General features: G+C 44.2%; 48 protein-coding genes and 1 riboswitch (2 of these 49 only partly in view). Of the genes, 29 read left to right on the top strand and 19 right to left on the bottom strand.

Going from position 1 to position 57,671, the window contains the following annotated elements:
* On the top strand, window positions 1–2,518 hold the 3' portion of the coding sequence (locus NST94_RS29325; RefSeq protein WP_076301543.1) for an FtsX-like permease family protein. The gene continues 74 nt to the left of window position 1, outside the view; only the last 2,518 of its 2,592 coding nucleotides appear in the window; the start codon falls outside the window, past its left edge; its stop codon occupies window positions 2,516–2,518.
* A 51-nt stretch (window positions 2,519–2,569) separates the two neighbouring features.
* Complete coding sequence (locus NST94_RS29320; protein WP_076301542.1) at window positions 2,570–3,574, top strand: WYL domain-containing protein; 1,005 nt, start codon at window positions 2,570–2,572, stop codon at window positions 3,572–3,574.
* Between the two features lie 98 nt (window positions 3,575–3,672).
* On the opposite strand, the gene NST94_RS29315 is transcribed toward NST94_RS29320, so the two are convergent.
* Complete coding sequence (locus NST94_RS29315; RefSeq protein ID WP_076301541.1) at window positions 3,673–4,143, bottom strand: pyridoxamine 5'-phosphate oxidase family protein; 471 nt, start codon at window positions 4,141–4,143, stop codon at window positions 3,673–3,675.
* Between the two features lie 316 nt (window positions 4,144–4,459).
* Here NST94_RS29315 and NST94_RS29310 point away from each other — a divergent pair, with 316 nt between their 5' ends.
* From NST94_RS29310 to NST94_RS29275, 8 genes are all read left to right on the top strand, one after another.
* Window positions 4,460–7,336 (top strand): S-layer homology domain-containing protein, encoded by a 2,877-nt coding sequence (locus NST94_RS29310; protein ID WP_076301540.1) that lies wholly within the window; start codon window positions 4,460–4,462, stop codon window positions 7,334–7,336.
* 172 nt (window positions 7,337–7,508) lie between these two features.
* Window positions 7,509–8,465, top strand: a complete 957-nt coding sequence (locus NST94_RS29305) for a zinc-binding alcohol dehydrogenase family protein (protein ID WP_076124288.1) — start codon at window positions 7,509–7,511, stop codon at window positions 8,463–8,465.
* Window position 8,466: 1 nt separating this feature from the next.
* Complete coding sequence (locus NST94_RS29300) at window positions 8,467–8,901, top strand: MarR family winged helix-turn-helix transcriptional regulator (RefSeq protein ID WP_076181752.1); 435 nt, start codon at window positions 8,467–8,469, stop codon at window positions 8,899–8,901.
* Window positions 8,902–9,151: 250 nt separating this feature from the next.
* Complete coding sequence (locus NST94_RS29295; protein WP_076181754.1) at window positions 9,152–9,685, top strand: YceI family protein; 534 nt, start codon at window positions 9,152–9,154, stop codon at window positions 9,683–9,685.
* Window positions 9,686–9,878: 193 nt separating this feature from the next.
* A complete protein-coding gene (locus NST94_RS29290) occupies window positions 9,879–10,814 on the top strand; it encodes a LytTR family transcriptional regulator DNA-binding domain-containing protein (protein ID WP_076181756.1) in 936 nt (311 codons plus the stop codon).
* Between the two features lie 104 nt (window positions 10,815–10,918).
* A complete protein-coding gene (locus NST94_RS29285; protein WP_076274868.1) occupies window positions 10,919–11,764 on the top strand; it encodes an ABC transporter ATP-binding protein in 846 nt (281 codons plus the stop codon).
* Entirely contained in the window at window positions 11,761–12,471 is a 711-nt protein-coding gene (locus tag NST94_RS29280) for an ABC transporter permease (RefSeq protein WP_076218792.1), read from the top strand. Before NST94_RS29285 ends, NST94_RS29280 begins: the two co-directional genes overlap by 4 nt.
* 203 nt (window positions 12,472–12,674) lie before the next feature.
* Complete coding sequence (locus NST94_RS29275) at window positions 12,675–13,055, top strand: FlxA-like family protein (protein WP_038573907.1); 381 nt, start codon at window positions 12,675–12,677, stop codon at window positions 13,053–13,055.
* A 187-nt stretch (window positions 13,056–13,242) separates the two neighbouring features.
* Here NST94_RS29275 and NST94_RS29270 read toward each other — a convergent pair whose 3' ends face one another.
* The 6 genes from NST94_RS29270 to NST94_RS29245 form a co-directional block, all read right to left on the bottom strand.
* The gene (locus NST94_RS29270; RefSeq protein ID WP_076301539.1) at window positions 13,243–15,864 is read right to left on the bottom strand and encodes a family 16 glycosylhydrolase; all 2,622 of its coding nucleotides are present in this window, start codon (window positions 15,862–15,864) and stop codon (window positions 13,243–13,245) included.
* 136 nt (window positions 15,865–16,000) lie between these two features.
* Window positions 16,001–17,572 (bottom strand): response regulator, encoded by a 1,572-nt coding sequence (locus tag NST94_RS29265; RefSeq protein ID WP_076301538.1) that lies wholly within the window; start codon window positions 17,570–17,572, stop codon window positions 16,001–16,003.
* A 3-nt stretch (window positions 17,573–17,575) separates the two neighbouring features.
* On the bottom strand, window positions 17,576–19,414 hold the full coding sequence (locus NST94_RS29260; protein WP_076301537.1) for a histidine kinase: 1,839 nt from the start codon (window positions 19,412–19,414) through the stop codon (window positions 17,576–17,578).
* Between the two features lie 148 nt (window positions 19,415–19,562).
* Window positions 19,563–21,227, bottom strand: a complete 1,665-nt coding sequence (locus tag NST94_RS29255; protein ID WP_076220283.1) for an extracellular solute-binding protein — start codon at window positions 21,225–21,227, stop codon at window positions 19,563–19,565.
* Window positions 21,228–21,292: 65 nt separating this feature from the next.
* A complete protein-coding gene (locus NST94_RS29250) occupies window positions 21,293–22,177 on the bottom strand; it encodes a carbohydrate ABC transporter permease (protein WP_038573901.1) in 885 nt (294 codons plus the stop codon).
* Window positions 22,178–22,195: 18 nt separating this feature from the next.
* Window positions 22,196–23,116, bottom strand: a complete 921-nt coding sequence (locus NST94_RS29245) for an ABC transporter permease subunit (protein ID WP_076124267.1) — start codon at window positions 23,114–23,116, stop codon at window positions 22,196–22,198.
* 148 nt (window positions 23,117–23,264) lie between these two features.
* Between NST94_RS29245 and NST94_RS29240 the strand changes: the two genes are divergently transcribed.
* From NST94_RS29240 to NST94_RS29210, 7 genes are all read left to right on the top strand, one after another.
* A complete protein-coding gene (locus tag NST94_RS29240) occupies window positions 23,265–24,008 on the top strand; it encodes a glycoside hydrolase family 16 protein (protein ID WP_076301536.1) in 744 nt (247 codons plus the stop codon).
* Window positions 24,009–24,128: 120 nt separating this feature from the next.
* On the top strand, window positions 24,129–25,511 hold the full coding sequence (locus tag NST94_RS29235) for an SMI1/KNR4 family protein (RefSeq protein WP_076181774.1): 1,383 nt from the start codon (window positions 24,129–24,131) through the stop codon (window positions 25,509–25,511).
* A gap of 265 nt (window positions 25,512–25,776) precedes the next feature.
* A complete protein-coding gene (locus NST94_RS29230) occupies window positions 25,777–26,823 on the top strand; it encodes an alcohol dehydrogenase catalytic domain-containing protein (RefSeq protein ID WP_248548889.1) in 1,047 nt (348 codons plus the stop codon).
* Window positions 26,824–26,859: 36 nt separating this feature from the next.
* Window positions 26,860–28,800, top strand: coding sequence for an alpha-amylase (locus NST94_RS29225; protein ID WP_081383197.1), 1,941 nt, complete (start codon window positions 26,860–26,862; stop codon window positions 28,798–28,800).
* A gap of 15 nt (window positions 28,801–28,815) precedes the next feature.
* Entirely contained in the window at window positions 28,816–29,952 is a 1,137-nt protein-coding gene (locus NST94_RS29220) for an extracellular solute-binding protein (protein ID WP_076301535.1), read from the top strand.
* A gap of 20 nt (window positions 29,953–29,972) precedes the next feature.
* On the top strand, window positions 29,973–30,632 hold the full coding sequence (locus NST94_RS29215) for a dihydrofolate reductase family protein (protein WP_036682374.1): 660 nt from the start codon (window positions 29,973–29,975) through the stop codon (window positions 30,630–30,632).
* 75 nt (window positions 30,633–30,707) lie between these two features.
* Window positions 30,708–32,072, top strand: coding sequence for an MATE family efflux transporter (locus NST94_RS29210; protein ID WP_076181778.1), 1,365 nt, complete (start codon window positions 30,708–30,710; stop codon window positions 32,070–32,072).
* 149 nt (window positions 32,073–32,221) lie between these two features.
* Here the strand turns inward: NST94_RS29210 and NST94_RS29205 are convergent, their stop codons facing one another.
* Window positions 32,222–32,389, bottom strand: coding sequence for a DUF4352 domain-containing protein (locus NST94_RS29205; RefSeq protein WP_081387811.1), 168 nt, complete (start codon window positions 32,387–32,389; stop codon window positions 32,222–32,224).
* Between the two features lie 322 nt (window positions 32,390–32,711).
* Window positions 32,712–34,142: a PLP-dependent aminotransferase family protein gene (locus tag NST94_RS29200; protein ID WP_339281530.1), complete on the bottom strand. Its 1,431-nt coding sequence runs from the start codon at window positions 34,140–34,142 to the stop codon at window positions 32,712–32,714.
* A 153-nt stretch (window positions 34,143–34,295) separates the two neighbouring features.
* Between NST94_RS29200 and NST94_RS29195 the strand changes: the two genes are divergently transcribed.
* Window positions 34,296–34,844: a pyridoxamine 5'-phosphate oxidase family protein gene (locus tag NST94_RS29195; RefSeq protein WP_036682364.1), complete on the top strand. Its 549-nt coding sequence runs from the start codon at window positions 34,296–34,298 to the stop codon at window positions 34,842–34,844.
* Window positions 34,845–34,997: 153 nt separating this feature from the next.
* Here the strand turns inward: NST94_RS29195 and NST94_RS29190 are convergent, their stop codons facing one another.
* The 3 genes from NST94_RS29190 to NST94_RS29180 all read right to left on the bottom strand — a co-directional run bounded on the left by NST94_RS29190 (window position 34,998) and on the right by NST94_RS29180 (window position 38,110).
* A complete protein-coding gene (locus NST94_RS29190; RefSeq protein WP_339281529.1) occupies window positions 34,998–35,825 on the bottom strand; it encodes a hypothetical protein in 828 nt (275 codons plus the stop codon).
* Entirely contained in the window at window positions 35,792–36,367 is a 576-nt protein-coding gene (locus NST94_RS29185) for a C39 family peptidase (protein WP_076124249.1), read from the bottom strand. The genes NST94_RS29190 and NST94_RS29185 overlap by 34 nt, the downstream gene beginning before the upstream one ends.
* A 267-nt stretch (window positions 36,368–36,634) precedes the next feature.
* A complete protein-coding gene (locus NST94_RS29180; RefSeq protein WP_339281528.1) occupies window positions 36,635–38,110 on the bottom strand; it encodes a DHA2 family efflux MFS transporter permease subunit in 1,476 nt (491 codons plus the stop codon).
* Between the two features lie 214 nt (window positions 38,111–38,324).
* Between NST94_RS29180 and NST94_RS29175 the strand changes: the two genes are divergently transcribed.
* From NST94_RS29175 to NST94_RS29160, 4 genes are all read left to right on the top strand, one after another.
* A complete protein-coding gene (locus tag NST94_RS29175; protein ID WP_339281527.1) occupies window positions 38,325–38,831 on the top strand; it encodes a TetR-like C-terminal domain-containing protein in 507 nt (168 codons plus the stop codon).
* 68 nt (window positions 38,832–38,899) lie between these two features.
* Window positions 38,900–39,607, top strand: a complete 708-nt coding sequence (locus tag NST94_RS29170) for a DNA alkylation repair protein (RefSeq protein ID WP_339281526.1) — start codon at window positions 38,900–38,902, stop codon at window positions 39,605–39,607.
* Between the two features lie 6 nt (window positions 39,608–39,613).
* Entirely contained in the window at window positions 39,614–41,512 is a 1,899-nt protein-coding gene (locus NST94_RS29165; protein WP_339281525.1) for an ABC transporter substrate-binding protein, read from the top strand.
* 282 nt (window positions 41,513–41,794) lie between these two features.
* A riboswitch (glycine riboswitch) is annotated at window positions 41,795–41,877 on the top strand.
* A gap of 147 nt (window positions 41,878–42,024) precedes the next feature.
* On the top strand, window positions 42,025–43,437 hold the full coding sequence (locus NST94_RS29160) for an amino acid permease (protein WP_076191542.1): 1,413 nt from the start codon (window positions 42,025–42,027) through the stop codon (window positions 43,435–43,437).
* Between the two features lie 165 nt (window positions 43,438–43,602).
* Here the strand turns inward: NST94_RS29160 and NST94_RS29155 are convergent, their stop codons facing one another.
* The gene (locus NST94_RS29155; protein WP_339281524.1) at window positions 43,603–44,574 is read right to left on the bottom strand and encodes a metallophosphoesterase; all 972 of its coding nucleotides are present in this window, start codon (window positions 44,572–44,574) and stop codon (window positions 43,603–43,605) included.
* Window positions 44,575–44,990: 416 nt separating this feature from the next.
* Between NST94_RS29155 and NST94_RS29150 the strand changes: the two genes are divergently transcribed.
* Window positions 44,991–46,154 (top strand): HAMP domain-containing sensor histidine kinase, encoded by a 1,164-nt coding sequence (locus NST94_RS29150; RefSeq protein WP_248548897.1) that lies wholly within the window; start codon window positions 44,991–44,993, stop codon window positions 46,152–46,154.
* Window positions 46,155–46,260: 106 nt separating this feature from the next.
* Here NST94_RS29150 and NST94_RS29145 read toward each other — a convergent pair whose 3' ends face one another.
* The 6 genes from NST94_RS29145 to NST94_RS29120 all read right to left on the bottom strand — a co-directional run bounded on the left by NST94_RS29145 (window position 46,261) and on the right by NST94_RS29120 (window position 50,571).
* Complete coding sequence (locus NST94_RS29145; RefSeq protein WP_280753219.1) at window positions 46,261–47,166, bottom strand: DUF5643 domain-containing protein; 906 nt, start codon at window positions 47,164–47,166, stop codon at window positions 46,261–46,263.
* A gap of 23 nt (window positions 47,167–47,189) precedes the next feature.
* Window positions 47,190–48,350 (bottom strand): DUF4179 domain-containing protein, encoded by a 1,161-nt coding sequence (locus tag NST94_RS29140; protein ID WP_280753218.1) that lies wholly within the window; start codon window positions 48,348–48,350, stop codon window positions 47,190–47,192.
* Window positions 48,343–48,885: a sigma-70 family RNA polymerase sigma factor gene (locus tag NST94_RS29135; protein ID WP_232061486.1), complete on the bottom strand. Its 543-nt coding sequence runs from the start codon at window positions 48,883–48,885 to the stop codon at window positions 48,343–48,345. Before NST94_RS29135 ends, NST94_RS29140 begins: the two co-directional genes overlap by 8 nt.
* 248 nt (window positions 48,886–49,133) lie before the next feature.
* Entirely contained in the window at window positions 49,134–49,721 is a 588-nt protein-coding gene (locus NST94_RS29130; RefSeq protein WP_076191549.1) for a class I SAM-dependent methyltransferase, read from the bottom strand.
* 36 nt (window positions 49,722–49,757) lie between these two features.
* Window positions 49,758–49,913 carry a hypothetical protein gene (locus NST94_RS29125; protein WP_280775866.1) on the bottom strand — a complete coding sequence of 52 codons (156 nt, stop codon included), beginning with the start codon at window positions 49,911–49,913 and terminating at the stop codon, window positions 49,758–49,760.
* Between the two features lie 193 nt (window positions 49,914–50,106).
* Window positions 50,107–50,571 carry a VOC family protein gene (locus NST94_RS29120; RefSeq protein ID WP_076181797.1) on the bottom strand — a complete coding sequence of 155 codons (465 nt, stop codon included), beginning with the start codon at window positions 50,569–50,571 and terminating at the stop codon, window positions 50,107–50,109.
* A gap of 158 nt (window positions 50,572–50,729) precedes the next feature.
* Here NST94_RS29120 and NST94_RS29115 point away from each other — a divergent pair, with 158 nt between their 5' ends.
* The 6 genes from NST94_RS29115 to NST94_RS29090 form a co-directional block, all read left to right on the top strand.
* A complete protein-coding gene (locus tag NST94_RS29115; RefSeq protein ID WP_076191556.1) occupies window positions 50,730–51,164 on the top strand; it encodes an Lrp/AsnC family transcriptional regulator in 435 nt (144 codons plus the stop codon).
* Window positions 51,165–51,264: 100 nt separating this feature from the next.
* Complete coding sequence (locus NST94_RS29110) at window positions 51,265–53,001, top strand: histidine kinase (protein WP_076191558.1); 1,737 nt, start codon at window positions 51,265–51,267, stop codon at window positions 52,999–53,001.
* Window positions 53,002–53,006: 5 nt separating this feature from the next.
* Entirely contained in the window at window positions 53,007–54,587 is a 1,581-nt protein-coding gene (locus NST94_RS29105; RefSeq protein WP_339281523.1) for a response regulator, read from the top strand.
* A gap of 196 nt (window positions 54,588–54,783) precedes the next feature.
* The gene (locus NST94_RS29100; protein ID WP_036682339.1) at window positions 54,784–55,704 is read left to right on the top strand and encodes an ABC transporter permease subunit; all 921 of its coding nucleotides are present in this window, start codon (window positions 54,784–54,786) and stop codon (window positions 55,702–55,704) included.
* A 40-nt stretch (window positions 55,705–55,744) separates the two neighbouring features.
* Window positions 55,745–56,626 (top strand): carbohydrate ABC transporter permease, encoded by an 882-nt coding sequence (locus NST94_RS29095; RefSeq protein WP_076124225.1) that lies wholly within the window; start codon window positions 55,745–55,747, stop codon window positions 56,624–56,626.
* A 54-nt stretch (window positions 56,627–56,680) separates the two neighbouring features.
* Window positions 56,681–57,671, top strand: the 5' portion of a protein-coding gene (locus NST94_RS29090) for an ABC transporter substrate-binding protein (RefSeq protein WP_076124223.1). It continues 596 nt past the right edge of the window; only the first 991 of its 1,587 coding nucleotides appear in the window; the start codon lies at window positions 56,681–56,683; its stop codon lies beyond the right edge, outside the window.

Here is a 57,671-nt window from a genome sequence, read left to right as displayed (position 1 = left end):
CGTAATTATTTCGGTATCCATGATGACCGCTGTCATTACGCTTGTTTTTTCCTTTGCGGATTTAATGATCAGACAAACTATCACAGATACAGGGGAGTGGCATATTCAGTATCAAGATATAACCAAGAAACAGCTTGCGGCGATACAGGGCGATGATGCAACCAAAACGGTTGCAATCACAAGAGACCTTGGGTATGCCCCATTAGAAGGGGGACAAAATTCCAATAAGCCGTACTTGTTCATTAAGGAATATGATGTGCAAGGGTTCACACAATTTCAGATTGAAATAAGCAAGGGACGTCTTCCGCACACGGACAAGGAGGTTGTGATCTCCGAGTCTGTTGCAACAAATGGCAAAGTGAAGTACGAAATCGGCGACCGTCTAACGCTTCGCGTCGGCGACCGATTCGAACAAGGGGGCGATCATCCCCTGGATCAGACGGAACCGCTGCGCAGGAAAGACGGCACATTGACCGAGACATTACAGCATAGCATAATTAGGGATTATACGGTGGTAGGCTTCATTAAACGTCCGGTGTCGGAAACGGCTTGGGCCCCGGCTTATACGATCATTAGCTATGTCGATGATCATATCATCGGGGGGGACGATCGGGTCGATGCGTCGGTGGTCTTGCAGCGGGTCAATCCGTTCTTGTTCGCACATGCGGAGAAGCTGGCTGAGAAAAACCAAATTGACACTGTCCAATATAATAACGATTTGCTTCGTTATTATGGCTTGTCCAGCAGCGGGGCCTCATCCAGCATGATGTTCTCATTATCGGCAATCATTATAGGGACTATTATAATTGGCTCGGTTGGACTCATCTATAACGCTTTTGCGATATCCGTCTCGGAACGTTCCCGCCATTTAGGGATGCTCGCGAGCGTGGGGGCGACGAAAAGGCAGAAGCGAAATTCCGTATTTTTTGAAGGTATCGTCATTGGTTTGATCAGCATTCCCATTGGCATCTTATGCGGTCTTGCCGGAATCGGAATCGCCTTTTCGTTCATGAACACAATGATTGAAGGGGCATTATGGACTAGTGAAAAGCTGAGGCTTATCGTCACGCCGTTATTGCTCTTGATTACTTGTCTTGTTTCGATGCTGACGATTTTCGTTTCGGCGTATCTCCCGGCGGTTAAAGCATCTAGGGTATCTCCCGTGGACGCGATTCGCCAAATCACTGACGTAAAGCTTACGGCCAAAGCAGTGAAGACGTCGAAGATCATTCGTAAGCTCTTCGGAATCGAAGCAGAAATCGGGCTGAAAAACTTAAAAAGGAACAAACGAAGACATCATGTTATTCTTTTTTCGCTTGTCATCAGCATCGTTTTGTTTTTGACGATATCGTTTTTCACGACTGGCCTGACACAATCTCTGGCATTGTCGCTGGAAGGCATCAATTACGATATTGAAGTGTCGTCCAGTAATGGCGAAAGACTAGATGACCGGTTGATGCAATCGCTTGTATCTCTGGATGGCGTCACGGAATACAACGTGAGTCATGAGTTAGTCGGGAACGCTTGGGTCGATGCAGCAAGCATCGCCGACGAGTTGCAAGAGAAGGTTAAGCAGGATAAGAGTATGCTGCAAGACGGGAAATACCCTTACGAAATTAAGCTCTATGCAATGAATGATTCGAGCCTGCAAGCCTATGCCAGAGCGGTTGGCGCAGATTACGAACAGCTTACGGATCTGGATCATCCCGCCGCAATCGTGATGGATACGATTCATTACAAAGATATAGATACGGGGAAATATATTCAGACGAAGTCCATATATGCGAATATCGGACAACATATCGAGCTAACGAGTTTTATTAAAGCGAGCGGGGAAGAAACGAAGGCAAATAAATTGATATTTGCCGCATTGACGGATAAGGCACCGATGGGGATGAGCCCGGTAGGCGTAGGCGGGTTAAATATGATCGTGTCGGAACGCGTCATGAATCGGCTGGCAGACGGCGAGGAGCTGGCTAACGCTTCGATGTACCTCCATTTGAAAAGCACGGAACCGGTGAAAACGCAGCAGGAAATTGAAGCGATGAATGAGACCAATCTGAATGTCTACAATGTATATCAATTCAGAATAAGAGAAGAACAACAGATTCTGCTGATGAACGTCTTTTCTTACGGTTTTATCGTATTAATCTCTGCGATTTCTGTTGCGAACATCTTTAATACGATCTCAACAGGGCTGGCTCTTCGCAAACGGGAATTCGCGATGCTGAAATCCGTAGGCGCGACACCAAAGGGGTTTGCAAAAATGCTGAACTATGAGAGTGTTTTTTATGGGGTCAAGTCGCTCTTGTATGGGCTTCCTGTCAGTTTCGCCGTGATGTTTCTGATCTATAAAGCATTTGCGAACAAATTCAGCTATGGGTTCACCCTGCCCTGGATGAGCATTCTGTCTGTCATTGTGTGTGTATTTGTCATTGTCAGCTCTGCGGTTGTTTATTCCGGAGCTAAAGTAAAAAAGGAGAATATTATTGATGCATTAAAGCAAGAGAATATATGATTCACTTACTTCACCCAGAGGAGGAGACGTTACCCGACGTCACACACAATCATGCGAGTCGACCGATTGCTCTCCATGCTGCTGATCATCTCCGGTAAAGGTACGGTAACGGGCAAGGAGCTTGCCGAGCATTTCGAGGTATCCTTGCGAATGAAGAATTTACACGGCTTGTTTGGCAGGAACGAAGCTTTTAATGACATCATGTTAAAGGTTGAGCATACCTATAAGCGGGAGTCCGATAAGCACAAGCTGACTCTGGATATGTCCCATTTCAGCATGGAGCAGGAAAATAAAGAATACATTGGGATCATAAGCAAGGCCATCACGGATAACAGGCTGCTGGTGTTCGACTATATCAATAGGGATATGGAAAAGCTGGAGCGAACGGTAGAGCCAAGCTGGATTGACTTTCGCCACGGCCATTGGTATGTGATAGGCTTTTGCCGGGTCAGAGAGGACTACCGCAGATTCAAGCTCGTGCGGATTAGGCAACTGAGACAGGGGCCGCCTTTTGCAAAAAGAGAGCTGCCGGAAGACCAAATCGCCGAGGTTATTAAGCAAAGCTATTCGCAGCGGGACATACAGGTCGTACTCAGATTCACTTCGCGAATTAGCGCGCAGCTTACCGAGTATTTTGAGAAAGAGAAGATTAGCCGGGGTGAAGATGGCAGTAGGACGCTCCAGCTATATTATGATAGAAATGTGTATAAAGTGAAATTTATCTACATTGATCCATTTACACAAGAAGAAAAGCTAATCAATGAGGAAACCTATCGTTTCGGCGTACAATTCATGATTCCAAGTAAATCTGTCTGGGGATTAGGAGTGACTGGAATTGGATGGAAGGCGTTAGACGGGGCACCGGAAATTGATGAGTATGCTATGAACTTAGTGCCGGCACAAAATGTGACTTATGAGCTTATCTTGCCTGACGAAGGAAGCGGAGAAGGTGGAGAAGGTGGAGAAGGTGGAGAAGGTGAAAATCCGGGATTTCCAGGTTTTCCGGGATTTCCGGGAAGTCAATTCCCAGGCCTTACGGGTTTTATAAAGTTCTAATGTAGCTGTTATCATTTAGTTGGTTCTTATGAAAAGGTTCATCGTGGCTGACTGCTGCGATGAACCTTTTTTGCTGACTGTTCTATCACACAGACCACTTAATTTGCCGTCTTATTGATAAAATCAATCTCATTTCTGATCCCTTTATGGGCGTCATTCCACAGGCCCTTTGTCAGGCGAATGCGCAGCAGGCATGTGTTAGGATCTTCGTCGTTATTGGCTTCGTTATACCACCCGGCGAATATTGTGCGCAGCTTTGTCATCATCTCCGCGTTTTTCTCGTCACATACCCAGCCCAGGTTTTCACCGATACCATAGGCCGTAAAGTTTTCGACGATGATACAAACAGCGACTTCGGGGTTTTGGGCGATCTGCTGCATCTTGCCTGAGGTTGCGTAAGTAACGGTGTAGAACGCACCGTCCTCATAATAGGCGTCTACAATGCGGGCGGAGGGACGGCTTTTGCCATTAGCCCCCGGTTCCAGTGCGATGGTGGATAGTGAGATCAGGCCGTCCTTGTTACCCGCTTGTTCTTCCAGCAGCTTCATGGCTTCGTCGTACTTGCTCATTATATTACCTCCTAAAGTGTCATAAGGCATACATTATTAAGCTTATCATTGTAAAATCTTAGTGAATGTGAAGAATAATACGATAAAATATTAAATCGCTATCAATCCAAGCTTATACTCGATGGTCTTTTTTTTATGCCATTTAATCTCCAGTCTACAAATATATCTATTTTTTTTATCTAATAGACATTGTAAATTACCCTGGTCCTATTGTAGAATCAAGAAGTTGTCGAATAATGGTGTAAAATGCCATCCTTGGAACTCACTAGGACGACAGACTCATTGATATTTTTAGAGTAAGAAGGGGGAAGAAACAATGTTATTCCAAGCAGCACGCCGTAAACTCAGTCTGATGATTGTGTTTGCCCTATTATTAAGCACTCTTACGCCACATATGGTGTTTGGTGAGGCCGCGCAGTTCAAAGACATCACAGGCTCTTATGCGCAAAAGGAGATTCAATCATTAACTGAAGCAGGAATAATCTCAGGTTATGAAGATAACTCTTTTAAACCGAAAAAGGCTATGTCACGTGCCGAACTGGCGAAAATCATAGTCCTGTCGTTGGGTCTAGAAGCAAATGCTGATCAAGCCGCACCGTTTAAAGACGTTGCCGCGAACAGTTGGTATCGCGGTTATGTAGGTGCATTGGTAAAGGCAGGCATTACGGAGGGGACATCGGCCACCACCTTCAGTCCTAATGCAAATGTCACCCGTGAGGAGCTGGTCGTGTTTTTCATCCGAGCTTTCGAATTGGATGAAACAGCGAAGAAGCTTCCGGTTGATAGCAAGCTGTCGGATATCTCAGAGGTGTCCGAATGGGCAAAAGCGCAAGTATCCCTTGCCTTCAAAAATGGTTTCATCAACGGGGTCCAAGGCAGTGACGGCACCCTGAAATTCAAACCGAAAGAGCATGCGGAGCGCCAGGCTCTGGCTCGTCTGGCTTATGAGTTCAAAACCAATAAATCAGTATATGTCGAGAAATCCAAACAGCTTCTGGCTGAAGAGCTTAATAAGGGCAAGAGTCCTGAGGCAACACCGACTGCCACCCCGGCAACAACTGACCGCGGGACATCTGTGACAGCACCGGCGCCGGGAGCTTCAGGTCCGGGAACGCCAGCATCGGCAACCCCAGCACCGGCAACCCCAGCACCAGTGACACCAACACCGACACCGACACCGACACCGGCAACCCCGGCACCGGCAAATGCTCTCCAGGTTGTGGTGAAGGGGGAGAGTTCAGATGCCATTTATGTGGAAGAGCCAACAGAAGTTATATTCCGCTCATCGATTAATGCGCCAGGAACGGTAATTGCTAGTGTCTATCAAGTAGATGACAGCGGCAAAGTGATTTCGCAAATCATTTCGTTGTACGATGACGGTTTGGAAGCCCATGGAGACAGTCTTGAGGCAGACGGACTGTACAGTGGGAAAGCAGTATTGACTGAAAGTACGGAGGGTTACATAAATCTGCAGGCGTTTGTGGGAGATGTGCCAAGCAGCACAGTTTTTAAATTATCTGTAATGAAGCATCTTACGGATGAACAGCTTGCACAAACGGAAATCATTGAAAATAATACACAGAGTAAGCTTGATCAACTGGCTACTTCATATGGTAATTTGCAAAAAGCAAAGGAAGAAACTGTGGCTTGGCTCCAAACCCAAGCAGAAGTAGAGCATGCTGGGATTTCGGGTGAAGGAGGAAGCATCTGGTATTTGCTGGACAACGGGATTCTAGGGGGGATCTCCGCAGCTCCTGAGAATACAAAAGGGTTAAGCAGCACCGTAGAAGAGGCTGCGTCCAGTGCTGCATTGGCGGCTGAGGCGCTAACGCAAAATGTGGAACAAACCGTAGCCACCATAGGAAGCCAGCGGGTTGCTGTAATTTCTCCGTTCTCCGGCACACTTCCATCTTCGACTGTATATGACGCTGTATATGACAGCTTCGACCAGTCGAGTTACCCTTTCCTTGTGGAAAGAGTAAAGGACACCGCAGCGGGCGTTAATTTCTTTAAAGGGCTGAATCAGTATGGCGTCGTGGTCTTGGATACCCACGGAGATACTTATTATGATGAAATAGTGCTACAGAAGCTCCATAATAAATACGGCATTGATTTCAAATACGCTGGACCGCAAGTTATGTTCCTGACAGGAGAAAAGGCAACGACAGAGAGCAAAAAGACCTATGAGTTGGACTTGAAAAAGGGACGACTGGCTATTATATCCGGTTATTATGCTATTACACCGTCTTTTATTACACGGTACAACGATATGCTACCTGATACCATCGTATATAATGGCAGCTGCCGCAGCGCGTACAACGATTCCATGGCAGATGCCTTCATCAACAATGGTGCTGGCACTTATTATGGATATACCGATTATGTAAAGCTTGCATATGATCAAGCTATTGCTAAATCCGTATTTACCGCTTTAAACGATGACAACATGACAACCGAAAAAGCTTTTCAAGCAGCAGTGGCTGCCCATGGAGCAAACGATGGGTTGGCAGCATTCTTCATGAAAGGAAGCAGCATTGGCACTAAGACCGAAGGGGTCATCAACGGAACCTTTGAAAACGGAACTTGGACCGGCTGGAATGGAAACGGCGATGTTCGGGTGATCTCCAAGCTGGGACCGCTTAAACCGACAGAGGGGAACTACATGGCTATTATCAGCACTGGCCTTGGGTATGAAAACAATGATCAAGGAGGATATGACTACAATTCAGACAGTTATATCGAGCAAAGTTTCATTGTTCCGGCGGGTGCAACAACCCTATCGTTCGATTACAATTTCATTTCTGAGGAGCCTAAGGAATTCGTTGGAAGCAAATTCAATGACACCTTCAGAGCAACGGTAACTTCCAGTGTATACATTAATACGGCTTCCCTCATTACTTCTCACATAAATGGCGGCAATACAGTGACGTCCAGTGTCTATGGTAATGATTCTGTTATTATCGGGGCTGAATCGATTAATGAATCCACGGCCTATTGGATTGAAGAGAACAAAGTAGCGATTGATTTCTACGGCGGGGATCATACAACATACATGACGAATTGGAAGCATGTACAATTTGATGTAAGCCAATTTGCCGGCAAGGGCTCCATTGTCCTTCGGTTCCATGTTTGGGATCAAGGAGACAGTATCTACGATACGGCGGTACTAATCGATAATGTAATATTAAAGTAATCAAAAAACGGCTGGATCAGGGGAACCTGACCAGCCGTTTCTTTTGGGAATAAGCTAATGGGCTTGCGTTCGGATATGGATTCCGAATAAAGTGTGCATATTGCACATAATTTGTGTTATACTTTATTATGTGCAATATGCACATAATATGGGGTGGAAGAAGGGTGTAAATATGAAGGCAGCAATCGTAAAGGATAAGGGGACGATTCCCGTAATGGGTCATTTTGATTCCCCCGTTGGGACAGAGGGGCTAGTTATAATTAACGTTACAGCCACAGCCTTGAGTCGAGTTAGCAAGTTCCGTTCAATGGGTATGCACTATTCTTCTGAAGATAACTTTCCAATTGTAGCCGGTATCGACGGTGTAGGAACTTTGAAAGATGGGTCCCGTGTTTACTTTGCGCTGCCTACTGCACCATATGGTAGTTTGGCTGAGCAAACAATCGTCAACGAAAAGCTGACTGTCCGTTTACCAGATGGTATTGATGATCTCACTGCTGCCGCTATCGCCAACCCTGCTATGTCGTCATGGGCTGCATTGGTATTTCGAGCTGGTTTTAAATCCGGTCAAACTGTATTGATTAATGGCGCTACTGGTGCATCCGGTAGTTTAGCAGTTCAGATTGCTAAGGGTCTGGGGGCCAAGAAGGTCATTGTAACAGGACGCAACGAATCAAAGTTGCAAGCACTTGAAGCTGATGAGGCCATTGCATTTGATATGACAGCCGACAACGGTCAAAAAATGTTTGAAAACGCCCTAATGCCAGTTATTGCTGAAGGTGTTGATGTTATATTGGATTATCTTTGGGGCGACAGCGCACTCGCCATCATGTCAGCTCTTGCTAAGGCGAAAACGGATCGTTCAACCCGTTTTGTAAGCATTGGAACTTCATCTGGCCAAGAAAGCATTCATTTACCTTCATCTCTTTTACGCTCATCAACAATCGAACTCGTAGGTAGCGGAGATAAGAGTGTTTCCAAAGCTGATATGCTATCCGCTGTTAGAGGTGTCTTTGAAATGGCCGCCGAGGGGAAGATAAAAATTACCACAAAAGAGTTCGCTCTAGAAGATATTGAAGAGGCCTGGAATGCCCCGCTAATGCCTCGTCCTGTTGTAAGGGTGAAATAAAATGGAAAACGATATTTTTAAAGCGCTGATCGATTTAGTTTCCATTATCAATAGGCCAGACCGCGATAAGAAGATGATTGCTAATGCTGGCGTAAATTTGGAGGCAGCAACCTTTCGTGTCTTTGTGGGCATCGTGCATCTCCAACCGACTAGTGTTGGTGATTTGGCCGCCATGATGGGAAAAAACTATTCGAGTGTTAGCCGGCAAATCGATAAGTTAGAAAACGCGGGGTTGGTTCATACGTATCCATCAAGTGCAGATTCCCGCATTCGTGTGTCTGAATTGACGAAAAGCGGGGAGAAAATCAATACAATGATTAGCCTCACCCGTGAACGAATTTTGCATGAAGCTTTGGATGACTGGACTCTGGAGGAAAAAAACAGCTTATTGAATAACTTAAGGCGTTTATTTGAATCGCTGCAAAGATTCGACTAGTTGCAGATTATGACTGTTCACACACAGTTCGATGTTTATTGCGATGGTGGATATTCGGGTAAAAGGAATTACGGATTCAATGGGGAACCATTCTGAAATCGGATTTACGAGGAAGCCACAAAAATGCTAAAACGCTACTGACACAACGTTGTCAGTAGCGTTTTTGTATATTAGGTGTATAGCGAGTAGCGCATTGTTTTGGAGATAGGTGACCTTGCTCATAATCTTATTATAGAGGTGGAATTTATTCATGAGTAATATCAAATGGGAAGTGGATCCGGACCACAGCTCTGTCGAGTTTTCGGTGACGCATTTAATGATTAATAAAATCAAAGGAGTATTTGAGCGTTTCCAGGCTATCTTAAGTTTTGATCCCAACGAGTTAACAACCATGGGTATTCAGGCTTCCGTAGACGCAAATAGTATCACAACTCGCCAAGCGCAACGAGATGAACATTTGAGGGGCGACGATTTCCTTCATGCTGCCAAGTATCCAACCATTGCATTTCAAAGCACCAACTGTGTCTTTGCTGGTGAGCGGCAATATGAACTTACAGGCAATCTAACTCTGCATGGAGTAACCCAATCTGTTACTTTTCATACTGTTTTTGAAGGACTAAACAAGGACCCCCGCGGACGGGAACGTGTAGGATTTCACTCAACAGCCAGTATTGATCGTAATGAATTTGGATTGAAATTCAACTCGCCTCTGGAAACGGGTGGAATTATAGTCGGAAATGAAGTGAGGATCGAGCTTTGTATTGAGGCAATTAAAATAAATTAGTGACCCTAAAGACTATCCTTTTATCGGGATGGTCTTTATTCAAAACTTGCTGTTACAGAAATTGCGCTGAACCGTATTACTAATTAATGTACTCTTGCACCGAGCGGAGAAGCTGCTTGGGCTTTTTTTTATGTGCAGAAATGACTAGAAGATGCCTTGACTAATATTTGCATTAAATGACCGGGAGGATGGCATGCAATTTCAACCAATTTATTATAATGGGGAATTATTTCTACCGAAGATCGAATTAAATATGACACCGAACCAATCGGTTGGCATCATAACGGACTTGAAGCGAAAGCAGCTTTTAATGAATCAATTAGGTGATCATTCCCAATATTATTTATTTCGGGCTGGGCAAAACGAGTATATGCGTTTATCGGTGGAGGAACTAATCACTTTTCTAATCAGAATAACGGAGAGGAATGAGCGTGCCGCTTCGTTGATAGATTATTTTGCTTTAAAGGAAGAACGGAAGGTAAAGATCAAGGATCTAAGCTCATCGAAAAGAATGTATGTGACATTGCTGCGTGTATTTTTTGCGCATCAGCCTACACTTGTACTGGAGGAACCCTATTTTTACTTGGAAGAGCAAGATTGTCGTCAACTCAAACGGATTCTTGATGATCTTTCACAAGAAAAGCAGATTTTAATTTTAACTTCGAATTTAGAGGATGCCCTTATTTCCTGTGATGCCATTTATCGGTTGAACGAATCGGGATTTCATCCATTGGATATTCGGGACTTCGACGAGGATAAGCAGGAAGTACAGAAACAAGACGAGGCCAATATAACCTTGCAGAAGATCTCTACCAAAAGAAATGACAAAGTGATTTTATTTAATCCGCCTGAAATTGATTTTATAGAAAGTGTAGAGGGGTCAATCCTTGTTCATGTGGGCGGTGAAAATTATGACTGTGCGCTGACGCTGACCGAGCTCGAGCAGAGATTATTAAATTTCGGTTTTTTTAGGTGTCACCGATCCTATATTGTTAATCTGCAAAAAGTAAGAGAGATTATTACATGGACGAAAAATAGCTACAGCTTGCGATTAAATACAGGTCAAGATGCCGTGGTTCCGTTATCCCGTTCAAAATTGTCTGAATTAAAAGCACTTCTTAACATTTAAAGGGTACCATTCAGGCGCTTACAGCTACATTTCGGCGCGTTTTGATGGCAGGAAGCATGTAATCTGTATATGTTTAAGCCATCAACACTAAGGATGTGGAGTTAATGAATGTTATTCGGGTAGAACGTATCCGTAAGAGATTTGGAGAAAAAGATGCGTTAGCAGATGTTTCATTTTCAATTCCTAAGGGTGAAATTTTTGGTTTCCTTGGACCGAGTGGCTCAGGCAAAACAACATTAATCAAGATTCTAACGGCACAATTAAATCCGACAAGTGGACAGGCAAGTGTATTTGACCAGCCAGCGGAGATGATGCAGCAGTCTGCTCAGAAGATGCGTTTTGGCATTTTGACGGATAACAGTGGTCTATATGAGAGGTTAAGTATTGAGGAAAATCTGGAGCTGTATCGTAAGCTATATGATCTTCCCAAATCTGCGGTCGACAAGGTGCTGCAGTTTGTAAACTTAAGCGGAGAGCGCAAAAAGAAAGCCAACCTCTTATCCAAAGGGATGCGTCAGCGTGTCATGCTGGCATGCGCGATTATCCATGAGCCGGAATTATTATTTCTGGATGAACCAACTTCGGCTTTGGATCCGGTAAACACAGCACATATTTATAAAGGCTTACGCTACTTAAATGAGAAAGGAACAACGATTTTTCTGACTACGCATGATATGTCTGAAGCAGAATTGATATGCAACCGTGTAGCGATTCTGTATCAGGGACAAATCCAAACCATAGGCTCACCAAAGGAACTTAAGCGGCAGCACCGGGAGAACGTAATTTGTGTGGACTTAATCAATGGGGAAACCTACGAGCTCCCGATCGATGAGGGGACGGCTGATCAAATCGCGGATTGGATGAAGCGGGGGCTAATTGACCGGTTAGAGACGAAAGAACCAAGTCTAGGTGATATCTTTATTAAAATGACAGGAAGTGAGCTACTATGAGTATCTCATACAAACGTGCCCGGGCGATATTTGTGAAGGATTACAAAGAGTTTTCACGTAACTACGCGCTGTCCATTATGCTGATTTTTCCTATTATTATCGCTCTGATTTTCAAGAGGGCAGGTGCGTCTTTACCTGGAGCCAGCGGTTTTCTTTTTAATAGTTCGTTTGTATTGCTAACATGTTTCGCACAAGCCTGTTTGATTGCGGAAGAGAAGGAGCGTAACACTTTACGGTCATTAATGATGACACCGGCTACGACCATGGATGTACTAATCGGTAAAAGCAGTTTGGTCTTTGTCATGTCCACTGTTGTTCTCGCTATTTCTACATTATTATTTGGCTATGAGCCAGCTAATATATGGGCGTTTGTGGCAGTAATCATTCTTTCGATTATTCTGTACACTGCAGCCGGGACGATCTGCGGCTTATTCTCCAAGACGTTGCTTGAAGCCTCATTATCTATACTCCCTGTGGCGTTCATATTTATGGGGGCACCGTGGGGAGAAGTACTAGCGAAGGATTATCCGGTCTTCAAAGTGCTGGATTACATGCCAAGCAGTCAGCTTGTGCATCTGCTGGGTCTAAGCAATACAGGTTATACGACGGGCGATGTATTGAAACCACTCCTCATTAATTTGGTATGGACGGTTGTGCTAACAGTAGTGTCTGTCATTTTGTATCAGCGGCGGTTGAAGGACGAGTAAGGGAGCTCTGAAGGGACTTTAGCCAGCCTTCGGTGGGTCTTTGGTAGGGTTGAAACAAGCGCCCGACTGAGACTATACGACGATTATTTTCCAATTGAGGCTGTGATGTTGTCATGACGGGGCCTGCCGGGTAATAAAGATGATTAGAACTTTCAAATTTGGCTGATTTTGGATTGGGAGCCAAGGAAACGGGGGGAAAGATCATGGCGGCACAGACAGTATCAGGCATCAGCTCCGTACAGACCATTGCGGCCTACGGCGGTACACAGAGTGATGTCAGTTCTCTGGAGAAACAGCGAAACCGGCTGATGATGGAACTGGATAAAGTGAATGCGGCACAAGGAAGTGAGATGCAGACGCCTTATCGCCGGGAGCAGCTGCAGCGGCAAATCCGGCTGCTGGAGTCCCAACTGGTACAGAAAAGCGGGAGCAGCACCTCCGTAAATTTTGTGCCTGCTTCTCCGCTTCAGGATCACCTCCCCCTTTGGGGAAATGAAGGAAAGGGAGGCCTCAAGGGCATCGGCCTAACTGATCCCCGGACGGCGACGGTGGACGCGGAGGGTCATTTCGACGCGTTAATTTAGGCAAGCGAGCGAAGGTGCGGAAAGCGTCAGGTGATGAACCGACGGCCCATAATCATGAGGCTAGCTAGCCGAGCTTCCACCGAGAAGACCTGCAGCACGGTAGAAACAACAAAATAGGCGAGAGGGAAGCTTCAACACTTCCTCCTCGCCTATTCGTGTTCATGCAGTTGCTTAGGGTTCAACTACTTTATTCTGGTGTTCCTTGGGTTACCCCATGGATATACGAGAGCGTTGGGGAATCGACAGCCCCTTGTCCCGGATTATAGGTGAAGGAGTACTCGATGGTATCCCCGTGTTGCAGGTGATTTACAGGGTAGGTATAGTTACCGTTCCCTGCCGGGGTCATGGCTACGTTTAGCTGCCCACCGTTATTTAGCTTATAGTGTAAGTCGGCAAAGGTTGCGCCGTTCACATAGAACAGCAGGTCGTCGCCTATTTTCTTCAGACCCCGCACCTCATCGCCGACGATGATAACATCGGATGATGATGCCGGTACAACAGTGATGGTGGAGAGGGCTGTTTTATTGCCGTCGGCTGTTGTAGCCGTTACGGTTGTTGTGCCTGGAGTGAGTCCCGTCACGAGACCGTTCGGATTCACGGAAGCGACGCTGGTACCTGATACGGTCCAAGTGACCTGCTTATTGGTTGCATTAGACGGGGCAATATTGGCGTTCAACTGCACAGTCTGTCCGACCTCCACCTGCGCAGTGGTTTGATTCAGAGAAATACCGGTAACCGGCACGTTTACCGGATTCTCGCTGTTGCCTTCTTTATAGACACGAACATAATCCACTTGCATTGTTGCAGGAATATCCGACGGATCTGGGGTATGGCCGCTGTCGAAGTGCCCGCCGATCGCCAGATTCATAATGATGTAGAAGGGTTGATCGAATGGGGCGTTCGGATTGTTAGGTGCAGCTACGGAATACCATTGATCTCTACTGACTTTAAAGAAGAACTTGCCGTCCACATACCACTTCATATTATCTTCTTCCCAGATCATGGAGTACACATGATAATCATTGGCGAAGGTCTGGCCTTCAGGGAAGTGATATTCACCAGCAATATATCTGTTTACAGGCCATTGTCCGCCAAAGTGTATGGCCCCGCTGGTCGTGCCGGGCAAGCGTCCTTTGGCTTCCATAATATCAATTTCTCCGGATGCTGCCCACGCTCCATAAGCGGCATCTTCCGGAAGCATCCAAAGTGCTGGCCAAACGCCGTTACCTGTAGGCAGCTTAGCACGAATATCTACTCTGCCGTACTGGAAGGACAAGTGATCTTTGGTGTTAATCTTGCCGGATGAGTACTGGGCATACCGGCTTGGGTCCTGTGGAAAGGATTTTGAATCGTTCAAAGCTCTGATATTCAGCTTTCCGTCCTGTACAAATACATTTTGTGTACTGTCTGTATAGTGCTGCAGTTCCGCGTTGCCCCAGCCCCAGCTATTCGGATCGTCAGTAATATAATAACCTTGTTCGTAGCTCCATTTGCTCGTATCGAGCGCTGTTCCGTTAAATTCATCCTGCCAAATGAGATTCATGTCCTCTATCGCCGGGTCGTTTGGTGTTCCGATGGCAATGTCATCATGATCGGATACATCCGGACGTGGGGCATCTGGATTACCGATAAAGGTATAGTTGACGTAATTGTTGCCGACACTTCCGCCCGCCTGTCCATTTAATGGATAGCCAATACGGATTTGCACATCCTCTTGGACGGGCTGGAACCAAAGCCCATAGATATAGTCAGCCCAATAGCCCCACTGGTTGGCATCGGACATGTTGTTATAGCCATTGCCGGCGTATACAAATCCGCTTTGGCTGGAATCACTCATAGCAACCCATTGTCCGTTGATGTTAATTTGGTATACGTAATTTCCTAGCTCAGTGCCTATTGGAGCGCCCCCATCAATTTTGGGTAGCGGGACACCTATTACACCTTTTGCATCTGCGGTAAAGGTCGTTCCCTCATAAGGTGTTAAGACATATGAATTTCTTACAGGTTTATTAAAGGTGAGGGTATAAACGACGTTAGCCGTTGAGGTTTTCGATTCTAACTTGACGTTGATAGACTCTGTTACGGTGAACCAGTAGCCGCCGCCGCCTTCGGTGAATTGTCCGAAGTTGTTATCATAGATCCAGCCGCTGGCTGCATTATTGTCAATATCAATCCATGTATTGCTGCTTACAGGTTTTACATATACCTTCAGATCTTCAGCTACGGCTTCATAGGTAACGGCCGGATCATTGTTGAAGGTAGGATAAGTAAAGCCTGCACTTCCTGTAAATCCTGCTGTAATCTGCGGCCCTTGTGTAGGGGCCATAGCAGTAATGGTCGTTTTGTTTATGTTTTGAAATACCAGGGTGTAATCAAGTGTAACTCCATTAGCCTTGGAGAATAGCTGAATCTCCGTTGTTGCGGAGAGAGTGAACCAATAGCCATTCAAGCCACCGTCGCTCCAGTGTCCCCAGTTTTGGTTGTAGGTATAGCCGCCTGCATTGTCAATATCCACCCAGTTTCCAGCAACTTTTACTTTTACACCGACGTCATCGGAAACATCATTCCAGGTGGCAGAGCCCCCATTAAATGTAGGCATGACGAAACCATAGCTAGCTTGCCCAACCCCTGATTTTGAGATGACAGGACCGTCTGCTGCTGAAAAGTAAGACATAGAGGTAACTGTGGTTCCTGCTGCCTGCACCTTTGAAGTCGGCAATAGGCCAACCCCAGCTAACAGTACTACTGCTAAGAACAAACTAAATACCTTCTGCTTAAAACCACTCTCCGTATTGTAAAGTCGTTTCATACTTGCCCTCCTTTAATAAAATAATGAAGAAACGAAACCGCTTACATTTAGAGACATCTCTATTCTATCGAATATAATAATCAGCTAAAAGGTACAATTATTTTTGTTCTAACCCAATTTTTTGGCTTTTGATTATTTATAGCGCTGTGTCACGGTACTTTTCCCCGCTGTCGTGCTTCCGGCGCATCATTTGCCGATATTCTGTGGGCTGCATATCCATGACATCCCGAAAGGATCGTGTAAAACTTTTGTAGCTTTCATACCCTACCATGGTGGCTACCTCTACAATTTTATGATCGGTTTCGGCCAGCAGCCGCCGGGCTTTATCCAGGCGCACATCGCGCAAGTATTCTGCAAAGCCTTTGCCGATATTTTTTTTGAACAGGTTAGAAAAATAGGCATAATTAAGCGACACGTGGTTCGATACCATCGCGAGATCCAGGGGCTTATGATAGCTTTCGTGTATAAAGCGTATGGCTTCATTCAAATCTTGCGAGTTGCGATAGCTGCACTTATATTCATAATAAAATTGGTTCAGCCGAAGCAGCTGTTGTTGCAGCGCCTGAATATAATCGCGAATACCCGGATAATCGAATAGATTACGTAAACATTCGATGTCCAGCGCTTCTTCCCCCATGTACGGGCGGATCACACGCACAGATTCCTCCAGCATCTGTACAATGGCACGGCATAGCTGCTGTGTGTATTGGATGTGATAGCGTTGCAATGTATCTTTGTGAAATATTATAGAAATGCCTTGGGTGATTGTACCGCTGTTTTTGGTGCCGATTAACTGGAACAGGGCATATAACTCCTCATAGGGAAGCTCCCACTGCTGCTCCAGTCGCTCAATATGTGTTGGCAAGATGCAGCTCTTCTCTGGAAACAGGTAACTGTGGCGATAGAGCTCCAACGCTTGTGTATAGCTGCGGGGCAACTCCTTCAATCCTTGCTGCGGGCTGGTCATGGCAGTAATGGCATCTATCTGTTCTGCCTTGAGGGCGGCCGGGAAGGCTCCCGTTTCTACGGCCGCATCAACCGCGAGAATCAGGTACGGGCGGTGTTGCAGGCATATACACCCTCGTCTGCCATACACACGGTAGGCAAGGGATTCCATGCTGTGGCTACTGTCAGCCCCCGGTTGGTTAATCCATAATTCCTCCCGCAGCAGACACAGGCGGTAATTACTCCATAACTCTGGATTCTGTTGCTGGGTCTGGAGAACCCACGCCTCATCAATCATTGCACCCTGCATAAACATACTCAGTTCTTTGCGGTCTGTCTCCCGGGCGCGGCGGGAGATATGCTCCATATTACGCGAGAGCGTCTGCCGTGTTTTTATCTCATTTGCTACATGTTCTACTGCGGTTTGCAGATCTTCACGTTTCACAGGTTTGAGCAGGTAGCCCTTTGCTCCAAGTTCGATGGCCTTTTGAGCATAGGCAAAATCACTATAGCCGCTAATAATCAGATAATCTACCTCGATGTGCTTCTGTTTGCTCTGCGCCATCAGCGTCAGTCCATCCATATCAGGCATCCTGATATCAGTAATCACCAGTTGGATATTGTGCTGACTCAATATACCCAAGGCCTCAATTCCGTTTACGGCACAGTAAATATTGTCCAGCTGCAGCGGAAATTGGCGCAGCATAGCCTGTAGTCCATCACGAATGTGCTTTTGATCGTCCACAATTAAAATATTGATCATGCCCTACCATCCTCCCAGATTCACATTTTCCCAAGGTAAACGTATGGTTACACAAGTATAGGCGCCCTGCACACTGTCAATCCAAAGACCGCAGTCCTTACCATAATGAAGCTGTATGCGCTTATGCACGTTCTCCAAGCCCAGTCCGTTTTTGCTGGTAACAATCGGTGAATCTGAGTCGCCCCGCAGCACAGCCTGCAGACTGGACAGCATTTCCGGGTCAACACCTGCGCCATTATCTCGTATCTCAATTAACAGAAGGCTGTCATTTTCTACCGATACGGTAATTTGGATACGTACGCTGCCGCCCGAGGGCGCTGCATGATGAACGGCATTTTCGACGATGGGCTGCATGCACATTTTAGGAATTGTATAACGCAGTACCTCCTGCGGGAGATCGGCCGTCAACTCAATGCTGCCATCCTCCATAAAGTTTATGAATCGGACATAGCTGTGTATGTTGGCAAGTTCTTCGCTAAGCGCAACCGTATCGCTGCGCCATTGCATGCTGTATCGCAGTTGTGAGCCTAAAGACACCAACGCTTCCGCGATAGCCGGCTGTCGCTGAACCTCCGCGAGCATACGGATGGATTCCAGCGCGTTATATAAAAAGTGTGAATTGATCTGCGAATGCAGCGAGTGCAGCTGTGCATTTTTGGCGATCAGCTGCTTATCTACCACTTGGGTCATCAAATGTTTGATTTCGTCCAACATATTATTGTAGCTGACGGCCACCTCGTCGATTTCGTCACCGGTTTCGTTTTTATCCAGGCCGGTATCAATTTTCGCATCCAGTTGGCCTTGCCGCACCTTGCGCATAGAAGCCAGCACCCTGTCGAGCCGGCGGAAAATGCGCCGAGTGGTATGTGAAACGAGCAGTAACATCAGCAGCAATACACACAATGTGATCGCTACTACGAGCAAATACCAACTTCGTGGGCCTTTCATCAACGCTTGATGAGAGGCAATATCCACTACATAGGCGTTCAGTGGGGCGATGTAGCGATACAACGCGTAGTAAGTATGGTCGCCTACCTTTACCTTAATGGGGCTACTCTGCTGCAGCACATCCAGCTGCTGGTGAATGCTGCCTAGAATTTTATCCAATTCTTCACCGGCATTTTGAGAAAAAGTATGCTCAGGATTGTATACAGATCGGGAAGAGTCGGCTCCATCCATCACTACAGAAAAGAAATCCCCCCCGCTATCCTCAAGCAGGTCACTGAAAAAGACGCTATGCTGGGCGCGGATTTCCATAATGGTAGGGAGTTTCTGCTGTTGCCCCTGAAGGCGTACCAACCGGTAATAGGATAGCGTATGCTCTCCATCTTTAAAAGCAAATAAGCGGTATGCCGCACCACCTTCCTCACGAAGAGTCACCCAGTAGTCCTTCGGCCAGAACTTGTCATAATGGTAGATTTCAGGCCAAATCTCAAATAGGTTTGGATTATCGACATAGAAACTGAGCTCGCTGATCATCTCGTAGCTTTGAATGATATTATGCATTTGCTCAAATTGATTTTGTCTAAATTTTACGAGACGCAGGCCATCCCCGCGCATATTGGAGTGAATAAAATCTACAAAAGCCTTTTGATTCAGCGCAGTAGAGGAAGCGTTCTCAATAATACCCATTTTGCTGCGCAGCTGTTCGTTAATTCTTGAGACATGACTGCTGCCGGTAGCCATAGCGTCCTTGTACAGCTGACTTTCCTGTGTGCGGATAAATAAAAAGGATACCACAATCGCAGGGATGGCAATCATCATGCTAAAGGCCAAAAACAATTTTTGGGAGATGCGGGAATTACGGTACAGCTTCTTCATTTTAGTCAGCAGATACTTCATTTAAGTAGCCTCCTACCCTTGTAATATACCATATATTACAAACTGCCCGGTAGGTAACTAGGCTGTTTTGTTAAATGGTTAAAAGAAGCGAAAAAGGGAATACCGGCCAACCTTTCGGTGGCCGGCAGTAATCTTTATACGGGCATTATTACTCTGCCATTTTGGATTTTCGCACATCCAGTTCAGCCTGGCGGTATTCCATCACCTTGCCAAAGTTGTAATTCTCGCGGCGGTCAAGGAAATTGTCGAAGATTTTATCAAATTCAGCCTCATTCTTGGCCGTAATTAGCTCAGGGAGTACTTCCTCCCAATTTTGCGAAATACGGGACCAGGCTACCGACACATCAGAATCGCCCTGTGGATCTAAGCCCTTATAGATACCGCTATCAATATCGGCCTGCTTATTGGCGAAGTCTTCCATTTGCTTAATGACAGGAGATTTCTCCGGTCTCCACTGGTTGACGATTACAGGGTTTCGCATCATCCAATAGGTATCCATGATGCCGTATTCTTTCTCCAGCTTCTCAATATCAGTGTCGAGTAATTTTACCATTTCAGGCTTCAGTTGCGGCTTGCCATCCACCATCTCCCATGTTTCGCCTTCCTTGCCAAGGAACAAATCTCGCTGGCCTTCTTCGCTGGCCAGATAGGTCAAAAAGCGGATGGCTCGTTCAGGGTTTTCGGTTGATTTGCTAATCATCGTCACCATCCAGCCGTCCATGTTGCCAGGGAATAACTTAGGGTTATCGCCCTTGCTGTTCTTTGGCCCATCGACTGCGATGTAGTAAGAGTCCGGGTTGCCGCTAGCAGCCAGCATAGGATTGACAGCCGACATACCGGTCCACTCGCGGACCATCATGAAATAGCGGGCGTTGTTTGTTTTTTCCTCTACTTGAGTATCGGAATCTACCAGGAAATCCACATTAATCAACCCGCGCTCGTAAGCCGTACGGAAGGTTTTTAGCCAGGCAATATAATCGGGATCGGTAATGCGGTCGTATACTTTTCCGTCTTTCTCATGCGGAACGGCCAGTAGGTTCTGCAGATATTCGGTCATCCCGTAAGGGACGTTCCCTTGTGCAAAAAAGGGACTGATGGGCTGGCCTTTATATTGGGAGTACTTATCCTTTACCAGTTGCAGTGCGTTCAGAAAGCCCTCTGGAGTGCTAAGGTCCGGGCTGCCCATCTCCTCATACAAATCTTTTCGCACCAGGAAAGTCTGGTTGGCGGCCGTCATGCCAGTTTCATGCATCAGGTTGGGGCTATATGAATCATTCGGAACGCCATAGGTATTGCCATTTTCTTGACGATACCACTTCAGTGTACCGTCCCCGGCCACCTTGAAGAAGTAAGGGTCATACTTGTCAGCTAATTCATTTAAGGCGTAGACATGATCGCCTTCCCACAGCTTTTTGACAGCGGTTTCCCACGAACCCATTGATATCAAGTCTGGCAGCTTGCCCGAGGTCATCATTAGGGTAATATGCTCATTCGCTTCACCGGAAGGTACTTCAAGCTTGATGTTTACGCCTGTTTTTTCCGTTACGTACTTGGAGGTCAAGCTGTCTCCCCAAGTGTGGGCATACCAGTTAGCACCTACGAACCAGGTCAAATCAACAGGGCTGGTATCCAGCTTCCATGCCGGATCATCGGGATTGAGCTTTGCTTCACTCTGCGGCGGCTGTGTACTATCTGTAGGCTGTGGTGTTGGCTTATTTTCACTATTCGCTGAATTGGAACACGCGGCTATGCCTAGCATCAGGCTTGCGGCCAGAACGAGGGTCAACCCCGGCTTAATCAGATTGCGTTTCATGACATTATCATCCTTTCTTTGCTGCTTCTGAATTTTTGTATACCAGTTTCTAGACACTCACACTCTTATCCCTTAATGGCGCCAATCATCACGCCTTTGACCAGATAGCGTTGAATGAAAGGATAGACTATCAGAATAGGCAGTGTGGCCACCATCATGGATGCAAATTTAATAGAGTTGCCGGGAAGTCTTGCGCCGAATTGCGCCATAGCTTGCTGCTGCATGAAGGACATAGAGTTCTCCGCAATGATTTTGTACAGCATGGTCTGCAGTGGCAGTAATTCCTGCGAACGGATGTAGATGACCCCCTGGTAATAATCATTCCAATGATAAACGGCTGAAAAAAGCGATATAGTCGCAATGACAGCCATGCTATTGGGCAATACGATTCTGAACAGGACACCATAGTCTGAAGCACCGTCTACCTTCGCAGATTCCTCCAGGCTGTCAGGTATGGTGCGGAAGAAGCTCATGAAAATGACCATATTAAAAAAAGTGTACATAGAGGGAATGATGAATATCCAAAAATTATCATATAAGCCCAGCTTCGTCATCAGAATAAATGTAGGGATCAGCCCGCCTGAGAACAGCATCGTAACCAATGCGATTTTAAGATACAGCTTGCGTCCGATCAGATTAGACTTGCTCATTCCGTAAGCAATAATGGCGGTAAACAACACATGCGTTGCTGTCCCGATCACTGTGCGCAGAGTGGTAATGTAAAAACCGTTCATCATTGTCTTATCATTGAACACAACACTATAGCTGGCCAGCGATAATTCTTTGGGAAACCAGTTGACGGTGCCCAGGGATGCCTGCTGCGGCGCGTTAAGCGAGTTAATGAATACAAACCACATCGGGTACAGTGTTAAAAAGCAAACCGCCAGCATCAGCAGGGTGTTGCAGACCTCAAATACTCCAATTTGCCGAAATCTTTTGCGTCTTTCCATACCTCTGTCCTCTCCTTTCTAAAAAATGCTGTCGCCGGTTAGTTTTTTGGATGTGTGATTGGCCAAAAACAACAAACCTAGCGCCACAATAGAGCGGGCGAACAGGACGGCTGTTGAGAAGGAATGGCGCCCGGAGACCAACCCCATGTTGTAGATATACAAGTCTAGGCTTTCCGCCATCCTCATGTTCATATTGTTCTTCAACATAAAGATCTGCTCAAAGTTACTGCCGAGTATCCCGCTGACAGCGAGGATGAACAAAATAGCGATGGTGGGGCGTATGCTCTGAATGGTGATATGCCACATCCGTTGCCGCCGGTTTGCGCCATCCAGCTCAGCCGCTTCGTACAGCCCCGGATCAATGCCGGATATTGCCGCTATGTAGATAATTGCGCTCCAGCCGGTTTCTTTTAACGTATCGGTGAAAAAGGTGATCCACCAAAAGTACTTAGGGTCGCTGTTAAACAGGATTTCGCGTTCCTGGAGCCCGATTGCCATCATCAACTGATTGATCACACCGCCCTCGCCCAGCCAATTGAGCGCAATGCCGCCAAAAATCGTCCAGGCAATAAAGTGCGGCAGGTACGAAATGGTTTGTACCGTTCGCTTAAAACGAAGACTCCGTATTTCATTCAGCAGCAAGGCAAACAAGATAGGAATGGGAAAACCCAAGACCAGCTTGATGCTGCTCATCCCCAGCGTATTGCGAATCGAACGCCAAAAACGCTCATCCGTCAAAAAATCCTGAAAATGCTTCAGCCCGACAAACGGTGATTCTAGTAAGGGTTTGGCGATGCTGTAGTCCATAAATGCAATAATGAGCCAAAACATAGGGATATAACAAAAGATAAACATCCAGATGATTCCCGGGATAACCATGCTTTGCAATTGCCACTGCTTAAAAAGCGCTTTCATTTGTTCCGTTCTGTATTGGAACATTTTCCGTGCCCCCTTTCTATTTCATCGTATGAAAAAGCGTATAGGAAAAAAAGCCCATGATTATCGACCCTATCCCATTTTTTTAGATTTGTTTGACCAGCCGCAAAAATTAAGTATGCTGTGATTAAATGAAGGGAGTGTGCAAAGGATGAATAAACCTATATGGGAACAGAATTTCTTAGATAGAAATGCCGATTTAAAGCTATGGAATATCCGCCTTGGCAACGACTTGTTAGATAATGAGGGTAATCCCATAGACCCAGGTTGGGGCAACGGAGAGCAGCAGTATTACACGGATCATTCCAGCAATCTGTATATCGATGAATTTGGCTTAAATCTGTGCGCACGCAGTGAATCCATTGGAAAGGATGGGCGCAATTTTGCATATACCTCGGCTCGTTTGGATACAAAGGACCATTTTTCCTTTTGCTATGGGAAGTTAGTTGTGCGTGCAAAGCTGCCGGTGGGGCAAGGGGTTTGGCCTGCCATCTGGTTGCTTCCGCAGGAACAGGCTTCCGGACCTTGGCCAGCTTCCGGCGAGATTGATATCATGGAAGCCAAAGGCCGCTTGCCTCAGCAAATATCCGGAACACTGCACTACGGAAAGGATTGGGAACATCAAATCGTCGAGGAGTTCTCGCACCATTTTGAAAGCGGAACCATTAATGAATTCCATGATTATGCACTGGAATGGACCGCCAGTTCGATTCGATGGCTGGTAGACGGACATTGCTTTGCCGAGCGCTGCTTGGAGCCAGGAGTTATGCCCTTTAACGAGTCATTTTATCTGGTGCTGAACCTTGCAGTGGGCGGCTGGTATGACAATGTAGCGGTTGACGAGGCTGCACTGCCAGCGGTGATGACGGTTTCAGAGATATGGCTGTACCCATAATTAAGAATCTTTGTGAGGCTCTATTATCGATTTTCAATACCTACATCCCATCTGGTAGAATAGGGAAAACCATATTTCTCTATATTCTAGTAACTTGATTATAAGCTTGGGAGGTAGACCATGGACAAAGAACTAATCGCACAGCTGACACAGTGGCATGAAGATGATGAACACCAGAAGATTGTAGACACTCTGATGGAGATTCCTCCAGCGGACAGAGATTACGAGATGGTCAGCAGTCTGGCAAGAGCGTATAACAATTTGGAACGTTATGAAGAAGCCCTTGAACACTTCGCGAAGATTGCGGAACAAGGACAGAATGATTATCTGTGGCATTTTCGTGTGGGATATTCCTACTATTATTTGAATCGATATGAGGAAGCGGTGAGAGTGCTGGGTATTGCCCATGACCTCGATCCGGATGATGAGAATACGGCCATGTTTCTGAAATTCAGCCAGCGCAAGCTACGCAAAGAACAACACGCCGCAGCCAGACAGGCAATCAGAGAGCAACATAATGATTCGGGGACGACTGTAACTCCTTTTGAAGGGATGGACCTCTCCGAATTTTGGAAAGATAGCGATTATGCGCTAAAAGAATATGTTTCGGCCCCGCCTACGGATGAGCTGATTGCTTCTGTAGAAGAAGAACTAGGTTACAAGCTTCCTGCCTCTTATATCAGTCTGATGAAGCAGCACAATGGGGGAGTGCCTTATAATACCTGTTTTCCTACGGAGGATGCGACCTCATGGGCTGAGGATCATATCGCGATTACGGGCATTATGGGCATCGGACGTGAGAAAAGCTATTCACTCTGCGGCGATCTCGGCAGTCCGTTTATGATTGAGGAGTGGGGATACCCTGACATTGGCGTGGTAATTTGCGATTGCCCTTCGGCAGGTCATGATGTCGTGATGCTGGATTACCGGAATTGCGGGAAGGACGGTGAACCCGAGGTGATTCATGTGGATCAGGAAGATAATTATGAGATTACGTTTCTGGCCCCAGACTTCGAGACGTTTATACGCGGCCTGGTGAGTGATGAAGAATACGACACCTCTGAAGAAGATAAAGAGGAGGATTTGCGCAAAGTAGCCGTAGGCCAATTCTCACCATTGCTTGCGAAGCTGTGCAGCCATGTGTCTGAAGTAGATCAGCTTGAGCATAAGATCCGTAAAGTATGTACCCGAATCGTTGAAGAGAAGGGACACTTCTCCTTTCATGCGGATGAGCTTTCTACTCTGATGTATGATGTGCAGTTCTGGCTATACACAAGCTCTTATCCAAATACGAGCCGTCAACAATATCTGGATGTATATGAAGAAATGATTGCTTTTGGCGGCGAGTTCGGCCAAGGCGGGTATGCTCCCGGCTGGATCAGCGATTGGCTGGATGGCCGAATACGGGAAGGACTGATCGTTCAGGAAAACGGGGTGCTTAGCTTCACAGATCAAGCTGGCTCAGAGGTCATTGCACGGCTGGAAGCGGAAGCTGCAAAATAGGAGACGTTGATTCGGGATTTATTCCCGTGCGGTGCTCGATTGATCACGATAGTATTCAAGGGTCATCCCACAAGGGATGGCCCTTAAACTTGCCGTTTCAGACAGTGCAATCCGCATAATAAGCGAAAGAAAATTAAAGCGCTTACTCGTGAGCGTTTATATAAAAATGTAATTATTAACATTTTTCGACAACATTCACCTTACTTTTACATGGTAGTTATGATATATTCTGGGCGAATATGGATAACAAAAAAGAGAAAGGGGAATGAGTATGGAAGCGTTGGTGTGGACATCCAATCATAAGCTGGAGCTCTGCGAATGGGAAGAGCCGCAGATTGCAGCACCGGATGAAGTCAAGATCCGGATTGAGATGACAGGTGTATGTGGAACAGATTTAGCAGTCATAACTGGGAAAGAGGAGGGGGTTCCAGGGGTCATTCGTGGTCATGAGGCAGTAGGGACTGTAATCCAAATCGGCAGCAACGTTGACCGTGTTAAGGTAGGCGACCGCGTAGTTATCGATCCGAATCAAAGCTGTGATGAATGCTATTTTTGCCTGAAGAAACAGCCGCACCTCTGTACGGGCATCGATGGAAATGGGATGCCTATTGCGGGTTTGAATCGAAATGGGACATTCACTTTTTTTTACTCAACTGCACAAACGTTTGCACACCGTCTTCCCGATCATATGAGCTGGGAGACGGGGGTTTTGATTGAGCCGCTTGCCTGTGTACTGCACAATTTCAAAGAAGCCAATGTCACAGCAGACGACAAGGTACTTATTCTTGGATCGGGTCCAATGGGACTGTTAAGCCAAATTGTGAGCAAGTCGAAATCTGCGCTCACGGTAGCGACTGAAGTCAATCCCTATCGGCTAGCTTTTGCCAGAGAGATCTCAGATTTTGCTCTAACCCCTGCCCAATTAAATCAAGCTACCGTAGACAAAATCTGTGCGGGACATAAGTTTGATGTGATTATCGATACGGTGGGCACTCAACTCGAAATGGCGGAAAAGTGGATTGAACGTGGAGGCCGCATCGTTCCTTTTGGTATTAATGCGAAGTATCGCTACACCTTTTCCCCTACCAAATTCGTGCAGCATGCAATAAAAATTATAGCAGCAGGTGAATACCGCTACATGTTCGAGGAAGCTTTGCGGTTTGCCGCTGAAACTCCTGAAATGGAGAAACTAGTAACTAGAAAAGTTAAGCTCAGTCAGCATGAAGCAGCGATAGATGAGTTAATCGGCTATGAATTGAACTCTTTGAAGGTGGTTGGGAGTGAAACCGTAAAGACGGTTTTTGTTCCCTAAACGTAAGACTACAATCAATGAGAGGTGGCACTGTTGATGAGCAATGATAGCAAATTCAGATTAATTCAAGATTACTTGTCTACACAAAAGGCCAAAGAGGTAGAGCCAATTTGGATACCCGCAGTGTGGAATGAGTGCCAATATGAACGTGTTCTCTTAGAAAAAGAGGGTGAAATTTGTGTACACCCGTATGATTTTTTGACTGATCATTTGAATTATGTGGACAGGCTTTCGTGGAGATATCTGCTTAAGGAACGCATAAATCTGGACGATAGCGCGATCTATTCTTCGCTTATTCGCTATTCTACGGCTTGGGATTACAACCATGACGGAAAAATTGAATCGGGTACTTTTTTAAGATTCTTTATTCTTCTGCCTCTGCTAAAGAAAATGGGCATCAATATTCTGTACATGCTTCCAGTTAACCAGTACAGCAAGTTGAATCTGAAGGGGGATATTGGGTCCCCTTACGCAGTGCAATCGTTATTCCATTTGGACGAGAACCTGCACGATAGCCTATTGGATGATATGGAGGAGTTTACGATCCACGATGAGCTCAGCGCTTTGGTAGAGGCTTGTCATTTACTTGATATTAAGACTGTTGTTGATTTCATTCCCCGTGTGACGGCGAAAAACAGTGTGTTCATTACCGAGCATCCTGAATGGGTGTATTGGATCAAAATGGACGAATTAGAAGGCTTTGCGCCGCCCGCAATTCCCCAGCTTGGATTTTTTGAGGAGTGTACGCCGGACAAATTGGAGACGGTCTACCGCAGCCAGGAGACAGCAGTATTTCTGCGGAAGTTCACGCCACCGCCCAATGAACTCCATCCAATCCTTTGGCAGCACTTGAAAGAGAAAGCTGCTAAAACAGGAGAGGAGCTATTAACTTTGGTGGAGCAAGAGATGGGGATAACAACTGCTCCAGCGCATTCGGATTGGATAAATGATGTGCAGCCGATTTGGACAGACATTACGTTCTTACGCCTCTACCAGGATTTCTCTCCGCAAGTGAGACATCTTATAAGTCCCGATCAGGCGCCATATGTCCTTTTTGATACGATTAAATGCAATGACTACCCGGGAGAGGAGCCGAATCTGGAGCTGTGGGATGTTCTGGAGGAGGCAGTACGGGTTAATCTCGAAAAATATGGGATTGACGGCTTCCGCATCGACATCGGACACGTGCTACCTATTCCGTTGTTGACTCGTATTTTTGAGACGATTAAAGAGATGAATCCAAATGCGATCTTAATCAGCGAAGATTTGTTCAATCGCAACCACAAGAAGGCAGCAAACACCGGCTATAACATTATGCTTGGCAGTGGATGGAACGTCATGACACAAATTACTAAAGACAATCTCGTTTCATTCTTAGAAGAGCTGCCTGAGTTGAATATTCATGTGTTTGCCTGCGCAGAAACAGCAGATACTCCTCGGATCACCAGCCGTGGCGGTGTTGAGGTTGCTCGGATGATTGCGGTATTTAATCAATTTCTTCCGAACGCAATTCCATACGTGACAACGGGTTATGAAATGAATGAGGAGCAGCCGCTCAACTGTGGTCTTGGAGACAACACGAACGGAGAGGAGATTTCCCGAGCTTTTTTTAACGTCATGCAAATTAATTGGACCAATCCTACACCGATGCTGCCGCTGTTGGCGGAGCTAAGTGAACTCAAGAGAGATTGGCGCCACCTAGTGAAGCCGGAAAACTTTTTCGTGGCTCAATCCCCGGAAGGTATTGTTCTGTATGGGTATATGCAAGGGGATGAAACGCTGCTGTGCTGCTTTAACTTGAGTGCTGATGCTTTCTGCCAAGTTGATTTGAAGGTAGCCGTACCTGGCCGATGCCCAATGACGGTAACACTGGATAGTTCCTTAACGGGTAGCAGCGTAGGTCAGGCGTTCGACTGCTTGCTGCTTGCGCCTAATCAGGCTCTAGTGCTCGTAAACAATCATAGACAATATAGGTAAGGGAGAGAGGCTGCAATGGAAAAGAACAATAAGGAAGTCGTGGTATGGCATGAGTTTGATGGTCCGGGAGATACCTCGATTGAGGTGCTGGAGGGAATTTGTAAGCTGTATACAGAGCGCTTTGGGGTACAAATTACGCCACAAGTCATGAATATTACGGAGCTGACTGCGCGCCTGAACCAAATTAAGGATACCCAGCAAGGTCCGCATCTGGCGATGGTTCCTGCCGACATGTCCTCCTATGTTGAGAACGGTCTTTACTCCGAAGTGCCGGGCGGGCTATTTGGCGATACGCTGACTGAGGGTGCCCTTTCAACGATGCAAATGAATGGTGTTCAGTATGGTATCCCGGTATTGCGGGGCAATCATCTGGTTGTGTATTACAACCCGTCGATTTACCCTAGTGCGCCGACGACATGGGACGTGTTCGAAGAGGCAGCAGAAAGGTTATCCGCCCAAGGTATCGTACCGATTGGAGCAGACTTACAGCAAGGCTATTGGTTTATTCCGTTCCTTACAGCTTTCGGCGGCTGGCCTGTACAGAATGGAAAGCCGAATATCGTCACCTCTGAAATGAAGCAGGCGCTTCAGTTTATTAGCGACAAGATGGATCAAGGCGTGCTCGTTAGTCTCGACGGCTCCACAGGACTGCTTGAGCAGTTCATTGACGGCAAGATCGGCGCCATTATTTGTGGCGAGTGGATTTATAACCATCTAGATAAGCATATGAACAATAGGCTTGCGGTTTGCCAGCTTCCGAGCATCGAAGGACGGCAATCGTTATCCATGTCTTCTTCTATCGGCCTGATCTACCCTAATCATTCATTAACGTCCGAGGAGCGGGAAGATATTTTATCATTCACGCGCTTTATGCTGAGTGACGAATGCCAAACTATGTGGACGCTGGGTGTACAGCGGATTCCGGCTCAGGAAGAGGTGCTAAACCGTCTAGCGGCCTCTGCTGCGCCTAACAAAAAGATGATTTTATCACTTTTGGATCATTCACGGCCGATGCCGACTTATCCCTTCATGATCCATGTATGGGAGGCGTTAAATGCGGGTCTTATTGAGCTGCCCTTGAGCAATCCTGAACAAGCATTGAACAAAATAGAACAGACTATTCAAGCCTCTTGGGGCACATTTAAAAGCTAATTAGAGATGGGGAGAGCCAAATGAAAACAACGATATTCAGCCAAATTTCTATTGATGGAAAGCTCACTATGGGCGCTGGTAATTCGAGTAAAGAGCTTTTTTCTTTGTTTTCCAGTGAGGATATGGAATTTATTCATCTATTCCGGGGGAAGGTGCAGGGAATTATGGTCGGCAAAAATACAATTTTGACGGACAATCCCTTCCTTACTAATCGGTATGAGGAAAATAAAAATCCAATTCGTATCATTCCGACAACTACCTTGGATATTCCGCTAGATTGCAATGTACTCTCGGACCAAGGGAAGACGATTATTGTCACGACCGAGAAAGGACGGGATGAAGAAAAAATCAAACAGATCCGGCAAAGAGGAAAGGAGTGCCTTATCTGCGGCGAGGATAAAGTCGATTTTGTGGAGCTTGAACGTCAGTTGGAGGAGAACTATGGGATTACCAGTCTGATGGTCGAAGGCGGCGGATTCTTAAACTGGCATATTTTCAATCAGGATATCGTCGATGAGATTATTCTAATGCAGCTTCCAATCATCATAGGCGGCTCCACAAACATTACTTTAGTGGATGGAGACGGTTATCAGCAATTGAACTTTGCGAAAAAGTTCAAGGTTGTAGAAATTCAACCAAAAGATAACTACACGCTCATGCGCTACAAAAAGGTGATCTAACCTCACACTAAGTCATAGACTGCGAATGGCTATAAGTTCTGGAAAAATCGAGAATATGGGGGTTGTGAACGATACATGTCAGAGAAAGAAGATTTCTACAAAAGTGTGTATAAAATCGCTGTGCCCGTTACGCTTCAAAGCTTGCTGATGGCATTGCTTAATTTGACGGATCAATTGATGGTTGGGCAGCTGGGAGATGTGGCAATTGCCTCGGTGGGGATGTCGACCAAAATATACGGGATCATCGCGGTTGTCTTGGCCGGTTTATCGACGGGTGTATCCATATATGCAGCCCAGTTTTGGGGAAATAAAGATTCCAAAAGCGTCTCTCAAGTACTGGGTCTCGGACTGATCACCGGCTTTGCGTTCTCGTTCCTGTTCTCTGCGGCTGTCTTTATCGATTCGCCGCTCTTTTTGAGCCTATTCACTACAGACGTGAATGTAATAGATGAGGGTTATATCTTTCTCCAGATAATGTCGATCGGTTTTGTGCCTGTCATGCTCACGATGATGTATTCCGCGATTTTACGCAGTACTGGCCATGCCAAATGGCCGATGTATGTAAGTCTAATTGCAGTTGGCTTGAATATTATACTGAATTACGTACTTATTTACGGTCATTTCAGTGCTCCTGCGCTTGGTCTGAAGGGCGCTGCCATTGCTACTCTTATCTCTAGGGTCTTCGAATGCTTGTTGATCATTGGTGCCGTGTACCGGTATCGTTTACCGGGAGCTGTCGGGTTAAAGAACTTATTCATCGTTCCTAAACCGCTCATTCGCAAGTTTTTTGGAACGACCTATCCGCTGCTACTGACTGAATTGATTTGGGTATTGGGTGAAACGGCATATGCGGTCATTTATAGCCGTATGGGGACGATGGAAATGACTGCAATGACCATTACCTTCCCACTTCAGGGTCTTTGCATCGGTTTATTATCGGGTCTGGCTAGTGCAGCAGGGGTAATGGTTGGCAACCGTTTGGGTGCGAATGAATCTGATATCGCACTCGATCATGCGAAAAGGTTCATTCGTCTAGGCATCATTATCTCTCTGATCGTCGGGGTTATCATTGCGGCAGGCTCGAAGCTGTATGTCTCTGCGTTCAATATCTCCGAGGACGCTAAACAAATGAGCATGTATATCGTTATCGTGTTTGCTGGATTTCTTTGGGTCAAAGTATCCAATATGATTATAGCCGGCGGTATTCTAAACAGCGGAGGAGACAGCAAGTTCGTATTCGGCATGGAGTCTACCGCAACGTGGCTGATAGGTGTTCCATCCGGGCTGTTGCTGTCATACATTTGGAAGCAACCTGTCTACCTTGTGTATCTCGTCATCTCGCTGGAGGAGGTTGTCCGCTTTGGCTTCGGCTACGCCCGGATTTACTCCCGTAAGTGGATGAGAAATTTAGTTAGTGATCTGGCTGAAAAAGCTATGTAATGTACGACCTGATTGGGTCGATGTGGAGTATTAACCTCCCCTAAATTGGATATCTCTTCACTTAACAATGCAAAAGGTACTGCCTCAAGGTAGTGCCTTTTGCATTGATTTTTAAATATTCAGTTGGGTGGTTTATGATCCATATAGTATTATTTCAATTCAATCTGTCCTTGTTCGGTTCCCCAGAACCCAGTTTGGACATTCAAAAGAAAGCCAGTCATATCTTCTGGGATTTCAAATACTACATTGCCTGTTTGAGCCAATCCAGGATTGATTCCTTCATATAAAAAATAGTCTCCGGAAGTAGTAATCAACATGCCTTTGAGTAGTTTCTTGGTAAGTTTTTAATAGTATTAGTGCAGTGTTTGAATATTTCTCGGGAGCCGTAGATGAGAGAAAAATAGGCCGCACTCCATGAAAAGAGCGGCCTATTTCTTTTTACATTTACTTAGGTTGCTTACGTCTTCTGAGATAGGCCCAGATCACAAATACCGCTGCTAGAGCAATAATGGCGCTAATGGTAATAGACCTTGTTAGGTGATTATTATCGTCCGGATAATACGCGGAAGCAATGGTTTCATAAATCTAAAATAGTCTATGGACTGTTCAACAAATTTTGTGAGTGCTGCGGAGATGATTTTATAGGATCAGCTCCGCAAGACGATGAATGCCCTGCTCAATTGCTGCCTCATCTACTTTTGCAAACCCTAATACCCATCCTTTTCTTTTGCTATCCAAACAATAGGGCCCAAGAGGGTACACACGTATTCCATGTTGTAGGGCTAACTTTGTCACAGCTTCCTCGTCGAATGTTTCCTCAGCTTCTAATAACATATGTAATCCAGTTTCTACTCCACTGAGCGTGAAGCACTCCCCTAAACCGCTAGCCATAATAGCTTTTGCCATGACCTCGTGTCTTCGCCGGTACACATTTCTGACTCTTCGCATATGGCGCATAAAATGACCATTTTTAATGAAGTGGGTTAGTGTTAGCTGATCCATAATCGGAAGATGACGGTAAGTCAGCTCCTGCACCTTCGCTAGCTGAGCAATTGCCTCGACTGATCCAACAATAGCCGAAATACGAATGCCTGGTGTAATCATTTTAGAGAAACTCATGAGATACAAAGTATTATTAGATGCCTGACTAAACAGCGTTGGTAGCGGCTCCCCGCGATATCGAAATTCACTATCATAATCGTCTTCAATGATCCAAAATCGTTCTTGAACGGCCTTATGCAGCAATTGTTGCCGGCGGGGCTCCGACATAACGACCCCTACTGCGCACTGGTGGGAAGGGGTGGCAAAGACCAGTTTGGATTGCGGGTGAATATGCTCAACCACTAGACCATACTCATCAACAGGAACGGGTACCACATTCATACGGCGGTATTTCATTGCCATCCAAGCAGCTGGGAAACCTGGATCTTCTACTGAGACAGTGTCCCCATCAGCTAAAAGTGACTGTGCGATTAAGTCAATACTATGCTGAGCTCCTGAGGTCAACAGAATCTGATTGGTTTGGACATGTATGCCCCGTTCAAGTGATAAATAACGCTGTATTTGCTCACGTAATGGTGTGTACCCGTAGCAGTTACCGTAAGCCCAGCTTGATAAATCCATTTCAGCGGATGCCTGGAGCAGCGATTGCCGCCAGTTTTTTTGAAATTGTTCATCCAAATAGGGTTCATGGGGACTGAAATCAATATCCACTTCTAGCGGTTCTTTACCTCTGAACCAGTCATGTAATTGATCAACAGCTGAGTCTAGCAAGGAGAGTGAAGGAGGTGTGGGGCCCTCTGTTTCTATTTCCTTCGTTGATATAGCGACTTGCTTCCATGTACTAACTCGCGTCCCTCCCCGGCGGGAGGTAACTGTATAACCCCGACTTAACAATTCCTCATAGACGATCTGTATAGTTGAGCGGGAGACACCTACGATGTGCGCAAGTTCGCGGGTAGGAATCAGTAGTTCTCCTGGTGCCCAGACTCCGCTAGTAATATTATGGATCGCTTGATCAAGCAATTGCTGCCAGATCGGTCTCTTATCATTACGAATTACTTTCATCATCGTACATACCTCCAAATAGAAACTCCAATCATAAAAAGCTGATTATGGATTGCTCTAAACAGCGAATTATGGATATTTTAATGCAATCCATTCATTGATATACTACCGTAACAACGCAGGTATCCGCAATTTAAATAAAAGGAGAGATTCGATATGAATTCGGTTCGTTACAAGACCAGGGAATGCCTAGATCAAGAGAAGATTGAAAGGTTCCTTCACCAAACGAGATTAGGTTATCTGGGGTTGGTTGATGGGAACCTCCCTTATGTTGTGCCACTTAATTATGTATGGACTGAAGGGAAACTGTATATTCATGGGGCTGGAGATGGAAGACGTAATCAGGTCATGCGTGATAATCCGGAGGTATGTTTTACGGTATGTGAGGAATACGGAACTATTACAGATCCGGTACCAGCCAAAACGGATACAGCTTATATGAGCGTAATGATTTTTGGACAAGCAGAACCAATTTCAGATTTGGATGAAGCCACACACGTACTTCAGGAATTGATCAATAAATACGTACCGGGTTATTATAATCGCCCCTTGTCCAAGCAGCATGTGGAAAAGTATAGATCGGCTGTATTTGGCGGTCCGGTTCAAGTTTATCGGGTAATTCCGTATCATATCACGGCAAAAGAAAGTCCTATTGAAGCAGAAAAAATGTATAAAAGGGGCATGGGTACTGGACGAGATGTTTAGCCGCAAGATACCATTACAAATGGTGTCATGCTAACGAGGTCTTTGGCAGCCTTTATGTCCTAATCATATGGGGAGAGGGAGGCTTTTTAGAGGTACTATCTATCAAAGTAGGCCGCAATCCAATGAAGGAGGGCGGCCTACTTATTTTTACATTTATTTAGGTTGTTTACGTCTTCTGAGATAGGCCCAGAACACAAATACCGCTACTAGAGCAATAATGGCGCTAATGGTGATAGACCTTGTTAGATGATTATTATCGTCCGCATAATATGCGGAAGCAATGGTTCCCGACCCATCCTGCTCGTCATCGGAAGAATCGTTCTGCATCGTTTGTAACACATCAATTAAATGCCCGGGTGCTTGAGGCTCTGAAATATTGCTTAGTCCTTTTGTTTCTGCTGATGAGGCTTGTTGTGGGGCGATGATTAGTTCCTGATTGTCTTTCTTGAAGGCAGCTATATATTCGTCCCGCTCACGGATAAGTGTAGGCTCACTCACTTCACCCTCAGCTTCTAGTGAATGAATAGCATAGGCCAAAGTATTAGGATTTCCTCCAAACTCAGTAACTTGATAGGACCCGTTTGAATCCTTTTGAATGATCATTTTAGATTTGGGTATTCCGCCCGATAAAATAAGAAACTCCCAGTTGTCTTGGGGTGTGACCGTTTCAATCAGACTATCGGAAGCCGCCCTAAGCTTAGCGCCATCAATAAAATGAATCTGCATTCCTTGACCTACGGTAATTTCACTAATCTCTGCTTCATTGTTGTAACCATACCCTTCAGGATCTTTAGATAGCCCTTCTTTAATCAATGTTAATCCTTCTGTATTTGCAAAAGAAACAACATCTTCAGTTACGGTCTGAGCCCATACAGGTGAGAAAAAAGTCAGAAATAAAACGAATGAAGTTACAGTTAACAGCAGCGTTTTCTTAATGGGAAGCCTCCTTAAATATATTTGTTGAAGCCATGAAGTCCCCATCTCCAGGTTCTATCGTAGCTGGAGCCACCTTTAACGTTGGTGTATAACATGGAGGTTTTTGTGCCCCCACTCGGGTTCATGTGTTGAATCCAATCATTTCCACTATATGTGTCGTACCCATAGATAACTACTGCGTGCCCGCCACCGGTAGCACTATTCCATTTCCAGCTTACATATATAGGACTGCCAACATTATCAATCTGGTTTTTTACATCGCTGTAAGATAGTGCTCCTGTATGATTCCAACTGGAGACACCATAATCATGAATGCCTTCTTGAACAGTTCCATAAGATTCACTCTCGTCTGTTGTACAGCCGGAGGTTCCCTTCACATGATCATAAAAAGAACATTGGCTTACAGAGATTCCGTAATATTGAAGTATGGTAACGCTAGTCGCAGCCCAGCACCAATTATTCTTAGCTTGTGTAGCTGTAGGGTAGCCAATTAAATTAGTCGCATATGCTTGGGAAACAAAAGAAAAAAGAAAGACTGAAACAAAGGTTCCAACAAGCATCAATCTCTTTTTTAAAGATAATTTCATGAATGGAATCAGCTCCTTATTATGGATTAATATTCCTTTTAATAACACTATTAAAATACCATATATTAACTTATGTGTAAAGTTTACATATTTTTCCGTTTTTATAATAGAGTCTACACATTTGATATGGAGAGGGGGATACTGATATGGATAAGAAAATATTGATGCTCGTAGGAATACGTGCTCCAATGATCCAAAGCAAGCCATTCATAACAAAAGCCACTCCGCTAAGGAATGGCTTTTCTTCATTTACTCTGCAATTACTAGTTACAACTGAGGTTCTTCCTTGCTAACTAGGTTTGCTTTCTTTTCAATCATGAGCTTGTTTTTCGTGGGCATAAATAAGGTTATAACAAATGCGGCAATGGATAAAATCATCATGAAGTAGTAGGCGTCACTTGCCCCAAGAATTGATGTAAGGGATTTAAGAATGTCAGGAGTAGTGGAGGGATTGTTCAGCATCACTGTAGTTGCATGACTTGTTGCCTGCACTGTATAAATTGTAATTACGACAGCAGTACCAATGGCCCCGGCAATTTGGCGAACGGTATTGTTCACAGCTGTACCATGAGTGCCAAGTTGTTTGGGCAACGCATTTAGTCCGGCTGTATTGAGTGGCATAGTAATGAAGCTTAATCCAATTCGCAGGCCAATGGTACGAATCATTAGATACGTATACGTAGTTGATTCAGATAAATCTGTTACCGCCCACATAGATGGAATAATAAACAATAGACCAATGATGAACAGCGGCTTCGCACCGAAACGGTCGTATAGTTTACCGGTGACGGGTGACATGAACGCATTTACGAGTGCGCCCGGCAACAATAGTAGTCCTGCATCAAATGCTGTAAACCCGCGGCCATTCTGCAGATAAATAGGCAATAAAATCATATCTGCGTACATCATCATCGTGATTAATACGTTAATAAGAGACGTCATCGTAAACACTTTATTTTTGAAGACCGACAGGTTTAGCAGCGGATCATCCGATTTGATTTGTCGAAGACAGAATACGGCTGTTACCACGACCCCAACCCCTAAGGTCAGGATCACGATTACATCATCCCAGCCTTTACTGCCTGCACTACTGAAGCCGTATAAAATTAAGCCAAATCCGACGGTTGATAAAAGAACACTTATGACATCAAGCTTCGACTTAGACGTCTCAGATACATTCACTAAATACTTGAGTGCCAACGCTATAACAATGAGGACAAGTGGAATAAGCCCGATAAATAACCAGCGCCAAGAGTGGTATTCGACAACAAAACCCGCGAGCGTTGGCCCAATAGCAGGAGCAAATATCATCGCCAGTCCAAGCAGTCCCATAGCGCTGCCACGTTTTTCAACGGGGAAGATCGCCAGCACAACACTCATCATGAGCGGCATTATAATGCCAGCACCGGCAGCTTGGATCATTCGTCCGATTAAGAGTAGACTAAAGCTCGGCGCTGCTGCACAAATTATAGAACCGATTAATAAAAATGACATGGCACTTATAAATAATTGCCGTGTTGTAAAACGTTTCATTAAATAGGCCGTAATCGGAATCAAAATCCCGTTGATCAGCATAAATCCTGTTGAAATCCATTGTACGGTTGTTGCCGTGACATCAAATACATCCATCAGACTACTTAAGGCGACATTTAAAAGCGTCTGATTGAGTGTGGATAAGAAACAACCAAAGATTAAGATGGTTAGTAAGATCCCTTTATTTATTTTCTTAATGTCTTCTTGCATGTTGCAGTCCTCTCTTCATTGCTTTTTCGACATAGTGTCAATAAAATAAATCATATCAGGATTTAAATAGTATTCCTATTTGCAATTTTATTGAAAATGTCGACTAATCGACAGAATAGGCAAATTAGTTGATGAAAGGCCATTTAAACGATAATAGAGGGATGAAATGACTGAACATAAAAGAGTTGACCCACGAGCTATTCGCTCAAAAAAGATGCTTAAGAACGCCGTTTTTTCATTATTGGCCGACAATGTGGAGATTTCGCAATTGACCGTCCAAAAAATCGCCAACCGCGCGGAACTAAATCGCGCAACATTTTATTTGCATTATGAGGATATTAACGATTTATTGCGCCAGATCGTACATGAAATCTTCGATGACCTGTCCATGAAGGTTGAACCGCTATTACAAATGAAGAGCAACAACGAACAGGAGCAGCTGGTCACCTTTTTAAATTATTTTTTTGAATACCGGAAAGTTTTTGCTGTATTGATTGAGCATAAAGGCTTCAAAAAAAACTTGACCAACCTGTTAAAAAGTACTGTCGAAAAACGAAGAAACGCGAGGAACATTGACCTTACTAAGGAGGTAGTCTCCGTTGATATTATTGCAGCCTCACTACTGGGGATTATTATGTGGTGGATTAAGGATGGCAACCAATATAGCGCTGAATACATAGCGGGGCAAATTACCTTGATGTATAAAAGAAGGTATTTATAAGGGCTTTTATGATATATTCAAGTAAAGTTTGAGTCCCTAGCCAATAATCTAAAAAGGAAGTGCGAACAATGGATTTAGAAACGGTCATGCAAGAGCTTCAAGCTCTCGGCAAGGAACGCACCAAGAAAATATATCTATCCAATGGCGCGCACGAACCGCTTTTTGGTGTGGCCACAGGCCAGATGAAGCCTATCTTCAGAAAAATAAAACATAATCAACCCTTGGCCGAGCAGCTTTATGCTACGGGAAATTACGACGCTATGTATTTTGCCGGGGTGATCGCGGAGCCTAAAGCAATGTCAGAGTCGGATTTTGAGCGGTGGATTGCTGGCGCTTATTTCTATATGCTATCGGACTTTGTGGTGGCAGTAACGTTGGCGGAGACGGATATTGCGCAAGAGGTTTCTGATAAATGGATTGCAAGTGAGATAGAGCTGAAAATGTCGGCGGGCTGGAACTGTTACTGCTGGCTGCTCGGAAATCGCCCGGACAGTGAATTTTCCGCAGAAAAATTGGCCGCTATGTTGGAGCTTGCAAAAAACACGATTCATGAAGCTCCTGAGCGAACGAAATATGCAATGAACAATTTCATCTACACTGTGGGCGTATCCTATCTGCCGCTTCATGATAAAGCGGTTGAGATTGCAAAGGAAGTTGGCCCGGTGAAAGTCCATACCGGTAGTGCAAAAAGCAAGATTTTGAATGCTTCAATTAATATTCAAAAGGCAGTTGATAAATCGCAGCTCGGCTTCAAACGAAAACATGTAAGGTGTTAGTCAATCATGGACATCAATGACCTTATTGCTGTATGGAATCACGCGAATTGCAAAGTAGTTGATATTCGTCGGATGACCCTTAGACCTGGCGAATCTATACCTTCCTATTACGTCCCCTCAAGGCTGTTTCTTATGTCGATTCACGGTAATGCTACAGTTAACCTGGGAAGCCAAGTTCACCGTTTACAGCGCTTTACAGTGCTTCATGTAGGCAAAGGAACTGTGCTCAACATTGACGCAGGCAGCGAGGGGCTGGATTACTATAGCATTTATTATAAAGTGAGTATGCATCCCTCACTACCCTTAGAGATTGCTACGCTATACGAGGGCGCTAAATCCTTTGATCATTCGTACAGCATTGCGCCTGACAATTCGGTAGCGCTGTATCGCATAGTGAGCGAGATGTTTAAGGAGTGGGAGAAGCCGCAGCCGCTTGCGCGGTTGCATGTTCGCACTTTACTCCATCAGTTTGTGTATGAGCTATTTCATCAAATGTCGGTGCCAGGGGTTAATACGACTAAGCGTGATCTGGCCGCCCGGATCGCCGACATTATCCATGAACATTATACGGATAACATTACGCTGGAATCATTATCGGAAAGCCTGAACTATAGCGTCCCCCATTTATCTTCCTACTTCAAAATCCGTACTGGACTTAGCCCGATTGATTACTTAATTAAGGTGCGCATCGAAAAAGCGGTGGCACTGCTGCTGGAAACAGATGCTACGCTGAAGGAAATTGCAGTGGGTGTCGGTTATCAAGACCCTAGTTATTTGGGCAGGTTGTTCAAAAAGTACAAGGGAGTTTCCCCGATTAGCTATAGAGAATTGCATTCCAGAAAGAACAAACTAGAGGATAGTCCTGCCACAAGCATAGAATCCTCCATTGTCGCCCTTGAATCATTTCACTATACTGATTATATTGATAACGATTATCAGTATCATTTTGATCAAGAGGGAGATTCATTCATGTTTAAACATTCAAGGCCTACGCTGGCATCGGTATTGCTGTTAAGTTTCATTTTGGTACTGAGCGCATGTGGTACAAACGGTGCTACGGAGAATGCTGCCTCACAGCAGCCGAAGACCAAAATCGTTAAAACGGTTAACGGTGAGGTGGAGATCCCCCTTCATCCCAAAAGAATTGTTGCAGGTGAATATCTCGGCAGCTTAATTGCGCTTGGCATTACACCCATCGGAACCTCCGAACATCATATTAAAAATCCATATTTTCAGGAGTATTTGAAAGACGTTGAGAATATAGGGGACGGGAATGGAAATGTAGAGAAAATTCTGTCGCTTAATCCCGATTTGATTATTATGGATGATTTCTATCCTGAGCTAAATGAGCAGATGTCAAAAATCGCACCTACGGTCGTTATTCCATACGCTTCCTTAAAAACGGTACATGAGGAAGTGGCTTATTTCGGTGAGCTGCTTAGTGAAGAAGATAAGGCCAAAACCTGGCTTGCAGACTATGACAGCCGTATGGCCAATGCCAAGGAGAGCGTATTGAAGGTTGTGCCAGCAGATAGCACATTTTCCATTATTGAATGGTCTGAAAACAGCTTGATGGCCGTTGGAACAGACTTCGGCAAAGGTGGACAACCAATCTATAATGGATTGGGATTTAAGCCTCCTGCGGATATCGCCGCCGAAATGGCCGACCCGGGCTGGGCTTCATTCTCTGCTGAGGTCTTACCAAAGTATGCCGGTGACTATATTATTCTTACCTCCGACTCGAAAAAGCTGGATGAACTTAAAGCCGACCCGATCTGGGGCGCACTGCCAGCAGTCAAAAATGATCACGTATTTCTTTGGACAAGCGATCGCTCCGGCTACTGGGACCCGATAGCTATTCTGAGTCAGACAGAAGAGTTGGCGGCTTGGCTGACAAGCCACTAATAGAGTGTGTTTCAAAACATAAAGGGGCTGTCTCAGGAGTAGAATTCTACAATGAGATAGCCCTTTTTTCATATTAACCATCAGCCAATCTTGGTCTGTTGGTTGCGATGTTTCCGAAGCAATGCGTGATATCGCGTATTTCGCAGTTGAAATAAAGCGGTAATTAATGTTATTGACAAAATATTTGACAATGATTAGTATTGAAAAATATTAAAAATGAAGTTAGCGGCATAACAATTAAATAATTCGCAAGCTATGATTGCTATGGATCACACTATAGCAGGAGCAGCTTCTGGAGAGACCGTGGGGGATTCCCCCGGCGCCGAAGGGTTCACAATCTCAGGCAAAAGGACAGAAGAGTACTAGATAATTCATTTGTTATTCTGATCATCGTCAGAATAAAGGAATGTATTTTATTTATTATTCTTAGACCTAAGAGATTGGAGCGTATCCAATCTCTTTTTTGTTATCATTTTTACTTGTTATTTTTTTCACATAAGGGGGAGTTTGAAATGGCAGCACAAGAATTAAAGAGAGATTTAGAGAATCGGCATGTTCAGCTCATTGCGATTGGTGGAACCATCGGTACCGGATTATTTTTAGGATCAGGCAAAGCTATACAACTGGCAGGACCATCGATCATTTTTGCTTATTTAATCGTGGGTATCGCTATTTTTTTTGTGATGAGGGCATTGGGAGAACTTCTGTTGTCTAAAGCAGGTTATCAATCTTTTACAGATATTGCCGAAGACTATCTTGGACCGAGGGCGGCGTTTGTAACCGGATGGACCTATTGGTTTTGCTGGATCATGACGGCTATGGCCGATATTATAGCTGTTGGGGTCTATGTACAATATTGGTTTGATATCCCGCAATGGATACCCGCAGTCATTTGTTTAATTATTTTATTAGGACTCAATTTATTAACGGTAAAAAGCTTTGGCGAATTGGAATTTTGGTTTGCTTTAATTAAGGTAATCACTATTCTCGCATTGATTGCTATCGGGGTAGTCTTACTGGTGATTGGATTCAAAACAACTACCGGAACCGTTGCGCTCAGTAATATTTGGGCACATGGGGGAGTATTTCCAAACGGCATTTCAGGGTTCCTACTTTCATTTCAAATGGTTGTGTTTGCTTTTGTGGGTGTGGAATTGGTGGGCGTATCGGCAGCAGAGACCTCCAATCCAGAAAAAACTATCCCATCGGCGATTAATAAAATACCTTTACGAATTCTATTTTTCTACGTGGGTGCTATTATTGCCTTATTATGCATCAATGCTTGGACAGAACTAAACCCGGCAGAAAGTCCTTTTGTTAAAACATTTAGTTTAGTGGGGATTCCGATTGCCGCGGGGGTTATTAACTTCGTTGTATTAACTTCAGCTGCGTCCGCTTGTAATAGCGGGATGTTCTCAACAAGCCGGATTCTATACAATCTAAGCAGAAATGACCAGGCTCCAGCCAACTTTGCAAAGCTTAATAAAAATCATGTACCAAGTAATGCTTTATTCATATCCACGCTTGTCTTATCTGTAGGCGCTTTGTTGAGTAAGCTGATTCCGGAGACGGCTTTTGGCATCGTGACAACAATTAGTGCCATTTGTTTCATCTGGGTTTGGGGCGTCGTTCTAATTTGCCATTTGCGATATAAAAAGACGAAGCCGGAATTGCAGGCCAAATCAAAATTCAAAGCACCGTTTACACCCTTTGTGAATTATGTTGTTCTAGCTTTGTTTGCAATCATACTCATAATTATGCTATTTGCTGATGAAACTCGTCCGGCCTTATTGTTGACGCCTTTATGGTTTATATTATTATTTGTTTTGTATTCGATAAATAGAAGAAAGAGGGAAAGAATAACGCCTGATCCAAGAGCACGTCTCGAAGGTATTCGGACTAACACGGAGATCCGGCATGATTAGTCGATGAGGGTGCTTGCTGATATTACAGTTGGATAGGCAGACATAGAAATCCACCACCGCATACGGTGGTGGATTTTCTCATTAATGTGGTCGATGCTCTTTTTCGAACTTATGTATGCTATCGGGATATTCTTCCATGTTTTTTAATCAGTCTAAAATTATCGTCTATTTAAAATCAACTTTGATTTGTGCTATCTCACTATTCGTGCCAATTCGTAATGGCGGTCCCCAAGTCCCTGCACCAGATGTAACGATGACGTGAGGGCTGTTAGGATTCTTCTGATAGTGGCCATAATCTACTGTAAACATAGCATTGGTGATCAGATTTGCAGGGAATACTTGTCCTTGATGCGTATGTCCGCTAAATATCAAATCAACGTCATCTGCGTATTCAATCCTATTGGTTGGTTGATGATCCATTACGATAACGGGCATATTTGTATCAATGTCACTCATCACTTCTGAAGTAATTGCTCGAGGGTTCCCTTGATTACCAATCGGTGATGAATCCCTTCTGCCAACAACAACGAATTGATTATCAATAACGACATGCTCATCATTTAGAAGTTTGATATTACTCTTATCTATAAAGTTCACGATCTCATCGTATGAGCGTCCTGCATCATGGTTACCTAAACAAGCATAAACTCCATAGGTTGACTGAATAGTACTTAATAACTCTACTCCTTTGGAAGGGTTAGAGAGCGCATAGTAGTTACCATTAAATATATCTCCTGTCATCAACACCATATCCGGCTGTAGTCCATTAATACGATCAACAACGTCTTCAATAAACTTTACATCATTTACGTAGCCTAAATGTAAGTCGCTGATCAGGACGATATTTAACTGATCTAATGAAGTGTTTTTATGTATTTGGAGCGGATAGGTGACTTCTTTTAAATGATTCGCATTATAAATCCCATAGGACACCAATCCTATGACTAGAATTAATACTACGGACCTTGTATGAAAAATAACACGTGCTGGTGTAGGAGAAGGGAGGACCTTGATCCACTTACTAATTAGTAAGATTACATCTGAAAGGATCAACAGCAAGAACAAATAGAAGTAGATACCCATCCAATAGTCCCCGAATTGACCAATAAAATTAACAATATTTGAATCGGTCGTCATAGCTGAAGAAGACAATAGTAAATTAATAATGATTGTTAATGCACATAAGCTGTAGATGAGTCCATATATGATCCCGTTTATATTTGAAAATATATGTTGTAGCCAATTAAAAATCTTTCTCGCAATGTAATAGTTAGTTGCCGCGTACATAGCGAATATAAATAAAAATGCAAATACCATAGGGAACACCATCCTAATGCTTTAGATATCAGAACTAAAGTGAATACAATGATTATAGCAATAATTACTAGTTTCAGAAATTAAATGGGGTATTGAGTTTACTGGTTTTTTCAGTTATTGTTTATTACTATTTCAGCTGATATAATTCTTATTTCGACAATCAATTTAAAAGTGGTGAATTCATGAGAGAGTTCTACAGTCGGGTGAATCGAAAAACCTATTACATATTAATGTTAATGATCATCGTTCTTATGATGTCTGGATTAATACTATCTACTCTAGAGTTAGATGGAATTGATTTTGGTTATATCATTCATTTTTTATGTGTGGCGTTTCTAACGGTTTGTTTATGGATTTACCCTAAGCATGAGACACATACTTTTAGAAAGATTATCATTCTATTTGGATTTGCGTATTTTTATACGCTATTCTTTTTATATCCTCAAACTTGGACTACCTATATCCTCATTTGTCTTATTCCTGCACTCTCTATTCTATTTTTTGATTTAAAATTGTTCTATTTTTCCTTCATTATAAATGGAATACTGATGGTAATTACATTTGGCTATATCCTCTTGATTGATAGAGGGGATCTATATACATATTTACATTATGATATTCTAGGGAATTTCATTAATATAATAGCGGTTCAAGTGTTATTATTTTTCATTTTTCAAATATCATTTAAACGGATGAAAAAACAGCAGCTTTATTATGAACAATTACAGCAATCTGAGCGTTTAAAGATGGTTGGACAATTAACAGCTGCCGTTGCGCATGAAATTAGAAATCCAGTGACAGTGGTTAGAGGTTTTTTACAGTTTTTTGATGAGGATCCTTCATTTGATGATCCTATGAAAAGAAAATTTAAATTAATGATTGATGAATTGAACACAGTAGAACAGATTATCTCGCAATTTCTAACCCTTTCAAAGCCAAATGGAGAACAAAAACTAGAAAAAGTAGATGTGAAGGATGTTATTGAAAGTGTCACAGGATTGCTCCATTCCTACGCAATGTTATCTGATAATCAAATTGTTACCTATGTAGAAGAAGACTGCATGATCTCTATTAATAAAATTGAATTTAAGCAGCTGCTTATTAATATAATAAAAAATGCTTTAGAGGCTTCGGATGTTGGTAAATCTGTCTCTATTATGGCGAATAGGAACAATAATTTTATTGAGATAACAATCATTGATGAAGGAAGCGGGATGTCGGAAGCTGAGGTTAAGTCGCTAGGGACTCCTTTTTATTCATTAAAAAGTAATGGAACAGGTCTAGGATTAATGATTTGCTTTAATATCGTAGAAAAGTACGGCGGCGAAATTTATTATAGTAGTTCTGTAGGTAAGGGGACAACAGCTACTATCCGCTTTTTAGCTATAAATGACCAGTAAAACGGAACATTCTTTCCGTTGAAAGAAGGGGATTACCTCAAGCCTTCGGCCGGAGAGGTAATCCCCTTTTCCTAGATAAATATGTTTATGTTTGCTGCGCTAACGATTATTTTAGAGGGATTTTGATCTCCAATTGCTTGTTGTAATTTTTAACTACATTGCCTTTGGCATCTACTTTATAAGCCCCGGTGTTGCCTTTTTCAAATACGGCTTGATACGGTCTGATAATCAGATATTCTGCCGCTGAGCTAGGTGCTTCGAACAATAAATCTTCAGAAACCGTATTTTGAGTTGCTGCAACAGAATCCCTTGCAATAAATTCTAATTCATTTCCCAGATTATCATAAATGTCATATCCTAAAGCCTGTGCTTGGGTGGCAACCCCTTTAACCGCTAAAGCGATACGCACAGAAGTCTCTCCCGCAGCAACACGGGTGGTTTTGATTTCAAATTGGTTGTCTTTCTTTATAGCAGGCAGCTGAATGTTATGCACTAATCCTGCTTGCTTGAGAGAAAATTTAAGTACATACGGGTCTTCGATTCCGTTAAGCTTCACATGGATACTCAATTCAGAGGAAGCCAGGTTTGCCTTTTGTTGCTCAGTTAGCCATTCGGTCTGCAATACAACAACCGCCTTGTTGGCATCACCGTCACTGATCCAGCGTGGTGTTTTTAAATCAATGCCTCCTGGTTGAGTGAGCTTGGCGTCTATTCCCACAATAGTACCTTCTGCAAGATAGGGCTCACCTTTATCATTTAAAGTTACTCCTGCGAGCATTCCTGAAAATAGCGATCCCTCACGGCTCAGGTCGATCTTAATATAGTTACCATCAAACTGCGCATTGCCCTTTAAAGTAAGCTGATCGTGTGAATCGGCCACTTTTGTTGTATTCAGGGAAGCTTCAACAGCGGGTTGAGCACTGGATGCTTGGGTTAAAGTTGGCATTCCCAACGCTCCTAGGCATACAGCAGCACTTAAAATTACAGACATCTTCTTAGTCATTTTTTTCATGATATTATCAAGCTCCTTAATTTTTATTTAACTAGCACGTTTATCTCTAGACCGTCAATATAATGCTTCACTGGGTTTCCAGAACTGTCTGTTTTAAATGCTCCATTCTTACTTTGTGGGTTCTCAAACTCATAAAGATAGCCACGGATTGTGAGCATATTAGGGTGTTTCTCAAATGGCTCAGTAAGCAAATCGACATTAAGTGACCTATTGGAAGTCGAGAGGACTTTCTGTGAAATATCTTTCAGCACCTGTCCTTGTTGATCCTTTACTTCAAAGCCCACTAAACTCAATGCTGCATGGTCTTCGTCTGTATCCTGTTCCAGCATGAGCGACAGGCGTGTCGTTAATGGACTATATTCCAGCTTTTTCAGGATCAAACTCCATCCTCCAACTTGTGCGCGTATATCAGGTGTGGAAATTTTATTAATCGTAGCCTTCCGCGCAGGAATTTGGAGAACAAACGGTTCATCCATACCGTTTAAGCCAAGAGTTACGGTCAATACAAATCGATCAGGAAAAGGTTTGTTGGAGATTCCGGAATTCGAGGAATCCACTAGTCTAAAAATAGCTGTGTTGCTTTCCGCACCTTCTATCCAGCTTAGAAACGGCATAGCTTTCCAGAGACCATCTGAAAATTGCTCCAGGGAAGCGCCGTCGATCAATACTTCTGCAGAGGTTATTGCACCTTTCGCTAAAAAAGGCTTACCATCCGCTCCAATCGTTACTCCGGCTAGCTTACCTTCCAGTTTTTCTCCCTCACGCTTCACCGAGAATGCCAACCGGCTGCCATCAAATACAGCCTCTTCGGCAGACAAGGTGATCCCTTCATGGGTATCACTGCTGTTTAGACGGGAAGTCAGTCCCAGACGCTGGGCCGCTTGTAACCCTATATCATCTGCCCGTTCAAAAATACCGCCTATCAAGGGAAGCTGCTTGAGCGCATTGGCCAATGTAGGCGGATAGATAGCCGTTAGCATAACACTTAACAATATCGCCGCAGTCACAGCAGCTGTGATTTTTGGATATATCCGCTTTTTCTTTTCCTTTTCCACAGGATCCTGGACAATGGTGGCCAGCGATGCATAAAGCGAATCCTGCCGTGATCGTAGTAAAGGAGGAAGCTCCTGTATATTAGCTTTCCCTAGCTCCCTGATCTGCTTTTCTAAATTGTTATTATTCATTAGCAAGACCCTCCTCCCGCACAGGATGTATCTGTTTGGACAACAATCTCCGTGCGCGATGAAGTCGTGCCCTGACCGCTCCCTCGGAGATGTCGAGCACATCTGCAATCTGCTTAATGGATAAATCGTCATAATAAAAAAGCACGATAGCAAGCCGCAGGGATTCGTCCAACTGATTAATGAAGCTTTGCAGGTCTACGTTGCCTGAATCTTCAAAATGCACATAGGAAACGACCGGTTCCTCGGGAATCTCCGCCACAGCTATAGTTCGTTCTCGCATACGAAGTAACTGATTGCATTCATTAATCAGGATGCGTATAACCCAGGTTTTAAAAAACTTAGGCTGTTTAAGGTTGGCCAACCCTTTATACACCTTCAGTGTTGTTTCCTGAAGAGCATCCGCGCAATCTTCATCTTTTAGCAGAATGGTTTTGGCTAATCTGTACAACTGGGATTCCAGTTGCCTGAAAAGACGGGTAAACGCCTCGTGGTCGCCTTTCTGCGCTTTTTTGATATCCAGTTCGTTTTCCAGCAAATGATTTTTCCTCCTTGAGGGCCCTCTGTATAATTAGATGGAGAAGACATCCAAAAAGTTATATTTAGGATAAAATTCATTCTCCTACACAAATCACTTACCTCGGTAGTAGTATAAAATCCATGCAATTCATTGTTTTTGGCAAAGATGGAGAGGTTAATAGAAAGGGGGGGACTTCAAGTGGATAAACTGAAATAAATTCAGGAATTACCACCTTATCAGAAGAGAAGTAGTGGGGTAATCCTGAATTAAAAAGTGTATACATATACCTTGGTACGCAGTGTGTCCGTGCATGTTATGGTACGGACAGGCTGCATGCCTGGAAGGGCAAAACAAATGCTAATGACCACTGCGCCCGGCAGTAGCTCACGCTTGAACTTGTCCCCCAGCCGTTTCATCGCTCCGGGAAATAAGTAACAAAGAACAATATCCGCATGCTCGTAAGAGCTGCTATAGATATCCCCACGTACATAACGAAGCCTTCCGTGGAGCAGATTCTGGCCTTCGTCTGCTCGCAGCATACGTGTGCCGAACCTAGCAAGCAGCTGGGATGTCCACAAGGGAATACTGGAATTTTCAATGCCTGTCAGCCTTTTGCCTGGACATTGGCGAATAACATCCATGCCAAGTGTTCCCCAACCCGATCCCGCCTCCACAATGCTGCTATATCCCGGAATCCGATTCACCTCAACGGCAACAGCCGAGCGTACAGATTTTGACGTAGGCATCGGCGATATCCCGTTCCTCCAGCTCACCAGCACAATCGACACCATGGATAACAAGGCTGCGAAGGCGATGAGCCAAGCGATGACTTGAATCACGATCAATACTATCATTCCTTCTTCATCTGCTAGAAGCAGGATTCAATTCTCTTACTTTCTCCCAGCATTTCGTTTATTAACTTCATATTGATAAAGATCCTGAATTTCCTTGCTTTCAATATCTTGACCTACATAAAAAATCAGAGTGGGATCATTTGCTGGATGGGCATAAGAAAGATAAGTGCGATGTATAAAATCAAAGTCCATCTTACCCAGCTGGAAATCGATTTGATATTTATCTTCTAAATAGACTTCAAATTGCTTTTTTAAAGCCAGAGACTTCCACGGAAGTCCAAAGAATAAAAAGTAGGTTCCTATAAGAAATATCAAAAAAATTAAGAGGAAAAGCGACTTTTTACTGAGAATGGTATGTTTTATAATTCATAACCCTCCCTAGCGTTTATTCTACATGAACTTTGCTGGACATATCAAAATCAACCTCTTCAAGAAATTCGATAACTTCTCCATTGGGACTATGAATGATCGCGTTTTTTATTAGAAGAGGCGGTTCGCCCAGAGACAGAGAGTCCGGTGCTATAAAAGCCTTTGCCCCATGTGCAAGGGCTTTTTGATATATCTCCTCTACATTATCCACATAGAAGGCAAGATGTAATAACGCTCCGTGTGCTATATCTTCATCAGACAAGGCTTTTTTTCCTTGAGCGGCGATGACTGCATCATTATCAAAAATCTCAATACAGGTTCTGCGGTCAGGTGAAATCAGCATGGAGGCTTCTTTGATCTGAAAGGATGGCAGACTCCAATGATGACCTAGCTTGAATCCTAAAACGTCAATATAGAAAGAAATAGTTGCTTTATAGTCTTTGGCTTGAATCGCTACATGTGCAAGGCCTTTTACACTCATTTATAATCGCTCCCAACTTTAATATATACTTATTATAGTTGTATTAAAATATGAGATATATATATAAGATAAGTGTTTTGTAGTAATATGGTTATTAAATTTAAGGTATTTTAGTGGAATAAGTTTATTTTATAAAATGGGTTTAGGAGGCGCTTGCTATGGAACAACTTGTGGATGACATTGATAAAAAGATTATGCAATTACTTCAGTACAATGCCCGAATGTCCATTTCACAAATCAGTAAAGAGGTTTCGATGTCACAACCCTCTGTTAAAGAACGAATGATCAAGCTGGAGGAAAGGAATATCATTTCTGGGTATCATACAGCTTTTAATCTACGAGATCTGGATCGGGGCACAACTACGTTTATTCTATTAAAAACAGAACATTGCCAAGAGATTACGGATTTTTGCAAATATGCTATGGAAGTTACCGATTTATATCGGATTAGCGGAGAATATAATTACCTCATAAAGGTGCAAACCGCGTCGATTGAGGAGTTAGCTGAATTCCAAGACAACCTTATAAAGTTTGGACCTTCAAAATCTCATATCAGTCTGAAAAATATATTGGAAAACAGGGTGTTGCTCTAAAGCCCATTTTCCAAACACAATATCTAGTAACCGCTTTCATTCCATTGTAGAATGGATGAAAACAACGTTAGCATTAACTCGGATACAAGGGAGCATGGGTATGGAGAGGTTTTTATTCAGTAAAAAGTATATTCCGTTCACCTATAAGATGATGATACCGTACCTCATTCTAGTATTGCTGACAGATGTATTGGTGGGTTATATAGCTTATACGATGCTCGTAGAGTCCAGAACGGAAATGGCGGAAACGAATGTCCGGACAGCTTTGAAGCAGACGAGGAACAATATCGAATATCAGACAGATGAAATCAAACGAATGACTAACTCGCTGTTTCTCAATACGAATTTTCAGAATGCTCTGCAGTTTAGGGGAGATGCATTGGAAAACATGCTCAAAATGAGGGATGATATCGTTCCTTATATGAAAGCCCCTCTGCAATTGTATGGGAACAATCTGAGACTTGTGCTCTATACCGCAAATGAGACGATGCTTGAAATCCCCGGTGATGATATGTCTGTACCTATCGGTAGAAGCGATTATTATATTCTTTCTGATCAGGTTATTGAAGATAAGGAATGGTTCAAGTCGATTGTTGCTAATAACAAAGACAGCTTGTGGCTTCAGGCGGACAGCGACAGTGAACTAAGCAATATTTCGTATTTCCGCAAGCTGGTTTCTTCTAAGGGAGGCCCATCGATTATTGGTTATATTCGCGTCACGGCGAGAATTGACGAGCTTTTTGGCAATTTCGATACCTTTCCGATTGAACAGGGTATAGACCTTCGTCTAGTGGATCGGGTTAGTGGATTAACGCTTTATGAACAAGGTATTGTCGATGAACATGCGAAGCAAGACGCTTATCTGATCATTAGTGAAGATATTCCGTTGTCTGACTATGCTATCGAGGTACGGGTGCCGCATGCCTATTTGAATAAAGATGCTAGCCGAATGCAGAAGGTGATCACCACGGTTTGTTTGATCAGCTTTTTAGTCATGGCGGTGATCGGCTTCCTCGTTGCCCGCATATCAGGCAAAAAAATTAAACGGATCGTATATTTGGTCCGGTCCTTTCAGGAAGGGAATTTTTATAAAAGAATCGGGTTTGCCGGGAATGATGAATTTGTCTACATTGCTAATAGTTTTAATCAGATGGCGACTAGTATCCAGGACCTGATCCAGAACGTCTATGAGCAAGGGATTCAGAAAAAGCAAGCAGAACTGGATGTGCTTCAAGCTCAGATCAGTCCGCATTTTTTATACAATACATTGTCGACCATTGGCAGCTTAGCCAATTTGGGCGAAGTTGAGAAGGTTACACAGATGGTACAAGGTCTTTCTAAATTCTATCGCCTCACCTTGAATGAAGGACATGTCTATATCTCTCTTGAAAAAGAGCTGGAGCAGGTAAGGATGTACCTTGAAATTCAGAGGGTAAAGTATGCCGATGCGTTTGAGGTTTATTATGATATTGATCCTGATATTTTACAGGTTCCCATCATTAAGCTGATTTTGCAGCCATTTGTAGAAAATATATTCAAGCATGCTTGGTTTGGGGAGACGATTGCGATCCGGATTACCGGAAAACGGCTGGGTGAACGCATCGAGCTCAAGGTCATCGATAACGGAATTGGTATGCGGGCGGAGACACTGCGAAATATGCGTTCAAGCTCATTCCATTCGAGCAGCTATGGACTGAGAAACGTGGAGGAACGAATCAAGCTGAGATACGGCCATGATTTCGGCATTCATATCGGCAGTTACTTTGGGGCAGGAACGACCGTTCAAATTATCTTACCGGTGGATAATGCGGAAATCCGGGAAGTTATGGGGGAGTAAATAGTATGGCGATGGAAATCAACGTTCTGTTGGTGGATGATGAAGTGATCGATTTGGAATGGCTGAGACGGCGGGTGGCGGGCAGTGATCATTTGCCTTTGCATAGCGTGAGAACGGCAACGAGCGGTTTCGCCGCTTTAAAAATGATGGAGCAGCACCGCATTGATATCATTCTCTCCGATATCCGCATGCCGATTATGTCGGGCGTGGAATTTGCCCGGAAAGCGAAGGAGATTAACCCTGAGGTCCATCTGCTTTTTATTAGCGGACATCAGGATTTCAACTATGCCAAAGAGGCCATTCAATTAAATGCCTCCGGTTATTTGCTTAAACCCGTTGATGATGACGAGTTAAATAAGACACTGACTGAACTCTGCGCCAAGATTGAGAAGGAGAGGAAGCAGCATATTTCCTTATCGGAAACACTGACGCTTGTGAATCAGGAGCTGCTGCTGCGCTGGTTTAATGAGACTGCCCCGGGGCAGGTGGAGACGCATATTCACAACGTTCTTACGTCTTACTTACAAGGCGCGTCGGCGGTCGCCATCGTCGAGATTGACGATATGGCACGGAAAATCCAAACTTGGACGGAAGAAGAGCGGAGTTTATGGAGCAGCACAGCCAATCATTTTATCCGGAAGTTCGCGAAAGATCAAAATTTAGGCATGGTCATCACAACCTATGACTATCATTTTGTGATCCTTGCTGCGGTTCAGGAACAATATTTTACCGCTTTGATGGAAGAGCTCATTCGGTCATTCTATCAGGAGTTTTCCTGTTCAATTACGATTGGAAGAGGGATGTACACAACAGAACTGGGTAAGCTGCATGATTCCTATCGGCAGGCTCAGGCTGCTTTAAGTATTAAATGGATTGTTGGGAAAAATAGAATCATCCAAGATGCCTCGGAATGGAGCCCGAAGGAAAAAATCGCCTCAGATTTAGAGGTTATTGTGGACCGGATGCTTAAAGCGATGCTTGATTACGACCTTACCACCATTGATGATTGTTTGCTGCAGCTGTTTGCCGGGGACAGTCCGCTCTCCCAGAAAAATGACATCTACGATATCATTATTCGAATTACCTCCAAGCTTCATGCCGATCTGCAGCAAATGAACGAGCATCTATACGAGATTTTGAATTGGGATTCACATCATCCCTTTGTGCTGTTTCAGTTTGAAACGGTGCATGATATTCTCTCTTGGCTGAGAAGAAGATTTTTTGAGTTGTCGGAGCTGCTTTATTTGAAACGGCAAAGACAAAAGCGGAAGTTAATTGATGAAATCACGGAATATGTGAAAGAAAGATTAGATCAAAAAATAACGCTGAACGAAGTGGCCGCCCATTTCGATTTTACGCCTAACTATCTCGGTCATTTATTCAAGGTTGAAACCAACAGTTTATTCAGCGATTTTTTAAGTGAATTACGGATGAAACGGGTATGTGAGCTGCTCGAAGATCCGACTAAGAAAGTGTATGAGATTGCGGAACAAGCCGGATATAAAAATATTATTTATTTCAACAGACAGTTCAAGCAATGCATGGGCATGTCGCCCGGAGAGTACCGGAAGAAAAATAAAATCTAACAAAAAAGCGGTGAAAATGAAAACCCGGCGATGATTTTTCGGTTATTGGAGAATCGCTGCCGGGTGTTTTTGGTCTGCCGGCTAACCTTTTTTTGTCGAATCGTTGAATTAGTATTATGTTTAGTTGTTTCGCTGAATTATCTAGGCGCCTTCGCCCTTTTATAATAAGAGATATAGAGAAGAGAGGGGTGCAAAGATGAAAGGGCATACATTTTGGAGCGATTTAAAGAATTATAGGGTTCTCTTGCTGATGCTGGCTCCGGCGGTTGCTTTTTTCCTTCTGTTTGCCTATGTCCCGATGGCGGGCATTATTATTGCCTTCAAGCATTATGATTATGCGGGCGGTATTTTTGGAAGTGCCTGGAACGGGCTCGACAACTTCCGCTTTTTCTTTGAATCAGGCGATGCTTGGCGGGTAACACGAAATACAGCACTATATAACATTGCGTTTATCGTCGTCAATAACAGTTTGCAAATTTTTGCAGCGATTATGTTGTTTGAGGTCGGTGGTAAATGGTTCCGCAAAATCACACAATCGGCGTTGTTCCTGCCTTACTTTATCTCATGGGTCGTTGTCGGAGCGATTGCTTATAACCTGCTCAATTATGATATTGGCACCGTGAATGCTTTGCTCAGAGGTATCGGACTCCAGCCTGTCGATATTTATAATACACCTTCCTATTGGCCGTATATTCTGGTTATAGTTTCTGCATGGAAAAGTCTCGGATACGGAACGGTGATGTACTTGGCCGCGATTACGGGGATAGATACAGAAATGTATGAAGCAGCCGAAATCGATGGGGCTAATATTTTTCAGCGAATTATGAAAGTAACCATTCCGAATTTGTATCCAACGATTATTATTCTGGTGCTGCTGGCAGTCGGGAACATTTTCCGTGGTGATTTCGGGATGTTCTATAACATGATCGGCAACAACGGCTTGTTGTTCTCCTCGACAGACGTTATCGACACTTTCGTATTTAGGTCACTGATTACTTCGAATGATATCGGCATGTCAGCTGCAGCTGGTGTTTTCCAGTCCGTTCTTGGCTTCGCGACGATCATGTCAGTGAACTATGCTGTCCGTAAATACGACAAAGACCGCGCTCTGTTCTAATCGTATCAGGAGTTAAGTCTTTCATAATGGAGGTAACGATATGAAGCAGCTTGATCGTAAAATATTTTCAGGTATTGGTTATGTATCCCTGATTTTTCTCTCAGTTTTATGTATTTTTCCTTTTATACTTGTCGTATCCTCATCCTTTACGGAAGAATCCAAAATCCTAACGGATGGTTATCAATTTATACCGACTGCCTTCTCAACTGAGGCCTACAGCATTTTGTTTAAGTATCCCGAACAGATGATTCAAGCCTATATAGTGACAATAGGAGTTACTATACTCGGCACGGTGCTTGGCTTGTTTCTGACTTCGATGACTGCTTATGCGCTATCCCGAAAAGATTTTAAGTGGCGCAATAAATTTTCGTTCTTCTTTTTCTTTACGACTTTGTTCAGCGGCGGTTTGGTTCCGTGGTATCTGCTTATGGTCAACTACCTTCATATGAAGGATACGCTGATGGCCTTAGTGGTTCCGATGATGCTCAATGTCTTTTATATCATTGTTATGAAGTCTTTTATGGGCAGCATTCCGGAAGCTATTGTAGAATCAGCAAAAATTGACGGCGCAGGCGACTTTAAGATCTATGCTCGTCTAATCCTGCCGCTGTCCAAGCCGGCGTTAGCTACCATTGGATTGTTTCTAGCGCTGGCCTACTGGAATGACTGGTACAATGCATTGCTGTTTGTATCGAATGAAAACTTGATGCCGCTCCAATATTATTTGTATAAAATGCTAGGCAATATGGATGGCATGCGCAAAGCGATGATGGGTGCAGGGGCAGTCGTAACGACATCGATCCCAACCGAGAGCTTGAAAATGGCGATGACAGTTGTGGCCACTGGCCCGATTTTGCTGGCTTATCCATTCGTGCAGAGGTATTTTGTCCAAGGTTTGACGATTGGTGCTGTGAAAGGATGAACCCGGGGAAACTCGGTTTATCAATATAATTAAACACAAGGGGGAAGGCTTGAGATGCTGAAGAGAAATAGATTGATGATGCTAGCGCTCGTTTTAACCTTCGTAATGATTCTAAGTGCATGTGGTGGTGGCAATAACAATGCTAATACGTCTGCACAGGCTACAAATAATGCGTCAGAGGGAGGAAGCGACACTACGAACAACTCAGAACCTGCAACTACCTCAGACACCCTTGATACCTCTAAAGAAGTGAAGCTGAAAATGATTTTTGTTGGCCCTAAACCGATAGACTATGATAGCGTTTTTGCTGAGATTAATAAAAAGCTGAAAGAAAAAATTAATGCTACTGTAGAGGGCGAGTTTCTGGATTGGTCGGACTGGGCACAAAAATATCCGCTGAAGCTGGCAGCTAATGAGGATTTTGACCTCATCTATTCGGCAAACTGGGCTGGTTACAATGACCAGGCGCTGAAAGGCGGATTCCTGGAATTGACCGATGAGCTGCTTACCAAATATATGCCGCAGACTTTAGCAGCTATGTCTGATGTGAGCTGGGATCAAGCTAAGGTAAACGGCAAACTGTATATGGTTCCGCAAAACAGAGGGGAATCCGTTGAAAAACTGATTTTGTACCGCGAGGATTTGCGTAAGAAATACAATCTTCCGGAGATCAACAGCCCAGAAGCGTATGCCACTTACTTGAAAACCATAGCACAAAACGAAAAAGGAATTACACCGTTCACCCCGGAAACAGGAGACTGGAAATATCATAATTTGGACCGTGTATTGCTGAAGCAACAAAACGAATGGAATATGTTTGATCTCGACCTTCCGTTTGCTTTCAAATTGACGGATGAAAAAGGGCAAGTATTTAACGTATATGAAACGCAAGAGTTTAAAGATCTACTCGTATATTACAAAGATCTCGCTGATAACAATGCATGGTCGAAAAACGTTCTAAACAGTAAAAATGATCATCAGGCCGATTTTAAAGCAGGCAAAACAGCATCGATTACGCACAACAACGGAACACTTGGAGCACTTA

Origin of the sequence: Paenibacillus sp. FSL H8-0282 (genome assembly GCF_037963825.1) — a bacterium.
GTDB lineage: Bacteria > Bacillota > Bacilli > Paenibacillales > Paenibacillaceae > Paenibacillus_AQ > Paenibacillus_AQ odorifer.
This window is presented reverse-complemented; position numbering and strand designations above follow the sequence as displayed.

Bases quoted from the DNA above. Each gene is read 5' to 3' on its own strand.
- NST94_RS29320 (WP_076301542.1), top strand. From the start codon at position 2,570: ATGCGAGTCGACCGATTGCTCTCCATGCTGCTGATCATCTCCGGTAAA.
- NST94_RS29315 (WP_076301541.1), bottom strand. From the start codon at position 4,143: ATGAGCAAGTACGACGAAGCCATGAAGCTGCTGGAAGAACAAGCGGGT.
- NST94_RS29310 (WP_076301540.1), top strand. From the start codon at position 4,460: ATGTTATTCCAAGCAGCACGCCGTAAACTCAGTCTGATGATTGTGTTT.
- NST94_RS29305 (WP_076124288.1), top strand. From the start codon at position 7,509: ATGAAGGCAGCAATCGTAAAGGATAAGGGGACGATTCCCGTAATGGGT.
- NST94_RS29300 (WP_076181752.1), top strand. From the start codon at position 8,467: ATGGAAAACGATATTTTTAAAGCGCTGATCGATTTAGTTTCCATTATC.
- NST94_RS29295 (WP_076181754.1), top strand. From the start codon at position 9,152: ATGAGTAATATCAAATGGGAAGTGGATCCGGACCACAGCTCTGTCGAG.
- NST94_RS29290 (WP_076181756.1), top strand. From the start codon at position 9,879: ATGCAATTTCAACCAATTTATTATAATGGGGAATTATTTCTACCGAAG.
- NST94_RS29285 (WP_076274868.1), top strand. From the start codon at position 10,919: ATGAATGTTATTCGGGTAGAACGTATCCGTAAGAGATTTGGAGAAAAA.
- NST94_RS29280 (WP_076218792.1), top strand. From the start codon at position 11,761: ATGAGTATCTCATACAAACGTGCCCGGGCGATATTTGTGAAGGATTAC.
- NST94_RS29275 (WP_038573907.1), top strand. From the start codon at position 12,675: ATGGCGGCACAGACAGTATCAGGCATCAGCTCCGTACAGACCATTGCG.
- NST94_RS29270 (WP_076301539.1), bottom strand. From the start codon at position 15,864: ATGAAACGACTTTACAATACGGAGAGTGGTTTTAAGCAGAAGGTATTT.
- NST94_RS29265 (WP_076301538.1), bottom strand. From the start codon at position 17,572: ATGATCAATATTTTAATTGTGGACGATCAAAAGCACATTCGTGATGGA.
- NST94_RS29260 (WP_076301537.1), bottom strand. From the start codon at position 19,414: ATGAAGTATCTGCTGACTAAAATGAAGAAGCTGTACCGTAATTCCCGC.
- NST94_RS29255 (WP_076220283.1), bottom strand. From the start codon at position 21,227: ATGAAACGCAATCTGATTAAGCCGGGGTTGACCCTCGTTCTGGCCGCA.
- NST94_RS29250 (WP_038573901.1), bottom strand. From the start codon at position 22,177: ATGGAAAGACGCAAAAGATTTCGGCAAATTGGAGTATTTGAGGTCTGC.
- NST94_RS29245 (WP_076124267.1), bottom strand. From the start codon at position 23,116: ATGTTCCAATACAGAACGGAACAAATGAAAGCGCTTTTTAAGCAGTGG.
- NST94_RS29240 (WP_076301536.1), top strand. From the start codon at position 23,265: ATGAATAAACCTATATGGGAACAGAATTTCTTAGATAGAAATGCCGAT.
- NST94_RS29235 (WP_076181774.1), top strand. From the start codon at position 24,129: ATGGACAAAGAACTAATCGCACAGCTGACACAGTGGCATGAAGATGAT.
- NST94_RS29230 (WP_248548889.1), top strand. From the start codon at position 25,777: ATGAGTATGGAAGCGTTGGTGTGGACATCCAATCATAAGCTGGAGCTC.
- NST94_RS29225 (WP_081383197.1), top strand. From the start codon at position 26,860: ATGAGCAATGATAGCAAATTCAGATTAATTCAAGATTACTTGTCTACA.
- NST94_RS29220 (WP_076301535.1), top strand. From the start codon at position 28,816: ATGGAAAAGAACAATAAGGAAGTCGTGGTATGGCATGAGTTTGATGGT.
- NST94_RS29215 (WP_036682374.1), top strand. From the start codon at position 29,973: ATGAAAACAACGATATTCAGCCAAATTTCTATTGATGGAAAGCTCACT.
- NST94_RS29210 (WP_076181778.1), top strand. From the start codon at position 30,708: ATGTCAGAGAAAGAAGATTTCTACAAAAGTGTGTATAAAATCGCTGTG.
- NST94_RS29205 (WP_081387811.1), bottom strand. From the start codon at position 32,389: ATGTTGATTACTACTTCCGGAGACTATTTTTTATATGAAGGAATCAAT.
- NST94_RS29200 (WP_339281530.1), bottom strand. From the start codon at position 34,142: ATGATGAAAGTAATTCGTAATGATAAGAGACCGATCTGGCAGCAATTG.
- NST94_RS29195 (WP_036682364.1), top strand. From the start codon at position 34,296: ATGAATTCGGTTCGTTACAAGACCAGGGAATGCCTAGATCAAGAGAAG.
- NST94_RS29190 (WP_339281529.1), bottom strand. From the start codon at position 35,825: ATGGGGACTTCATGGCTTCAACAAATATATTTAAGGAGGCTTCCCATT.
- NST94_RS29185 (WP_076124249.1), bottom strand. From the start codon at position 36,367: ATGAAATTATCTTTAAAAAAGAGATTGATGCTTGTTGGAACCTTTGTT.
- NST94_RS29180 (WP_339281528.1), bottom strand. From the start codon at position 38,110: ATGCAAGAAGACATTAAGAAAATAAATAAAGGGATCTTACTAACCATC.
- NST94_RS29175 (WP_339281527.1), top strand. From the start codon at position 38,325: ATGCTTAAGAACGCCGTTTTTTCATTATTGGCCGACAATGTGGAGATT.
- NST94_RS29170 (WP_339281526.1), top strand. From the start codon at position 38,900: ATGGATTTAGAAACGGTCATGCAAGAGCTTCAAGCTCTCGGCAAGGAA.
- NST94_RS29165 (WP_339281525.1), top strand. From the start codon at position 39,614: ATGGACATCAATGACCTTATTGCTGTATGGAATCACGCGAATTGCAAA.
- NST94_RS29160 (WP_076191542.1), top strand. From the start codon at position 42,025: ATGGCAGCACAAGAATTAAAGAGAGATTTAGAGAATCGGCATGTTCAG.
- NST94_RS29155 (WP_339281524.1), bottom strand. From the start codon at position 44,574: ATGACGACCGATTCAAATATTGTTAATTTTATTGGTCAATTCGGGGAC.
- NST94_RS29150 (WP_248548897.1), top strand. From the start codon at position 44,991: ATGATCATCGTTCTTATGATGTCTGGATTAATACTATCTACTCTAGAG.
- NST94_RS29145 (WP_280753219.1), bottom strand. From the start codon at position 47,166: ATGAAAAAAATGACTAAGAAGATGTCTGTAATTTTAAGTGCTGCTGTA.
- NST94_RS29140 (WP_280753218.1), bottom strand. From the start codon at position 48,350: ATGAATAATAACAATTTAGAAAAGCAGATCAGGGAGCTAGGGAAAGCT.
- NST94_RS29130 (WP_076191549.1), bottom strand. From the start codon at position 49,721: ATGATAGTATTGATCGTGATTCAAGTCATCGCTTGGCTCATCGCCTTC.
- NST94_RS29125 (WP_280775866.1), bottom strand. From the start codon at position 49,913: ATGGACTTTGATTTTATACATCGCACTTATCTTTCTTATGCCCATCCA.
- NST94_RS29120 (WP_076181797.1), bottom strand. From the start codon at position 50,571: ATGAGTGTAAAAGGCCTTGCACATGTAGCGATTCAAGCCAAAGACTAT.
- NST94_RS29115 (WP_076191556.1), top strand. From the start codon at position 50,730: ATGGAACAACTTGTGGATGACATTGATAAAAAGATTATGCAATTACTT.
- NST94_RS29110 (WP_076191558.1), top strand. From the start codon at position 51,265: ATGGAGAGGTTTTTATTCAGTAAAAAGTATATTCCGTTCACCTATAAG.
- NST94_RS29105 (WP_339281523.1), top strand. From the start codon at position 53,007: ATGGCGATGGAAATCAACGTTCTGTTGGTGGATGATGAAGTGATCGAT.
- NST94_RS29100 (WP_036682339.1), top strand. From the start codon at position 54,784: ATGAAAGGGCATACATTTTGGAGCGATTTAAAGAATTATAGGGTTCTC.
- NST94_RS29095 (WP_076124225.1), top strand. From the start codon at position 55,745: ATGAAGCAGCTTGATCGTAAAATATTTTCAGGTATTGGTTATGTATCC.